The 57,671-nt window shown below is 42.1% G+C and carries 57 protein-coding genes and 1 riboswitch (1 of these 58 only partly in view); of the genes, 45 read left to right on the top strand and 12 right to left on the bottom strand.

Annotated features, from left to right (window positions below):
* Nucleotides 1–132: 132 nt before the first annotated feature.
* Both N5C46_RS03705 and N5C46_RS03700 read right to left on the bottom strand, forming a co-directional pair.
* Nucleotides 133–1,572, bottom strand: coding sequence for an MDR family MFS transporter (locus tag N5C46_RS03705; RefSeq protein WP_261750979.1), 1,440 nt, complete (start codon nt 1,570–1,572; stop codon nt 133–135).
* Nucleotides 1,573–1,762: 190 nt separating this feature from the next.
* Nucleotides 1,763–4,822 carry an efflux RND transporter permease subunit gene (locus tag N5C46_RS03700; protein ID WP_261750978.1) on the bottom strand — a complete coding sequence of 1,020 codons (3,060 nt, stop codon included), beginning with the start codon at nt 4,820–4,822 and terminating at the stop codon, nt 1,763–1,765.
* A 213-nt stretch (nt 4,823–5,035) separates the two neighbouring features.
* Here N5C46_RS03700 and N5C46_RS03695 point away from each other — a divergent pair, with 213 nt between their 5' ends.
* The 8 genes from N5C46_RS03695 (at nt 5,036) to N5C46_RS03660 (ending at nt 12,557) form a co-directional block, all read left to right on the top strand.
* Nucleotides 5,036–5,908: a TetR/AcrR family transcriptional regulator gene (locus N5C46_RS03695; protein ID WP_261750977.1), complete on the top strand. Its 873-nt coding sequence runs from the start codon at nt 5,036–5,038 to the stop codon at nt 5,906–5,908.
* Nucleotides 5,909–6,172: 264 nt separating this feature from the next.
* A complete protein-coding gene (locus tag N5C46_RS03690; RefSeq protein WP_261752269.1) occupies nt 6,173–6,811 on the top strand; it encodes an ABC transporter permease in 639 nt (212 codons plus the stop codon).
* An 18-nt stretch (nt 6,812–6,829) separates the two neighbouring features.
* The gene (locus N5C46_RS03685; protein ID WP_261750976.1) at nt 6,830–7,822 is read left to right on the top strand and encodes an ABC transporter ATP-binding protein; all 993 of its coding nucleotides are present in this window, start codon (nt 6,830–6,832) and stop codon (nt 7,820–7,822) included.
* On the top strand, nt 7,782–8,564 hold the full coding sequence (locus N5C46_RS03680) for an ABC transporter permease (RefSeq protein ID WP_261750975.1): 783 nt from the start codon (nt 7,782–7,784) through the stop codon (nt 8,562–8,564). The genes N5C46_RS03685 and N5C46_RS03680 overlap by 41 nt, the downstream gene beginning before the upstream one ends.
* A gap of 24 nt (nt 8,565–8,588) precedes the next feature.
* Nucleotides 8,589–9,494, top strand: coding sequence for an ABC transporter substrate-binding protein (locus N5C46_RS03675; protein WP_261750974.1), 906 nt, complete (start codon nt 8,589–8,591; stop codon nt 9,492–9,494).
* Nucleotides 9,495–9,650: 156 nt separating this feature from the next.
* Nucleotides 9,651–10,388, top strand: a complete 738-nt coding sequence (locus tag N5C46_RS03670; protein WP_261750973.1) for a glycosyltransferase family 2 protein — start codon at nt 9,651–9,653, stop codon at nt 10,386–10,388.
* 110 nt (nt 10,389–10,498) lie between these two features.
* Nucleotides 10,499–11,119: a TetR/AcrR family transcriptional regulator gene (locus N5C46_RS03665; RefSeq protein ID WP_261750972.1), complete on the top strand. Its 621-nt coding sequence runs from the start codon at nt 10,499–10,501 to the stop codon at nt 11,117–11,119.
* Between the two features lie 22 nt (nt 11,120–11,141).
* On the top strand, nt 11,142–12,557 hold the full coding sequence (locus tag N5C46_RS03660; protein WP_261750971.1) for an MDR family MFS transporter: 1,416 nt from the start codon (nt 11,142–11,144) through the stop codon (nt 12,555–12,557).
* 47 nt (nt 12,558–12,604) lie between these two features.
* On the opposite strand, the gene N5C46_RS03655 is transcribed toward N5C46_RS03660, so the two are convergent.
* A complete protein-coding gene (locus N5C46_RS03655; protein ID WP_261750970.1) occupies nt 12,605–13,381 on the bottom strand; it encodes a putative hydro-lyase in 777 nt (258 codons plus the stop codon).
* Between the two features lie 137 nt (nt 13,382–13,518).
* On the opposite strand from N5C46_RS03655, the gene N5C46_RS03650 reads away from it, so the two are divergent.
* The 15 genes from N5C46_RS03650 to N5C46_RS03580 all read left to right on the top strand — a co-directional run bounded on the left by N5C46_RS03650 (nt 13,519) and on the right by N5C46_RS03580 (nt 26,655).
* The gene (locus N5C46_RS03650; RefSeq protein WP_261752268.1) at nt 13,519–14,802 is read left to right on the top strand and encodes a D-serine ammonia-lyase; all 1,284 of its coding nucleotides are present in this window, start codon (nt 13,519–13,521) and stop codon (nt 14,800–14,802) included.
* A gap of 80 nt (nt 14,803–14,882) precedes the next feature.
* Entirely contained in the window at nt 14,883–15,794 is a 912-nt protein-coding gene (locus N5C46_RS03645) for a cupin domain-containing protein (protein WP_261750969.1), read from the top strand.
* A gap of 191 nt (nt 15,795–15,985) precedes the next feature.
* Nucleotides 15,986–16,504 (top strand): signal peptidase I, encoded by a 519-nt coding sequence (gene lepB, locus N5C46_RS03640; RefSeq protein WP_261752267.1) that lies wholly within the window; start codon nt 15,986–15,988, stop codon nt 16,502–16,504.
* 83 nt (nt 16,505–16,587) lie between these two features.
* Entirely contained in the window at nt 16,588–17,205 is a 618-nt protein-coding gene (locus tag N5C46_RS03635) for an HAD family hydrolase (protein WP_261750968.1), read from the top strand.
* 171 nt (nt 17,206–17,376) lie between these two features.
* Nucleotides 17,377–17,889: a YehS family protein gene (locus N5C46_RS03630; RefSeq protein WP_261750967.1), complete on the top strand. Its 513-nt coding sequence runs from the start codon at nt 17,377–17,379 to the stop codon at nt 17,887–17,889.
* Nucleotides 17,890–17,892: 3 nt separating this feature from the next.
* Entirely contained in the window at nt 17,893–18,600 is a 708-nt protein-coding gene (locus tag N5C46_RS03625) for a M48 family metallopeptidase (RefSeq protein WP_261750966.1), read from the top strand.
* 36 nt (nt 18,601–18,636) lie between these two features.
* A complete protein-coding gene (locus N5C46_RS03620; protein WP_261750965.1) occupies nt 18,637–18,837 on the top strand; it encodes a hypothetical protein in 201 nt (66 codons plus the stop codon).
* 31 nt (nt 18,838–18,868) lie between these two features.
* Nucleotides 18,869–19,261, top strand: a complete 393-nt coding sequence (locus N5C46_RS03615; protein WP_261750964.1) for a nuclear transport factor 2 family protein — start codon at nt 18,869–18,871, stop codon at nt 19,259–19,261.
* Between the two features lie 219 nt (nt 19,262–19,480).
* Nucleotides 19,481–21,775, top strand: coding sequence for an RNA polymerase recycling motor HelD (gene helD / locus N5C46_RS03610; RefSeq protein ID WP_261750963.1), 2,295 nt, complete (start codon nt 19,481–19,483; stop codon nt 21,773–21,775).
* A 138-nt stretch (nt 21,776–21,913) separates the two neighbouring features.
* Entirely contained in the window at nt 21,914–22,507 is a 594-nt protein-coding gene (locus tag N5C46_RS03605) for a kinase (RefSeq protein ID WP_420720434.1), read from the top strand.
* Nucleotides 22,508–22,619: 112 nt separating this feature from the next.
* Nucleotides 22,620–23,312 carry a DUF421 domain-containing protein gene (locus N5C46_RS03600; protein WP_261752266.1) on the top strand — a complete coding sequence of 231 codons (693 nt, stop codon included), beginning with the start codon at nt 22,620–22,622 and terminating at the stop codon, nt 23,310–23,312.
* Between the two features lie 130 nt (nt 23,313–23,442).
* Nucleotides 23,443–23,850 (top strand): nucleoside 2-deoxyribosyltransferase, encoded by a 408-nt coding sequence (locus tag N5C46_RS03595; RefSeq protein WP_336275523.1) that lies wholly within the window; start codon nt 23,443–23,445, stop codon nt 23,848–23,850.
* 27 nt (nt 23,851–23,877) lie between these two features.
* Nucleotides 23,878–25,002 carry a metallophosphoesterase gene (locus tag N5C46_RS03590; protein ID WP_261750961.1) on the top strand — a complete coding sequence of 375 codons (1,125 nt, stop codon included), beginning with the start codon at nt 23,878–23,880 and terminating at the stop codon, nt 25,000–25,002.
* 29 nt (nt 25,003–25,031) lie between these two features.
* A complete protein-coding gene (locus N5C46_RS03585; RefSeq protein WP_261750960.1) occupies nt 25,032–25,553 on the top strand; it encodes a DinB family protein in 522 nt (173 codons plus the stop codon).
* A gap of 88 nt (nt 25,554–25,641) precedes the next feature.
* Nucleotides 25,642–26,655, top strand: coding sequence for a serine hydrolase domain-containing protein (locus tag N5C46_RS03580; RefSeq protein ID WP_261750959.1), 1,014 nt, complete (start codon nt 25,642–25,644; stop codon nt 26,653–26,655).
* 384 nt (nt 26,656–27,039) lie between these two features.
* Here the strand turns inward: N5C46_RS03580 and N5C46_RS03575 are convergent, their stop codons facing one another.
* A complete protein-coding gene (locus N5C46_RS03575) occupies nt 27,040–28,008 on the bottom strand; it encodes a sensor histidine kinase (RefSeq protein WP_261752264.1) in 969 nt (322 codons plus the stop codon).
* A 24-nt stretch (nt 28,009–28,032) separates the two neighbouring features.
* Nucleotides 28,033–28,731 (bottom strand): LytR/AlgR family response regulator transcription factor, encoded by a 699-nt coding sequence (locus N5C46_RS03570; protein WP_261750958.1) that lies wholly within the window; start codon nt 28,729–28,731, stop codon nt 28,033–28,035.
* 165 nt (nt 28,732–28,896) lie between these two features.
* Between N5C46_RS03570 and N5C46_RS03565 the strand changes: the two genes are divergently transcribed.
* The 10 genes from N5C46_RS03565 (at nt 28,897) to N5C46_RS03520 (ending at nt 37,587) form a co-directional block, all read left to right on the top strand.
* On the top strand, nt 28,897–29,649 hold the full coding sequence (locus tag N5C46_RS03565) for an ABC transporter ATP-binding protein (RefSeq protein WP_261750957.1): 753 nt from the start codon (nt 28,897–28,899) through the stop codon (nt 29,647–29,649).
* A complete protein-coding gene (locus N5C46_RS03560) occupies nt 29,639–30,796 on the top strand; it encodes an ABC transporter permease (protein WP_261750956.1) in 1,158 nt (385 codons plus the stop codon). The genes N5C46_RS03565 and N5C46_RS03560 overlap by 11 nt, the downstream gene beginning before the upstream one ends.
* 117 nt (nt 30,797–30,913) lie before the next feature.
* Complete coding sequence (locus tag N5C46_RS03555) at nt 30,914–31,108, top strand: hypothetical protein (protein ID WP_261750955.1); 195 nt, start codon at nt 30,914–30,916, stop codon at nt 31,106–31,108.
* A 20-nt stretch (nt 31,109–31,128) separates the two neighbouring features.
* Complete coding sequence (locus N5C46_RS03550) at nt 31,129–31,362, top strand: hypothetical protein (protein ID WP_261750954.1); 234 nt, start codon at nt 31,129–31,131, stop codon at nt 31,360–31,362.
* A gap of 199 nt (nt 31,363–31,561) precedes the next feature.
* On the top strand, nt 31,562–32,491 hold the full coding sequence (locus tag N5C46_RS03545) for an RNA polymerase sigma factor (protein ID WP_261750953.1): 930 nt from the start codon (nt 31,562–31,564) through the stop codon (nt 32,489–32,491).
* Nucleotides 32,492–32,669: 178 nt separating this feature from the next.
* Nucleotides 32,670–33,089, top strand: a complete 420-nt coding sequence (locus N5C46_RS03540) for a GNAT family N-acetyltransferase (RefSeq protein WP_261750952.1) — start codon at nt 32,670–32,672, stop codon at nt 33,087–33,089.
* A 160-nt stretch (nt 33,090–33,249) separates the two neighbouring features.
* Nucleotides 33,250–33,432 carry a hypothetical protein gene (locus N5C46_RS03535; RefSeq protein ID WP_261750951.1) on the top strand — a complete coding sequence of 61 codons (183 nt, stop codon included), beginning with the start codon at nt 33,250–33,252 and terminating at the stop codon, nt 33,430–33,432.
* 202 nt (nt 33,433–33,634) lie between these two features.
* The gene (locus N5C46_RS03530; protein ID WP_261750950.1) at nt 33,635–34,015 is read left to right on the top strand and encodes a VOC family protein; all 381 of its coding nucleotides are present in this window, start codon (nt 33,635–33,637) and stop codon (nt 34,013–34,015) included.
* A gap of 566 nt (nt 34,016–34,581) precedes the next feature.
* Nucleotides 34,582–36,255: a ribosomal protection-like ABC-F family protein gene (gene abc-f, locus N5C46_RS03525; protein WP_261750949.1), complete on the top strand. Its 1,674-nt coding sequence runs from the start codon at nt 34,582–34,584 to the stop codon at nt 36,253–36,255.
* Nucleotides 36,256–36,363: 108 nt separating this feature from the next.
* The gene (locus N5C46_RS03520) at nt 36,364–37,587 is read left to right on the top strand and encodes a dicarboxylate/amino acid:cation symporter (protein WP_261750948.1); all 1,224 of its coding nucleotides are present in this window, start codon (nt 36,364–36,366) and stop codon (nt 37,585–37,587) included.
* A 49-nt stretch (nt 37,588–37,636) separates the two neighbouring features.
* Here the strand turns inward: N5C46_RS03520 and N5C46_RS03515 are convergent, their stop codons facing one another.
* Nucleotides 37,637–38,476: a LysR family transcriptional regulator gene (locus N5C46_RS03515; RefSeq protein WP_261750947.1), complete on the bottom strand. Its 840-nt coding sequence runs from the start codon at nt 38,474–38,476 to the stop codon at nt 37,637–37,639.
* An 82-nt stretch (nt 38,477–38,558) separates the two neighbouring features.
* Here N5C46_RS03515 and N5C46_RS03510 point away from each other — a divergent pair, with 82 nt between their 5' ends.
* From N5C46_RS03510 to N5C46_RS03500, 3 genes are all read left to right on the top strand, one after another.
* Nucleotides 38,559–39,428, top strand: coding sequence for a sulfite exporter TauE/SafE family protein (locus N5C46_RS03510; RefSeq protein WP_261750946.1), 870 nt, complete (start codon nt 38,559–38,561; stop codon nt 39,426–39,428).
* Nucleotides 39,429–39,651: 223 nt separating this feature from the next.
* Nucleotides 39,652–40,953 carry a M20 family metallo-hydrolase gene (locus tag N5C46_RS03505; RefSeq protein WP_261750945.1) on the top strand — a complete coding sequence of 434 codons (1,302 nt, stop codon included), beginning with the start codon at nt 39,652–39,654 and terminating at the stop codon, nt 40,951–40,953.
* 230 nt (nt 40,954–41,183) lie between these two features.
* Nucleotides 41,184–41,756 carry a sugar O-acetyltransferase gene (locus N5C46_RS03500; protein WP_261750944.1) on the top strand — a complete coding sequence of 191 codons (573 nt, stop codon included), beginning with the start codon at nt 41,184–41,186 and terminating at the stop codon, nt 41,754–41,756.
* Nucleotides 41,757–41,811: 55 nt separating this feature from the next.
* Here N5C46_RS03500 and N5C46_RS03495 read toward each other — a convergent pair whose 3' ends face one another.
* Nucleotides 41,812–42,438, bottom strand: coding sequence for a glycosyltransferase (locus tag N5C46_RS03495; protein WP_261750943.1), 627 nt, complete (start codon nt 42,436–42,438; stop codon nt 41,812–41,814).
* A 640-nt stretch (nt 42,439–43,078) separates the two neighbouring features.
* Here N5C46_RS03495 and N5C46_RS03490 point away from each other — a divergent pair.
* Nucleotides 43,079–44,491 carry an N-acetylmuramoyl-L-alanine amidase gene (locus N5C46_RS03490; RefSeq protein ID WP_261750942.1) on the top strand — a complete coding sequence of 471 codons (1,413 nt, stop codon included), beginning with the start codon at nt 43,079–43,081 and terminating at the stop codon, nt 44,489–44,491.
* A gap of 126 nt (nt 44,492–44,617) precedes the next feature.
* Nucleotides 44,618–44,932: a DUF3892 domain-containing protein gene (locus tag N5C46_RS03485; RefSeq protein ID WP_261750941.1), complete on the top strand. Its 315-nt coding sequence runs from the start codon at nt 44,618–44,620 to the stop codon at nt 44,930–44,932.
* 57 nt (nt 44,933–44,989) lie between these two features.
* On the opposite strand, the gene N5C46_RS03480 is transcribed toward N5C46_RS03485, so the two are convergent.
* On the bottom strand, nt 44,990–45,751 hold the full coding sequence (locus tag N5C46_RS03480; protein ID WP_261750940.1) for an AAA family ATPase: 762 nt from the start codon (nt 45,749–45,751) through the stop codon (nt 44,990–44,992).
* A 94-nt stretch (nt 45,752–45,845) separates the two neighbouring features.
* Nucleotides 45,846–46,082 carry a hypothetical protein gene (locus N5C46_RS03475; protein ID WP_229595130.1) on the bottom strand — a complete coding sequence of 79 codons (237 nt, stop codon included), beginning with the start codon at nt 46,080–46,082 and terminating at the stop codon, nt 45,846–45,848.
* Between the two features lie 203 nt (nt 46,083–46,285).
* Here N5C46_RS03475 and N5C46_RS03470 point away from each other — a divergent pair, with 203 nt between their 5' ends.
* Both N5C46_RS03470 and spoIIP read left to right on the top strand, forming a co-directional pair.
* Entirely contained in the window at nt 46,286–47,761 is a 1,476-nt protein-coding gene (locus N5C46_RS03470; protein WP_261750939.1) for a flavin monoamine oxidase family protein, read from the top strand.
* Between the two features lie 173 nt (nt 47,762–47,934).
* On the top strand, nt 47,935–49,098 hold the full coding sequence (gene spoIIP / locus N5C46_RS03465; RefSeq protein ID WP_261750938.1) for a stage II sporulation protein P: 1,164 nt from the start codon (nt 47,935–47,937) through the stop codon (nt 49,096–49,098).
* Nucleotides 49,099–49,172: 74 nt separating this feature from the next.
* Here spoIIP and N5C46_RS03460 read toward each other — a convergent pair whose 3' ends face one another.
* Nucleotides 49,173–49,388 carry a Fur-regulated basic protein FbpA gene (locus N5C46_RS03460; protein ID WP_261750937.1) on the bottom strand — a complete coding sequence of 72 codons (216 nt, stop codon included), beginning with the start codon at nt 49,386–49,388 and terminating at the stop codon, nt 49,173–49,175.
* 105 nt (nt 49,389–49,493) lie between these two features.
* Nucleotides 49,494–49,601, bottom strand: a riboswitch (SAM riboswitch).
* 204 nt (nt 49,602–49,805) lie between these two features.
* On the opposite strand from N5C46_RS03460, the gene N5C46_RS03455 reads away from it, so the two are divergent.
* A complete protein-coding gene (locus N5C46_RS03455; protein ID WP_261750936.1) occupies nt 49,806–51,194 on the top strand; it encodes a protoporphyrinogen oxidase in 1,389 nt (462 codons plus the stop codon).
* Between the two features lie 169 nt (nt 51,195–51,363).
* Nucleotides 51,364–52,206: an aminoglycoside adenylyltransferase domain-containing protein gene (locus tag N5C46_RS03450; protein WP_261750935.1), complete on the top strand. Its 843-nt coding sequence runs from the start codon at nt 51,364–51,366 to the stop codon at nt 52,204–52,206.
* A 41-nt stretch (nt 52,207–52,247) separates the two neighbouring features.
* Here the strand turns inward: N5C46_RS03450 and N5C46_RS03445 are convergent, their stop codons facing one another.
* Nucleotides 52,248–53,267, bottom strand: a complete 1,020-nt coding sequence (locus tag N5C46_RS03445) for an STAS domain-containing protein (RefSeq protein ID WP_261750934.1) — start codon at nt 53,265–53,267, stop codon at nt 52,248–52,250.
* A gap of 210 nt (nt 53,268–53,477) precedes the next feature.
* Nucleotides 53,478–54,239 carry an SDR family NAD(P)-dependent oxidoreductase gene (locus tag N5C46_RS03440; protein ID WP_261750933.1) on the bottom strand — a complete coding sequence of 254 codons (762 nt, stop codon included), beginning with the start codon at nt 54,237–54,239 and terminating at the stop codon, nt 53,478–53,480.
* Nucleotides 54,240–54,330: 91 nt separating this feature from the next.
* On the opposite strand from N5C46_RS03440, the gene N5C46_RS03435 reads away from it, so the two are divergent.
* The 3 genes from N5C46_RS03435 to N5C46_RS03425 all read left to right on the top strand — a co-directional run.
* Complete coding sequence (locus N5C46_RS03435; protein ID WP_261750932.1) at nt 54,331–54,702, top strand: MerR family transcriptional regulator; 372 nt, start codon at nt 54,331–54,333, stop codon at nt 54,700–54,702.
* Between the two features lie 283 nt (nt 54,703–54,985).
* Nucleotides 54,986–57,058 (top strand): YhgE/Pip family protein, encoded by a 2,073-nt coding sequence (locus N5C46_RS03430; RefSeq protein ID WP_336275521.1) that lies wholly within the window; start codon nt 54,986–54,988, stop codon nt 57,056–57,058.
* Between the two features lie 126 nt (nt 57,059–57,184).
* A protein-coding gene (locus tag N5C46_RS03425) for a diacylglycerol/lipid kinase family protein (protein ID WP_261750930.1) crosses the window boundary here: on the top strand, nt 57,185–57,671 show its 5' portion. It continues 401 nt past the right edge of the window; the window shows 487 of its 888 coding nt (coding positions 1–487); it begins with the start codon at nt 57,185–57,187; its stop codon lies beyond the right edge, outside the window.

Below are 57,671 nucleotides of genomic sequence, written 5' to 3'. Positions count from 1 at the left end.
TGCTTTCAAGCTCATTTTACTCTTGGAGAGGGGTTACGTACAGTAATAGCACTTAGGCGGTTTATTAGTAGGAATAGCAAACGGGAAGACCGCCTTTGTAGCGGTCTTCCCGTTTGTTGGGTATTCGATCTATTAAGCTTCCGACTTCACTTCGTCAAAATCCGGTGCAATCGCCTTGCGGATAAACAGTGAAATCAAGAATGCAATTGCGGCCAAGGCAAGGGCAAACCAATAGGCATGATGAACACCGTAGGTCATGGCATTGTGAAGGATTCCTTCTGTTACCCCACCTGCTTGCTCTTCAATGTATCCTTTCTGACTTTGGGTCATGATGCTGACAAAAATGGAAACCCCGAGTGCACCGGCAACCGGCTGCAATGTGTTGGCAATGGCGGTTCCGTGTGGGTATAAGTGCTTCGGCAGTTCATTCAATCCATTGGTTTGAGCAGGCATCATGATAGCGGATATCGACAACATGAGAATCATGTAGACCAGTACAAATAACCAAATGGGTGTAGCCGGATTGATGCCGCTAAAGAATATCATGACTCCCACCAATGTGAGTGTGCCTGGTATGATGAGTTTCCTAGGGCCGTATTTATCGAAAAGGGAGCCCATGGTAGGAGACATCAGGCCATTCAGCAGTGCTCCCGGAAGCAGCAATAATCCCGCGGCTTTTGCAGAAAATCCGAGTGGACCTTGAAGGTACATCGGCATCACGATTTCGGAAGCGAACATGGCCATAATGACGATGACGAAAATGGTCACACCTCTCGTGTAGCTCTTGTACCGGAATACCCTTACATCAAGGAGCGGTTCATCAAGCTTCAATTGTCTCAGGACAAAGAGGATGACACTGATCACAGATATGGCGATGATGGTAATGATTTTCACCGAAGTAAATCCTGCTTCTTCTTCACCTGCAGCACTGAAGCCGTAAACGATCCCGCCGATCCCTATAGAAGAAAGGATGATTGAAAGTACATCCACAGCGGGACGTGAAACTTCACCGACATTCTGTAAGTATTTCATGGCAAACAGAATCGAAAATACGGCAAATGGGATGACGGTGATAAACAACCATCTCCAGCCGAGGAAATCGACAATCACTCCAGACAGAGTCGGCCCGATGGCGGGTGCGAACATGATCACCAAACCAAATGTACCCATGATTTTGCCGCGGACTTCAGGGCGGTAAATCAGAAGCAGGGCGTTCATAATGACAGGGATCAACAAACCTGTTCCAACAGCCTGAATCATCCTCCCAATAAGGAGCATGGGGAAATTCAGGGCACAGGCTGCGATGACTGTGCCGAGTAGAAATACACTCATGACACCGATGAACATCTGTCTTGTTGTGAACCACTGAATCAATAGGGCGGAGATAGGCATCAATACCCCCATCACCAGCATGAATCCTGTCGCAAGCCATTGGACAGTGGGGGCATCCACGTGAAAGACGGCCATTAATTCTGTGAGGGCGATATTTAGTAACGTTTCATTTAAAATGGCAAAAAAAGCACCGATCATGAAGGTTATGAGGATTGCTTTTGAATTTAGTTTATTTGTCATGTTGTTCCTCCAAATAAAGTATAAAATGTAACACTTATCTATAATGCTTGAAGAAGTGAAATATCTCAAGGGGAAAGTTTGAACCGTAGTAAAAGTAACGTTTCATTTACTAAATGGTACATAAGCAGTTTTTTCAATCATATAAAATAAAAAAGAGAGGAGACTATGTCTCCCCTCAAGATATTATGATTTATGCTTCTCGTTTTTTTCTTCTGAAGCGGTGGAAGACCATGTACATCATCGGTACGATGATCAGCGTTAATATAGCTGAGAACAGAATACCTGATATGATGGTGACCGCCAATGGGGTGAATAGAGCATCACCACTGACTGCCACTGGAATCAGGGCGACAATCGAGGTAAGGGCGGTGAGTAGGATAGGGCGAAGTCGTGTACGACCAGATTCAACGACTGCTTCTTTCACACTCATTCCGCTTTGTAATCCTTGTTCGATAAACTCAATTAACACGACTGAATTCCGTACGACGATTCCGGTTAGGGAAACCATACCCATAACGGCAAGGAAGCTGATCGGAGTCTGAGTGACGAATAATCCGAGAATCGCACCTGCAATCGCCAGGTAAACTGCAACCAGAACAAGGAATGGCAGCGATAAAGAATTGAACTGAAGTGCAATTAACAAATACACCAGGAAAATCACGATGATAAACAGGATGGTGATTTCTGCGAAGAAGTCATTTTGTGCTTCATTTTCCCCGCCTAGAGTAATGGAATAGTTATTGTCATCCAGATCCTTCCTGACATCTTTCACGATTTCCTGTACATTTTCTTTATAATTCTCTTCTTCACCAGGGAAGGCGCGTATCGTAATGGCACGCTCACCATCCTTATGAGGGATGAGTTGAAGCTCTTCCTTCTTTTCAGGTGTCACCAGTTCGTCAAGTGAAACCAACTTCGGTGGTCCGGCAGGGTTTGCACTTTGAGCCGGAACTTCCAGGGAAGTAAGATCGACTTCACCTTCGTTTCCTTCCAGTAAGAGAGTCATATCGCGTTTTGTCACACCATTATCGAAAGATTTCATCGGAATGCCTTCAGTAGCCAAGCGCAGCTGCTGGCTGACATCATTTATTGTAATTCCATTTTCTTTAAGTTTTTCGCGATTAGGCTCATATACAATAGTTGGTTCCATTTTTCCGACGTTATCAACGACCAATTCAGTATCCAATGAATTTATTTCAGTGGAAATTTTATCCCTTAGTTCAATTAATCGATCCATATCCGGACCTGAGACAGTCACCGTGACAGGAGCCCCTGCCGGCGGACCTTGCTGGATTGTTTCCATGAAAATCTTTGCTTCAGGATACTCTTTTCGCAATCTGTCCGTCCACTCATCGATCAATCCTTGGGCAGTCTGGTTTTTTCGATCCACCCTTGCGACCAATTGACCTGTATTTTGACCTGAATTGGATAATGAACTGTTGAACAGATTCGGTAAGCCAGTACCTGCAAAGGAAGACGTTTCATAGACACCTTCATCTGTTTTTAAAAGTTGTTCCATTTCTTCCAGAGTATTGGATGTTTCTTCGATCGGCGTACCGATCGGTAACGTTACATCGACTGTCACTTCTTCACGATCGGCAGAAGGGAAGAATTCAAAAGGTGTCAGAGCGATCAGACCAAAGATCGCAGTCGTGAACACGAGGCCAATCGCAGAAACGACGAACGGTCTTTTCGAGAATTTTTTCAGCACAGTATCGGCATAGAAATCCGCGATCTTATTTAATGGTTTACCTAACAGCCCGGGGGCATCGGAAACTTTTTTCTTCGTTTTGCTATAAAGAAAGTATCTCATGATAGGAACGAAAATCAGTGCCACCAATGTAGATGCAATGATGGTTGTAATCAAGACAGTCGGTAGAGCCCTGATGAACGCTCCGTTTCCGCCTGATAAGAATATGAGCGGTAGGAAAGTGAACACAATCGCAAGGGAGGAAGTCACGATTGACACCCATATCTCCTTCACACCGGTTATGGCACCCATAAGAGCACCGTCCCCGAGTTTATATCTGCGTTGGATATTGTCGTTTACAACGATGGAATCATCGACCAGGATCCCGAGGGCGATGATGGCTCCGATGACGGAAATCTGATTGAGATCCACTCCTGCAAATGGCAGGGGAATCAATCCCATCAATACGGAAATCGGTACGGCAAGTGCCACTACAAAAGCACCTGAAATTGTCAGGCCAAGAGCTGTAGTCAGGATAACAGCCACAACGGAAATAGCGAGGGACTTAAACAAACCATCGAAAATGTCCGTCACAGTAGAGGCTTGAGAATAGTAAGGTACTAGTTCTACACCGGCTGGAAGGGAGTCCGATAGTTCATCCACTTTGTCACTCACTCTTTCATCGACCGTTGGGATATCCTCACCGGGCTGTACAAAAGCAGTAAATGATAGTGAAGGTTTTCCTTCAAACGTTACAATATCCCTGACTTCTTTAGGGGACACTTTCACATTAGCAATGTCTCCGAGTAAGATCGATTCGCCTTTGGGATTTTTCCCGACAAAGAGTTCCTTCATTTCATCTAAGGTAGTGAAATGATCGACAGTCAGTTGAACAACTTCGTTATCCACTTCCTGCTTTCCGAGTGGAGTAGGATAATACTCATCATTGATGGCATTTATAACTGAAGAGGGGTTCAGGCCAGAAGCCTTGAGTTCCTCTTTCTTTAATTCGATCTTGATTTCTTCTTCGGGAAGACCTTTGATGGTGACACTTGAAACCCCGGATAGGTCCTCTATTTCCTCTTTCCATCTGCTGACCTCATCGTCCAGCTCAAGGAGTGACTCCTTATTTTCACTGACTAAATGATAAGATACGATGGGCATTTTGACCGTGGATTCATTGACTTCAGGGTCGAACACCTCTTCCGGAAAAGAGGTTGATGCATCAGAGACGGCTTGGCGCACATCCCCGAACACTTCTTTTTTGTTTTCCCCATCTTCAACCTCTACAATAATAGTAGAGAAACCGGCTGCGGAAGAAGAACTGATTTCTTTAATGCCTCCGATTGATTGGAGAGAAGATTCTATCGGATTTGTAATGGTCCTTTCAACGGAATCAACGGTAGCCCCGGGATATACAGTTGTGACTGTACCGATGTTGACACTCGTTTCCGGTATTTCACGTTGTGGCAATTGAATAAAGGTGAAAATTCCGATGATCACAAATAATAAGATGAAGATCAGGACGATTTTTGAACGATTCAAAATAGCTTTTAACATGGTTTCATCCTCCTTTGATAATGTTTGACTTGTGGGTCATTCATTTTTTCTGTAAGTGTTTAATCATTGATATATCAGTCATATATTTAGTTGACTCACTAGTCATTTTACCTAAAAAAATCATCTAGTCAAGAATTAATGCTCTTCTCATTTTTACCGGGAATGGTTAAAATGAGAAGGGGATAGTTTTCTCTGGATATAGAGGTGTAGAAAATGGATAAGCGGAATGCAATACTCGAATCAGCAGTTGAACTCTTTGGAGCTCACGGTTACAATCAGACGTCCATGCAGCAAATCGCCGAAAGTGTCGGCATATCAAAAGGCTCCCTTTACTCATATTTTCAATCAAAGGAAGATTTGATCATATCGATTTACGAACATTATCAACAGCTTGTATTTGAACGGGCATTCGTTGTAGGATTGGATGGGAATCTGCCTCCGATGGAGAGATTTGCAAAACAGTTCCAAGTACAATTCGAAGGGATATTGGAGTACAAGTCTTATATGAAGATGCACATGCGAGGGGAATCCACGAAAAATAGTGAAAAACTGGCGGCTATGGAGCATCGTATGAGGGGGCGTCTGTTCAGCTGGCTTGAACAGAATCTCCTCGAGGTGTATGGAGAAGAAATAAGACCTTACAAATGGGATCTGATGTGGATGACCCAATCCATCTATGCGTCTTATATGATGCTGATGATATCTCATGATGACACTCTTGATCCCTCAAGGCTGGGAGCACATTTAGTAAGGCAGATTACGCTTCTTGCTAATGACTTCCTAAGTGGAAATAGCTCTCCGCAATTGAATGACGACATGATGAAATCCTTTTCTGTCAGTATGGACAAGGAAGGTGCTTTCATATCGTTTGAGAACAGGGAGAACGCTTGGAGATCCCTGTATGGGAAGATCAAGGGGATGGATAATGGTAGAGATTATATGGTCATAGCGAATCGGATTTCTGAGGAATGCCGTGAATCGGAGCCGGACAAATTGATCTTGAAGGGATTATTCCGATTACTGATGGATTCGGAAGAGTTAAGAATCGAAGCTGAAGAATTAGAAAGACAGCTCCTTCCCGTGTGAATGGGAAGGAGTTTTTTTGTGAAGGAAGCATTTTCTGGGCGATTCTCTGTGCCAATTCGATAGAACCGATGGTCAATTTATTCCATTCTCATTTCTATTTCATGACAAATTGTTTTAAATTTCGACAAGAAGGGTATAAGAATGTTGGCGCATTTATACGGTAATACTAATTCCGTGGGTCGTCAGGATTATACAAGATCCTGGACGACTTTTATTTTGGCCAAAAATACATAGATAAAGGAGGGTGTACCTGTGGAGAAATGGATGGAATTTCTAGAGGTGAATGCACCTCGGATTCTTGATCTGACGATAGAGCATGCGGTTCTCGTGGGTCTTGCGATCATCGTCGCTTTACTGATCGGGGTACCTTTGGGAATTTATTTAACGACAAACGATTATCTTGCTGAGACGGTGTTGCAGATTGCCTCTGTCATGCTGACGATTCCGAGTATTGCCTTATTTGGAGTGATGATTCCGATATTCTCTATCATCAATCAGGGAATTGGCTTTGTTCCTGCCTTTGTGGCACTGGTACTCTATTCTCAGCTGCCGATCATACGAAATACATATACAGCGATACGGAATGTGAGCCCGGAGATGCGAGATGCGGCAAAGGGGGTTGGGATGAAGACTCATCAGCGTCTACTGAGAGTCGAAATTCCAAATGCCTTTCCGGTTATAATGGCAGGCATACGTACGGCAGTCGTCATGAATATCGGAATCGGTGTCATAGCGGCTTACATAGGGGCCGGTGGGCTTGGTGTCCTCATCACACAGGGGATTTCGAGAGGGGACAACTACCTGATCATCAGTGGTTCTGTGGCAGTGGCAATACTTGCCATGATCGCTGACGCCATCTTGTTGTGGATACAAAAACGCTATACACCAAAAAGCATTGCATAAAGTGAAAGAGGTGAAGAGATGATTACATTTGATCAGACTACTAAGACATACGAAGGCGATGTGACAGCGGTTAAAGGTGTCGACTTTACCGTGGAAAAAGGTCATATCATCGTACTGCTTGGACCTTCGGGCTGCGGTAAGACGACTTTATTACGAATGGTGAATCGACTGGAGTCGATTACCGATGGGAAAATCATCATCGACGGACAGGATTCAATGGAATTAAACCAGATTGAGCTTCGCAGAAAAATCGGTTACGTCATCCAAAGCAACGGACTCTTTCCGAATATGACGATAGAAGAGAACGTCATGATTGTTCCTGACATGTTAGGGTGGGGAAAGAAAGAGAAAAAGGAACGCTTCAACAAATTGATGGATATGATCGGGCTGAGCGGGGATAAATTCGGAAAACGATATCCCCATGAACTATCCGGGGGACAGCAGCAAAGAATCGGTGTCATTCGTGCGCTGGCAGCAGATCCTCCCGTCATGTTGATGGATGAGCCGTTCGGGGCACTCGATCCGATCATCCGTGAGAAGATACAGGATGAATTCCTGCAGATTCAACGGGAAGTGAAGAAAACCATCTTGTTTGTAAGTCATGATATCGATGAAGCAATCAAGATGGCAGACAAGATTGTATTATTACGGGGAGGGGAAATCATGCAGTATGATACTCCCTCAGAGATGCTTGTCCGTCCTAAGAGTGACTTTGTATATGAGTTCTTCGGGAAAGACCGTGCCATAAAGAGCCTCAGTCTACATACGATATCCGATTTGAAGAATATTATTGGATTGGCAGATTTTGATGAATCGATTCCTGATACGAAGACCATCAATGTGCGTCACGATCTCAGAAATACGTTGTCGATGCTCTTGAATCAGGAAGCTGATCAAGTGATCGTGACGGATGATGGTGGGAATAAATTAGGCGCAATCACCATCGATCTAGTTCAGAAGTATCTTCATTATGAAATCAAAGGAAAATCGAACGTGGTTCAGAAAGGATGATACGGTGAATACCAAGAAGATAGTCAGTAATATTGTCCGGTATGTAGTGTATGCACTTGTCATCCTTTTCTTTGGCTGGGCGATAAAAAATCATTATTTTGATTATATGTTTAGTCAATCCAATACATTTCTCCATTTATTGAAACAGCATCTTCAGCTGGTCCTGGTGTCTTCGTTGCTTGCTCTTGTGGTGGCGGTTCCAGTGGGGATCTTGATTACCCGAAAGCAGTTCAGGAGGGCTGAGTGGATTGTGTCGAATACAGTTAATTTTGGCCAAACCATTCCAAGTCTGGCTGTACTTGCCCTGATGATCAGTATTTTGGGCATCGGGTTTAAAACAGCCATATTCGCTCTGTTTATTTATTCCCTTTTACCGATTTACCGAAATACAGTTGCAGGTATCGACTCGATTGATGAGAATCTCATTGATGCAGCAAGAGGGATGGGGATGAAACCTCATCAAATCCTTTTCCGTATTGAATTGCCGAATGCAGCTTACTCGATCCTTGCAGGGATCAGGACAGCTGTCGTACTTAACATAGGAACTGCCGCTCTGGCGTACGTCGTTGGAGGAGGCGGGTTAGGTGTCTGGATATTTACTGGGATTCAACTATTCGATAATGGCTATCTGATTTCAGGAGCTATTCCGGTAACGATACTCGCCATTCTCGTAGATTTATTATTGAGACTCATTGAGCGGCTGGTCGTTCCTAAAGGCACGAAACAAACATTGGAAATGTAATGGTTGAAGCAGGAGGTGACATTCATGAAACAGAAGCTGAAATGGGTTGGGATGGTGACCCTTATACTTATGCTTACCGCATGTTCGAACGTTGGGATAGGCGGCAAGCAAATATCCGTCGGTGGCAAGAACTTTACCGAGCAATACCTGCTTTCTGAGATGACGGCCTTTCTTTTAAAAGAAGAGGGGTTTAAAGTCAAGCAGATGAACAATCTTGGAAGTACCGTCGTCCGTAAGGCACTGGAAAATGAGCAGGTGGATCTGATGTGGGAATACACGGGAACAGCCTTGATCACCTATATGGGGCAGGAACCGATGTCAGATCCCGAGAAAACGTTTGAAAAAGTGAAAGAGCTTGATTCAAAAAAAGGAATTCACTGGATGAATATGTCCAATGTGAATAACACATACGCCCTTGCCATGAATAAAGACGAGGCAAGGGAGTTGGGAATCGAATCAATCAGTGATCTAGCTCAATACGTTAATAGTCATCCTGGTGAATTGACAATGGCATCTGATGCTGAATTTGCTAATCGTGCCGATGGACTTCCAGGTGTGGAGGAGAAATACGGCTTCAAATTCGGTTCGGGACAGATAAAGCAGATGGATCTTGGCTTGACTCAAAGAGCTTTGAATAACCATCAGGTGGACGTATCGGTTGCCTTTGAAACGGATGCAACGATCGTGGATTATGATCTTGTCACTTTAAAGGATGATAAAAATTTCTTCCCGCCTTACAGGGCAGCTGTCAGTATTAACAAAGAAGTATATAAAAAGTATCCCGAAATCAAAGAAATCACTGGGAAATTGGCAGATAAACTAAACAGTGATATTATGCGGGAACTGAATTACAAAGTGGATATTGAAGGAAATAGTGTATCCGTTGTGGCCCATGATTGGCTGGTGGAAAATGACTTAATAAAAGATTGATATAAGAGCTTAATAGGACTGGACCGATTGTGGTTCAGTCCTATTTCTTTTTTGTTATAAATTACCAGTATAGCTTTTCTGTCTAATCAGAACGCCGGAAAATGAATACTCTATAGTATTGACGTCTTGACCAAGGCAATATTGGAGGAATAGAAGATGAAACCGACTGTATCAATAGTGATCCCTTTTTATAACTGTACTTACGTGGATCAGGCCATTCGAAGCGCCTTAAACCAAACGTACCTGAATACTGAAGTCATTGTCGTGGATGATGGCTCTACAAGAGAGTTGGAAAGATTGACCCCTTTCCTGAACAGAATTACGTATATAAAAAAAGAAAACGGAGGGACAGCAACCGCCGTTAATGAAGGGATCAAAAAATCCAGTGGTGAATATATCGTCTGGTTGAGTTCGGATGATCACTTTCATAAACAAAAAGTAGAAAAACAATTGAATTACATGATTAGTAAAGGCGCCAAAGCAAGTTTTCATAATTATGATTATATAAATAAAGACAATGAAATATTGCTTCCGTTCGTAGGGAAAAGGTTTTCAAATGCAGAAGAAATCTACCGTTCAATCACGCGTATCAACCCCATTAACGGGTGCTCTGTGATGGTTCACAGAGATGTATTTAAGAATATTGGTTATTTCAGTCCGAATCTGAAATTCACTCAAGACTATGAAATGTGGTGCCGTATGCTGATGAAAGGCTATGTCATTTACTATTTGGATGAAGTCCTGCTCAAATATCGGTCGCACCCTGACTCCGGAACGAGTAAGCATCCTGACCAAATGAAAAGGGAAGTGACTGCGATCAGGCATTACTATAATCATCAGATCCATCAATATGCAGTCCAACACTCAGACAAGTTAAAAAGCATCAAGTTCTAAAAGAAGAATGGATGTTTTAAACACTATCGTTTGACATATGACACCGTGTCACATAAAGTGGGGAATGTTCCATGTGACGCGGTGTCATTTTTTGAAGGAGGAATGCAAAATTGCCTAAACCTACATTCTTCAATTTGAAGGAAGAGAAAAGGAACGTTTTGGTGGAAGCAGCCAAGAAGGAGTTTTCCAGGGTATCCCTATATGATGCCTCCATTGCAAACATCCTGAAGACCGCTGGAATCCCAAGGGGAAGCTTCTATCAGTACTTTGAAAATAAAGAGGATGCCTTTTTCTACCTCGTTGGTGAGCATGCCCGGAAACGGTTTGAAACCTTTATTGCTTTGTTGGAAACCCATGATGGGGATTTGTTCGAAGCGACAAGGGTCATGTTTCATACAATGCTGGCGTTTTCCTATGAGAATGGACAAAATAATTTTATTCGGAACGTCCTCTTGAATATGAATTACAAAATAGAAAAAACGTTCACTCAGACGTTAACCAGGGAAACTATCGATCAGCGCTATGAAGAAATCTTCCTCTTAGTAAATAAAGATCAATTTGCCATTGATAATAAATCGGATTTGTATCATGTATTGCAAATCCTTTCAGCGGTCACATTCCATAACCTTGTTCAGAGCATTGCTGACGAATTGACTCTTGAAGAAGCCCTGGGAAAATACGATAAGGAAATAAACATGATTAAAAGAGGATTGTGTAAATCCTCTTCATAATTGAATAGAAAGAAGGGAGAACATGAATAACACAAATTCCAATACCCAATCCGAAACCTTTAACAAAACACCATTGCTCATAGTCCTCATATCAGGCGCGTTCGCAGCCATACTCAATCAAACGTTGCTTGGGACGGCTCTCCCTCATATCATGACGGATCTGAATCTTGATGCGAGTACCGCCCAGTGGCTTACGTCGATCTTTATGCTCGTGAACGGGGTGATGATCCCGATTACGGCATTCCTGATCGAGCGCTTCACGACAAGGGCTTTATTCCTGAGTGCCATGGGCTTATTTGCAGGCGGGACGCTCATATGTGCTGTTGCACCTAACTTCGGCTTCTTGATGGTCGGAAGAATCATCCAGGCTTCGGGAGCAGGTATCATCATGCCACTTATGCAAACCATCCTCTTTCTTATTTATCCTGTTGAGAAAAGAGGAGCGGCCATGGGAATGTTCGGACTGGTCATTTCATTCGCTCCGGCAATCGGACCGACCCTTTCTGGCTGGCTTGTTGAACAATTCCCTTGGAGAAGCTTGTTCTATGTGATTTTACCGATCGTCATCGTGGATTTTATCGTCGCGTATTTCATTTTAAAGAATGTGACCAAACAAACGTATCCGAAACTCGATATTCTTTCCATCATTCTTTCTTCACTTGGATTTGGTGGATTATTGTATGGCTTCAGTATTGCAGGAAGCCAAGGGTGGGGGAGTGTTCAGGTCATTGTATCGATGATTGTGGGAAGTGTGACACTCTTCTGGTTCATCACAAGACAGTTTAAGTTGAAGCAGCCGATTCTCGAATTCCGTGTGTTTCAAAATAAGATGTTCACATTAACGACAGTGCTGGGGATGGTCGTGTTTATCGCGATGATCGGAGCGGCTACGGTCCTTCCTCTTCTTATGCAGAATATGCTGGGGTTCTCCGCCTTTGAATCAGGCCTTATGCTCCTTCCCGGGGCACTTTTGATGGGGCTGATGAACCCTATTACCGGGAGGATCTTTGATAAGTTCGGAGCCCGGTGGCTTGCCATTATCGGGTTGACCATTCTCACAGTCACGACGTTTATGTTTACGAATTTATCATCAGACACCTCGTTTATGTATCTGGCAACGGTCAATGCCGTCAGGATGTTCGGGGTTGCCATGGTCATGATGCCGGTAACCACTGCCGGGCTGAATCAGTTGGATAGGAGTCTGATCCCACACGGCACAGCTATGAACAATACGATGAGACAAGTCTCAGGTGCCGTCGGAACTGCACTTCTAGTAACTGTGATGACAACGAGTGCCGATCCCGGAAGAGGACTGGAAGGGATGATTCATGGCGTCAATGTCTCATTCATCGTTGCCGGCATTACGGCAATTGCTGGACTCGTTCTCTCCTTTTTCATAAAAAGCGGGCGACCAGCGAGAGTTAGAAGTAATGCCTGATGAAATAGAGGGACGGACCTGGTCACATGCCAGGTCCGTCCCTCATTTTATTTCCCTTCCTGCAAATACTCTTCGTTTTTCCAGTCGGTAACGAACATACATCCCGGGGAATGGGTGAGCATGTAGGGGATTTTCGCATGAAGGGCCACTGCCTGAGGGGTAACCCCGCAAGCCCAGAACATGGGAGTCTCTCCATCCCTTATTCCGACAAAGTCGCCGTAATCCGGTTTCGTGATATCCTGTATGCCGATTTCAGCGGGATCGCCGATATGGACAGGAGCACCGTGCATTTTTGGGAAAAGTGCGGTTATTTCTGCTGCTTTCTGTACGAGTGAATCAGGTATTGGTCTCATGGAAACGACCATGGGCCCTTCAAATACTCCGGCTTTTTCCGTCTGAATATCGGTCTGATACATGGCTACATTTTTATTTTCCTCAATATGACGCAGAGGGATGTCCCCCTTAATAAGCTGACTCTCGAATGTGAAACTGCATCCGATTAGGAAGCTTACCAGATCCTCGCTCCATATTTCATCGATCCGCTGCTTCTTATCAACTAATTGGCCATCTTCATACACGTGATACAAAGGGATGTCAGTGCGAATATCTGAATTTTTACCATACTTGGATTGGAATTGCCCTGGTTCCAACACTTCGACGATCGGACAGGATTTTGGGTTGCGCATGGTGAATAATAAAAAGTCAAAGGCATATTCCTTAGGAAGAACAACCAGGTTCGCTTGTACATAATCCTGGCAGACACCTGAAGTGTGAGTTTGGTGCTTTCCGCATCTGATGCTCGTTCTTAGTTCTGAAGGTAACATGGAAACAGGCTCTCCTTTAAAATGAAATTTTAATAGTCTGAAGATTGGTATCCATCTTATCATATATTTGTGCTACGTTATCAGTAATTAATCATTTCAGTTAGGGGGAATCGAATTTGTCTCAAAATCTCCACGGCATGGATCCGAAATTATTATCGGATTTACAGTCGCAAAAAGAAACGTTATGGACAAACCCGTTAATCCAATCGGGTGATATCCCAGAGGGCGGTCTCCGGGAAATCTTTGACGCGGAGCAGCGGTTCGCCCGTTTTGCTCCCTATATAAAAAAGGTCTTCCCAGAAGCGGCAAACGGAATGATCGAGTCCCCAATCAAGCGGCTGGGAAACATGGAAATTGCGCTTCAAGATTATTTTCAAACAACGATAAAAGGTCAGCTGCTCCTCAAATGTGACAACGAGCTCCCGATTGCAGGTTCGATCAAAGCCAGGGGAGGCATTTATGAAGTATTGAAAATTGCGGAAACGGTTGCTTTGGAACAGAACTGGATCCAAGAGACAGACGACTATACGGTGCTGGCATCGAGTCGCTTCAGGAATTTCTATTCAAGGTATTCCATCGCTGTCGGTTCCACGGGAAACCTTGGATTAAGTATAGGAATAATGGGGGCGGCGCTAGGTTTCAAGGTCACTGTACATATGTCCCGGGATGCGAGAGGGTGGAAGAAGGAGCTCTTGAGAGAAAAGGGGGTTAACGTTATAGAACATGAACAAGACTTCTCCCATGCGGTTGCTGAAGGAAGAAAGCAGTGTGAGTTGGATCCAGATTGTTTCTTCATTGATGATGAAAATTCAAAGGATTTATTCATGGGCTATGCAGTTGCGGCACTCAGGCTTAAGAAACAGTTTGAGGTAGAGGGGATCCTTGTAGATCATGACCACCCTTTGATTGTTTACCTGCCATGCGGGGTGGGCGGTGGTCCAGGTGGGGTGACCTATGGTTTGAAGCATGTATTCGGTGAACATGTTCATTGTTATTTTGCAGAACCTGTCAATTCCCCTTGTATGCTCCTTGGACTTGCATCAGGCAGACATGAAGGGATTTCAGTCCAGGATATTGGATTGAGCAATCGTACGGAAGCGGATGGTTTGGCGGTGGGCAGACCCTCTGCCCTTGCAGGTAGAATGATTAACGAACTGGTGAACGGGGTATATACGGTAAGCGATAAGAATCTATTCAAATTGCTTACTTTGCTGCATCAGTCAGAATCCATCTTCGTCGAGCCGTCGGCAGTGGCGGGGATGTTTGGTCCCTTCCTGCCGGATGTGCAGGAACACCTTTCCTCTATTGACGTGGAATTATCACATGCCACCCATGTAGTATGGGCCACGGGAGGAAGTCTAGTGCCGGAAGCCATCAAGGATGAGTACGTGAAAAAAGGCAAGGTTTTTTTGGTTGGCTGAGTTGCCGGGTAGCATGGAACTAGGCGGATGCACACCTTCTGAATCCACGCATATGATATCGTGGTAAAAAGCAGAAGGGAATGATCAGAATGTACAATGTGCCGATGACTTATTCATCATACCCCCACACCTTTGCAAACTCTGCCCCAAGAAGTGAAGATACTCCTCAGCACCTAGTGAATACCCTGCTTAACGGTATAAGCAGAAAAGCATCTACAGCAGACTTATATGATCGATTGGCCTGGGCCGCACCAACTAGTGAGGAACGTCTAAATCTAATGCGAATGAAGGAAGACGAGGAAAGGCATTGGTGGGAGTTAACCCATTTATACACCTCCCTTACCGATACCCAGCCTTCTTATCAAGTAGAACGAATTCCTTTTCATTCCTATCGGGATGGCCTGCAAAGAGGGTATGAAGCTGAGCTTGAAGATTATGAACTATATCGGATTTGCAGCATGCAGGCACAGCATTCCACGGTATACGAAGTCCTTGTGAATACGTGCAGGGATGAGTGGGGGCATGCCGAAAGATTGAGTGTGTTAGGTGCAGAAGAAGACAATCGGATGATGTCAAAGGATTATGGGCCATACCCGTATTCCGTGAACATCGATGAGGTGACGGTTGCTAATGAGACGTTCCGTACGGCTTTATGGACGGGTGAACATTTACAGGTTACGCTTATGAGCATCAATCCCGGGGAAGACATCGGTTTGGAAATTCACCCCAATACTGATCAATTCCTTCGTCTTGAACAAGGAGAAGGAATTGTGAGAATGGGTGATCGTCAGGATAACTTAACCTATGAGAAAGAGGTGAAGCAGGACTTTGCCATCATGATACCAGCCGGCACATGGCATAACGTCACCAATACCGGAAATACGCCTATCAAGTTGTACTCGATATATGCACCTCCTCATCATCCTCGGGGAACGGTCCACACCACCAAGGCTGACGCGATTGCGGCAGAGGAAGAGCACAGCAGTCAGTAAACATACCGGAATAAAAAGGATGTGGAATCGGAATGATTCGACATCCTTATAAATGAAACTGCCTGTTCCATCTCTTTAATATTTACAGAAAAAATCAGGAATTATATGTTAAAATGAAGCAGTGAGGATGAATAGAATGAAAGTTTGCAAGTGAGAGGATGAATCGATTCGTGAATAAAAGCAAAAAGATTATGGGATGGGCACAGCCTTTGATCATTGGGATAGCGTTAGCCGTCATTATTCGTTCCTTTATCGTCATACCCATCGTAGTTGAAGGAGCATCGATGAATACCACTTTACTGGATCATGATCGCATGATCGTAAATAAAATGGATGAACCCGAGCGCTTTGATATCATCGTATTTCACGCAACCAAAACGGAAGATTATATTAAACGTGTAATCGGACTGCCTGGTGACAAGATTGAATATAAAAATGATACGTTATACATAAATGGTGAAGCATATGATGAGCCTTACCTGGATGAACAAAAGGAAGTGACGGTAGGGGCGTTAACCCCTGATTTTACTTTGCAGGATACCCCATTAAAACAACTGACGGTTCCGGAAGGTGAATTATTTGTCATGGGTGACAACAGGAGATTCAGTAAGGACAGTCGCCAGATCGGCTCGATCCCCATCGATAAAGTAGTGGGAACGACAAATATTGTCTATTGGCCGGTTAAGGAGATGAAGATCATTCATAATTAGATGAGAGAAATGGTGATCATCCGCTTGTAAAGATTTTCAATTCCCGCTAATCAGAAAATACAAAGAATCTGGAGGATGGAAATATGGACAGCATCATCTTTGATCTGGATGGTACCTTGTGGGACCCGATCGAATCGGTACTGGAAGCATGGAATAAGACAATCATAGATCATGAAGGACTGAAGCAAGGAATCACCAGAAAGCACCTGGCAGGGACCATGGGGCTTCAAATGAAGGAAATTGGTAAGAAGTTGTTCCCGGAGTTGAATGAAGAGGAGAGGGAGCAATTATTGAAAGACCTTTCCCGTCGTGAAATTCCCCACCTGAGTAAAAACGGCGGTCAATTATATGACCATGTAGAGAAAATTCTGGAAAAGCTTTCAGAGAAATACAAATTATTCATCGTCAGCAACTGTCAGGACGGTTATATCGAAGCATTCTATGAGTATCATGGACTGGACAGGCATTTCATCGATTACGAGAACCCAGGGAGGACTGGTCTTTCAAAAGGGGAAAACATTAAACTCATCATCGACCGAAACCAATTAAAGGATCCTGTCTATATTGGAGATACAGAAGGCGATCGTAAAGCAGCCAAAGATGCAGGCATCCCCTTTGTATATGCATCATATGGATTTGGAAAAGTAGAATCATATGACTACCGGATTCAATCATTTGATGAATTATTGAACATCTTTTAGAAGTAAGGTCTGTTCTCTTCGAGGGACGGACCTTTCATTTTGTTCTCAATGAATGAGAAAGATTTCAATTTTATCTATGCATGTAAGAATCTTAGCCTGCAAGCTTCTTTTTATCCCGTTAAAATGGTAAGCTAATGAATTAGTAAACGCAAATTCACAGGAGGTATACAGATGAATATTGATAATAACGATATCTTAATTCGATTGCGTTACGCTCTCGATCTTAAAAATACAGAAATGGTAGACATCTTCAAGCTTGGCGGAATAGAATTATCTAAAGATGAAGTCATGAAAGTGCTGACGAAGTCAATGGAGCATGAAGAATCAGAAGATGGGATGAATAAAGAAGATGATCACATCCATTGTGACGATGAAATGTTCGAATCCTTTTTAAATGGCTTTATCACGTTCAAAAGAGGGAAGCGTGAACCTAAGCCTGGACAAGAAGAAAGACCGGAATTAACGTATGAACATGTGAATAATCTTCTTTTAAAGAAAGTTAAGATTGCCCTTTCCTTAACCAGTGAGGATATGATTGAGATCCTGGAATTAGCTGACGTTCATATCACAAAAGGGGAATTAGGTGCGATTTTACGAAGAGAAGGCCATAAAAATTACCGCATTTGCGGCGATCGCTACGCGCGGAACTTCTTAAAGGGATTGGCAATCCGATATAGGGGTTAGGAGATGAATCATACGTATTCAGGAAAGACGATTCAATTCCAGCTCAAATATAAAAACCGTAAATCAATCGGCATTTTCCTAGATAGCTATGGAAATATTGAAGTCCAAGCACCTAAAGGGACGGATGAAGAATCTGTCATTCGATTGCTGGAGAAACACTGGGATGGGGTCCTACAGAAATCGAATGAAATGAAGGAGCGCTTAAATGGCCCTCAGATGAAGTCCTATCAGCATGGAGAGCCTTTCCTGTATCTAGGGAAAAGCTTCCCCATTGAAGTTCTTCATACCCCTGACATCACGAAAGACGCTGTCACTTTTAGCGGGGATGCGCTAAAAATACAGGTCAGAGAGCTTGAAGATGAACGGATAAAGCAGGCGTTGAAACGTTTTTACTACAAGAGGTGCAAGTCCCTGGTAGAGAGCAGCATTGCTAATCATCAGCATCATTTTAAGAACAAGCCCAGGTCGGTACGTATTTCGGATAGTCAAAAGACATGGGGGACATGCGACGGTAGAAGGCAGCTGAATTTTAATTGGAAATTGGCCATGGCACCCCAGGAGGTCATCGATTATGTCGTTGTCCATGAAATGTGCCATATGATCCACCTCAACCACGATCGATCTTTCTGGAGGCTGGTTGGGAAGATTGTACCTGATTATAAAGAGAAAGAGAAATGGCTGGCAAGTACCAGTTGGAAGATGACGGTATAGTGGGTCATGTCATCAGCAGGTCGGGAGGGATGGAAAATGACAATCGCCAGTTTCCTTATCATTGCCTGGATACTCAGTTGGTTTAAATTTGATCGACTTTTTATTCAAGCATTTAAAGAGCTTTTCAAAAAAGAAGTGACAAAGGCAACCTATTATTTCACCTTTTTTTGCATTGGAACGATAGGGGACATCACTTTATTTTTTAACGGGACTTTTTATGATGTACTAGTGAGTTAGTGAAGAGTGTTCAATATAGAGTGAAAGGGTGATGGAAGTGTCTGAATCATATACAAGGTCCAATAAAGAAATAGCCGTTTCGTTTCTGGAGCGGGTTGCGTCAGGGGATGTCCGTGGAGCGTTTAAGGATTACACAGGAAATGATTTTTGTCATCACAACCCCTATTTTCGTGGTGAGCCGGAATCGCTCATGCTCGCCATGGAAGACAATGCCGTGAAAAATCCCGATAAGAGGTTTGAAGTGAAACGAGCGATGGCAGATGAAGAGACAGTAGCAGTTCATTCCCATGTAAGGCAGAACCCCGATGATCCAGGGGCAGTGGTTGTCCATATTTTTCGATTTGAACATGGAAAAATCGTAGAATTATGGGATATAGGTCAACCGATTCCGGAAGACCCCTTGAACGAGAATGGGGTTTTTTAGAACGAGGGAGCAGCATATATATACACAAAAACCTGCACCACTATGTTAAATAGTAGGTGCAGGTTTCATTTTGTTATTGTAAATGTCTTGTGATTATGATAAATTAATACAGAAACACTTTTTACGCGGGCGAAAATATTCACATTGCCTCAATAATAATTATATAACATAATACCCTCATTAGTCAACCCTGAATTTTATAGCTGAAGGAGTGCTGAGATGAAATCTGACATTAGGCATGAGCAAAAACGAGTGGACGATGTGATTGATACCATCATGCGACAGATCGAAACCCTGGAAACCGAAACAGGAAGGCGCATGGAGGAAGTGGCGGAGACCCGAAATCATTTCTGGGATGAGGTAAAGGTAAATACAGATACCTTCGATGATTTTCTTGAAACCGTTATTGCTTTAAGGCAGCAGGCGCAATCGTTGACGGTTTCGGAGAGTACTCACAAACAGGCACAAAAAAAATTATCAGCATTGCACAGTATGAAAGGGAAGCCCTATTTCGGGCGCATCGATTTCACGGAAGAAGGAGAACCCACTGAAAGGGTTTATATCGGGATATCGACCCTGACTGATCAAACATGTGATGACTTTCTTGTTTACGATTGGCGGGCACCCATTTCAAGTGTTTATTATGATTATCCACCAGGGCCAGCAGAATATACGACCCCTGGTGGCGTCATCCGTGGGATCGTGGAAAGCAAGTGGCAGTATCTCATCAGGGATGGTGTGATTCAGTCCATGTTCGACACGAGCCTGACGATTGGCGATGAGATATTACAGGAAGTACTTGGGAAAAGAACAGACAATCACATGCATAGCATCGTCGCCACGATTCAACAGAAACAGAATCAGATTATCAGGCATGACCACGGCAGGCTTCTCATTGTTCAAGGAGCAGCAGGAAGCGGGAAAACATCTGCTGCCCTGCAGCGTATCGCGTACTTACTATATAAATATAGGGAAACGTTGAAAGCGGATCAAATCGTTTTATTCTCACCTAACTCTATGTTCAACAGCTATGTTTCTCAAGTTCTACCTGAACTTGGGGAAGAAAACATGGAGCAGGTGACTTTCCAGGAGTATTTGGACCACCGATTAAGCATGGAATTCCAGGTGGAGGGCCCTTATGATCAACTCGAGTACGTGTTGAGGAAGGAAGGTAACCGCCAAATGTATGAAACACGTACGGCGAGCATCCAATTCAAGGCATCCACCGATTTCTTTGAAGCAATCAAATCATATAGGAAATCCTTAGAGGGATCAGGGATGAAGTTCAAAGGAATTATGTTCAGGGGAAGGACGATTCTTACGGCTGAAGAGATTACCGAACGTTTTTATTCATGTGAAACATCACTTCGCTTTCATAATAGGCTTGAAAAGCTGACTGAATGGCTTAATAGTCAAATAGATCAGGCGGAGAAACGTGAACGGATGGAGTCCTGGGTGGAAGAAGCCATTGAATTGATGAGCAATGAGCAATATCATAAGGCACGTAAGTACTTTAGGAAGAGAAATATCCCCGATGATTATGAAGTAGAGTACGAAGCGCTGAGAAGATTGGTTGTACGTAAAAGGTTCAAGAAGCTCCGTAAATGGATCAAAACACTCCAGTATGTGGATGTGAAAGGTGTTTATCAGCAGCTCTTTACAGATCCTCTGATGATTCGTTCTTTAATGAGTAGGAATACACCAGGGAAATGGGAATATATTTGCCGTTTGACGTTGAGAATGCTTGACGAAGAGCAATTGTATTACGAAGACGCGACGCCGTTCTTACTATTAAAAGAGCTGATTCTCGGTTTCCAAACAAATACATCCATTAAGCATGTACTCATCGACGAAGCTCAGGATTATTCTCCGTTTCAATTTGAATTCATCAAGAGGCTGTTTCCTTCAGCCAAATTGACCGTCTTAGGAGATTTTAATCAGGCGATCTTTGCTCATGCAAATGAACATGTTGATTTCAGTAATCTGACAGAATTGTATGGTCCGGATGAAACAGATCAGATCAACCTGACCGAGAGCTACCGGTCCACTAAACCAATCATAGATTTTACACGAAGACTGGTTCCCGGCGGGGAACATATCTCCGCTTTCGAACGGGACGGAGCAGTTCCTGTCATAACGGCAGTCACAGACCATGATGACCTGCATGATCACATTACCAAAACAATTGAGAAATGGAAGGCACATGGGTACCATTCCATCGCCGTCATATGCAAAACGGCTGCAGAAAGTGAGCGGGTATTTGGTTCATTACACCATGTGGAGAACCTCAAACTCATGAAGAGCGTATCCCTCGAATATGAACAAGGCGTTGTCGTCATACCTGCCTATTTAGCCAAAGGAATCGAATTCGACGCTGTCATCATTTACGACGCATCCTCCCAAACATACGATGAAGAAAGTCTACGAAGACTATTCTACACCGCATGCACACGAGCCATGCACGAACTAAAGCTCTACACCATTGGCAAACCAACCCACTTCATTGAAGTATAGAATGAGGGACGGACCTCCATATTTCAGAAAGAATCCCTATACAAAAGGATTTTGCTCTGGAAAGAGAGGTCCGTCCCTCTTTTATGAAAATAATGGTAAAATATGATGTGAAGCTTTCAAAGAGGTAGGGGAGTGGATATGATGAATTCCTATATGGATTTGTTGAGGAATATGGGTGCCCAGCATGATGATTCGAGATTTTTGTTGGGGATAGATGGATTAAGTCGTTCGGGGAAAACTACTGTGGTTCAACAATTACGCTTTGCATTAGAGAAAGAAGATCGTCCCTTTCAAATTTTTCATCTGGATGATTTTATCGTTGAACGGGCACGCCGTTATTATACTGGTTCAGAAGAATGGCATGAATATTTTCATTTGCAATGGGATGTCGACTGGCTTTCAAATCACTTCTTTAAAAAGCTGAAAAGAGTAGAACAAGTCACTCTCCCTTTTTATGACGGGGCAAAGGACAATCATGAAAAGAGGACCATTCCGCTGCCAAAGGAAGGATTGATCATCATAGAGGGAGTATTTCTTCAGCGGGAGGAATGGAAACATTTTTTTGACAAGATTATCTATTTGGACTGCCCGAGGGAGACGAGGTTTAACCGCGAATCTAATGAAACGAAAAAGAATAGGTCAAAATTCGAAAATAGATATTGGAAAGCAGAAGATTATTATATCAATCGGTATCATCCTGCGGAATCGGCAGATATCATGATAACTTCATAAGTGGGTGGTAGGGGGATAATTCAAATGCATGTTGACGGGGGAAAGTATATTAGATACTTATTAAACAATACTAATAGAAAATACCTGTAGGAGTCGAACCGAATTGATTCACGTGGATTACTTTGAAATGATTGCACGTTCAACAGCAAGCTTCCTGGTTCTCCTCCTTGTCGCCCGTTTGCTCGGAAGGAAACAATTGAGCCAATTAACTTTTTTTAACTATATAACCGGGATCACCATCGGTTCCATTGCAGCAGATATTGCAGGTGAATCGAAGACGCCTTTTTTTGAAGGATTGACGAGCCTTATCTGGTGGAGTGTTCTAACGCTCCTGGTTGGATATATCGGACTCAAATCACCGAGAGCACGGGTAGTGATGGATGGGCAGCCGGTCATTGTCATGAAGGATGGTAAAATTCTTGAAGATACGTTAGGAAAGCATCATCTGAATATGGATGATTTAAGCATGCTACTAAGAGAAAAAAATGTTTTTTCTACTAACGAAGTTGATACGGCCATCTTCGAACCTGATGGGAAATTGACCGTGTTTTTAAAATCCGGCAATCAACCTTTAACCAAAAAGGATCAGGATATCATTACCGGTAAACCTACATACTTCCCAACAGAATTAATCGTTGATGGGAACATCCTGTATCAGAATTTAAAGGAAGTGGGCATATCTGAAGAGTGGCTTCGAAATCAGCTGAACTACTTCCAAGTGAAACTTCAAGATGCATTTTATGTTGAGTTGCAGGAAAATGGAACACTTTACATTGATCGGCGTCGGGACCGGTTGAAGGAGTAGAGAAGGTGTCAACCCTTACATTTGGGTGGCACCTTTTTATTTTGGAAAGGATTGTGTTTTATTAAATAATTTGGAATAATTAGAATGTGTGTTCGGATTCTCAATAGCTGTATTTAGGAAGAGGGTGTTAATGATGAAGTTTTATATCGGCTCAAGCTTTGCAAATAAGGAACTTGTGCGGCATGTAAGTGATCGGCTTGAACAGAAAGGCTATATCCACACATTTGATTGGACCAGGAACGATCGCGCATCAACAGTGAAAGACCTTCAGTACATCGGACAGAATGAAAAAGATGCCATCACGGAATCAGATGTGGTGGTCATCATACTCCCTGGTGGAAAAGGAAGTCACGTCGAACTGGGAATAGCGCTGGGACTTGGAAAACGGATCATCTTGTATTCCCCCAATGATGAGGTACATGATCTTGCAAACACGACTACGTTTTACCACTTACCCGAGGTGAAAAAGTGTTCGGGGAGAATAGAGGAATTATTGGAATATGTTTTAGAAAGCCGAATTTTCAGCCTAAATGAATAAGAGTGATGCTCGAGGAAGGAGACCACATTGAAGAAAATTAAAAGAGTGACCTTACCAAGTCAAGGCAGAGTCATAGTCATCTCGGACATACACGGAGAACTGAATCTTTTTATCAAACTGTTACAAAAAGTAAATTTCAGTTCAGAAGACCATCTATTTATCAACGGTGATCTTTGTGAAAAAGGAAGCAATAGTAAAGGGACTGTCCGATATATCATGGATTTAACAAAGAGGAACCCGAACGTTCATGTAACGGAAGGGAATTGCGACACTGTGGTAGAAGATCTTCTTGAAGAGAATCCCAAATTGATGAACTACATCAGATCAAGAAAACATTCCATCTTGAAAGAGTGGCTTGATGAAGTAGGGTTTGAACTTAAAGAAGATACTACGGTTCAGGAGGTGAAAGATATCCTTACACAACATTTCTCCCATGAAATCAAGTGGCTGATGGAATTACCAACTGCAATCGAAACAGACGACTATATTTTCGTCCATGCTGGTCTTGATGATTGTAAGGATTGGAGAGAAACGGATCGAATATCTGCGATCACGATGCCTGCTTTCATGGAGAAATCACATCGAACAGGGAAATATGTCATTGTCGGCCATTGGCCTGTTGTCAATTATGCGAGTGACATTCCGTCCAATAATCCGGTTGTAAGTAAAGATAAGAAAATCATCTCCATTGACGGCGGGAATGTCATTAAATCGACAGGTCAGTTAAATGCATTTATCATACATAGAACCAAGAACGGGGACAGCTTTTCCAAAATCTATACTGATCATCACTTAACATGTGAAGTGGTGAAGGGCTACATATCAGAAACAATCATGTCGGGGTCTATTTCCTACCCAAACTACGAATTGATCCCCCTTCAACCATCTGAGCATTTTACACTGTGCAAACAAGTTGGAACGGATGATCTATTATATGTTAAAAATGAGTACATTCATGAAAGTGAAAAGGGAACCTATTCGGCAAAAACGGATCTTTCATGTGCGCAGATTTCTGTGGATATTGGAGATATCATATCGGTTGTAGACAGTAGTTGCACAGGATATGACCTCATCAAGAAAAATGGGAAAGAGGGATGGGTACCTAAAGACGTTCTCCCAGTGAAACAACGGGACTCGGTTTCCGTTGTTTAATCAATATGACAGATAAGGTGCGATAATCTATGGAATATAAAATAGACACAAGAAAGAGTTATAGTCCGCAAATCAGTTACCTGGTCTCCCAGATGGACTATGCCAGAAAAACGACATTGGACAGTGTGAGAGGATTAACCCCATCTGAACTGGATTTTTTACCGTGCGAAGGTGCCAACAGTATAGGGGCTCTATTGCTCCATATGGCGGCGGTAGAAAAAGGGTTTCAAATAGAACTTTTTGATGGGAGAAGGCCAAACGAACATGAAGTGGCTGAATGGGGTGCGGCCTATAGTCTTGGAGAAGAAGGTCGAAAGAATATAAAGGGGAATCCTTTAGAATTTTATCTGAAAAAACTTGAGGAGGTCAGTAAGAAAACGTACCAGGAGTTTTCCGAGCGTAATGATGAATGGCTCTTTGAAAGCAGATTATGGGATAACCAGCCCTCTAACCATTACTTCATCTGGTTTCATGTATTCGAAGATGAGATCAATCACAGGGGCCAGATCCGGTTGATCAGAAGGATGCTCTCTGAAAAGAATGAATTTTAATCCAGTTATTGTGATTTGGTCAGATCTATCGGTGATGTGATAGTATACGCTGGCGCTCAAACTGTATAGATATGAATAGGGGGGTCCTATGAAACCACAAACGATCAACTTTGAAAAAAAATTGAAAGATTATCAAATAGTCGGAGTCAGCATGGCTACAATTGAAGGCGCCTGCATCAGTAAAACCGACTGCTTCGGTTTCCTTGAGGCAGGAACAAATAGACGAGTGGAACATGACTCAATCTTTCATGCGTGTTCAATCAGTAAGTTTTTCACCTCCATATTAGTGATGACTCTATCTGAACAGGGCATTCTGGATATAGATAGAGATATTAATGAGTGCCTGTCATCATGGAAAGTTCCCTTGAATTCTCTCGGAATCATAACATTGAGGCATTTACTCAGTCACCATTCAGGGATTGTGGATCCGGAAGGCTCTTTTTCTGAAATCTTATCTATGTCTGATACCCCTTCCATGGTCGAAATATTGGAAGGGAAAACACCCTATTGTGAGATTCCAATCGAAGTGAAATATAAGCCTGGAAGCGAATTTTCATATTCCGATGCCGGCTTCTGCGTCATCCAGCTTGTAATAGAGGATATTATGGGGAAATCATTTGAAGAGGTAATGGAAAAATATTTATTCCTGCCCCTACAATTAAATAATAGTTCTTTTCAGCTGCCGGCTTCCAAAGATCAGTTCTCCTACGGTCATACCAAGGATGGTGGCTTGGTAGCTGGAAAATACCCAATATACCCCTATCCTGCAGCTTCAGGATTATGGACCACCCCAACGGATGTGGCTCTATTGGTGATTGAATGGATGAATGCAATCAAAGGAAAAAGTAATCTATTTTCTACAATCAATGCTAAAGAGTTGTTAACACCTCAATTTGAAAAAGAGTGGATGGGGCTTGGTGCCTTTCGTGATACTCATGAGATAGGGATAGAAGTTTCCTCACTGGGATGGGGAGTCGGCTTTCAAGGTATGATGGTTGCATATCCAAATGAAGGGGCAGGTCTGGTCATCATGACGAATACAGACACAGGTGTCCATCAGCTAAAGGGGCTCGTTGGTGAAGTATACAGAGCATATTATTAGCAAGCGCGCAGGGATGGTCATCGATAAATGATACCATCATAAATATGTCTCTTTAGGTCCACGTCGATATGAAATAAAAAAAGGCTCGAACTTCCGAGCCTTTTTCTCAAGTCAATAAAACAACCAGTCCTAGAAATTTCTATTTTTTCTCGCTTTTTTTCTAAAGTAACCAATCGTTATTCCAATTATGACCGCAATGATTAATAGAGGAATAATTATAAACAAAACAGCTCCGGATGCTCCACTCATTGAGGTTCCTCCTCTCGATTCATTCATAAGAATATTCCCTGCAATGAGTTTTCTGAAACGTAAGAATGTGTTTTGATACGAATAAAGATCGGTGATAAAACTTTTACGATTTCGTCAAGCATCCATAGTATTTCTCTAATGAATCGCCGGAATTTTAATTTTCACCGTGAATTCTTCTTCCTTATAAACAAAATCCAGATAACCATTGTATTCTTTCACGGTTTCTTGAATGATCTTGGTGCCTAGACCTTCGTGGCCTTCCTTTGTCGTATGTCCGTAGCTTTGGTAAAGCTTATCAAGGATCGGTGGTGATATCGGGAGGGAAGGGTTCTTGCAAACCAGCATATATAGGCCGCTTCGTTTATAAAACTGAAGGCTGACGCTTGCTTGATTACCATAATGTTCAAGCCATTCGGCGGAAGCCTCTATACTATTGGACAACAGATTCCCAAGGAGTGTCACAATCTTCTTATCTGGAAGGGGCAACGTGGAAAGGGGCATATCCACATCATATATCAGCGTTACCCCGCAAGCCTTTCCTCGATTGTACATTTGGTGGAGAATTCCGGCCACACTTCCACGTTCCCCTTTAATAGAAAGGTTGGTTTCTTCATAACCGTCCACCAAATCGTCTAAATAGGCAGCTGCCTCTTCGTGATGGTGATGTTCGAGCATATAGTGGATCGAAGAAATATGTTTGAGAAAATCATGCCGTTCACTTCGTACAACCCGAAATGTTTCGGATAAATGAAGTCGTTCCATTTCGAACTGCTCAACATCATTCTGAAGCCCATTAAATTTGGTGGAAACATCCCATCTGACCCACTCAATCCCGATAAAAATCATGAAAAAGACCGCTGGTAACCATGTTGATCCAATGATCAAATACGGAAGTAACAGAAATAGTTGTGAGAGGGAAAGCAGGTTACTCCATTTCTGATCGAATCCAAAAGACGGTATTTTCGTTTTTTTATAACACAGATATGTTACGAAAAAGACTGCTGCATAAGTGAAATAAAGAGGCAGATCCCATTGTAGGTTCGTAAATAATGCGTGTATATGTATAAAGGCAACTAGGGAAAGAATTAACCAATAAATTTTCATTTGTTTCACAACTGGCTCCACCTTTTAAAAATAATGTTGTTGAAGGTATTCTACTTTTTCCTTTGTGATCATTGCCTGTGCGTCGATTCCTTCAAATGAAATCACATATGAATTCTTCGCATAGAGAGAGAAATTCTTTACATAGTGTATGTTGATGATGAAGGAACGATGGGAACGGATGAAATCCCTTTCCCGTAATTCTCCTTCTAATTCATTCAAGGTCAGATAGGTTTTGATCCTTTCCTCTTTCGTGTAAATCGTCGTTGATCTGCCAGACCTTTCAATGAAGACGATATCTTTCTTTTGAACGATATGTATATCATTTTTCTGCTTTAAATAGAGGCGGCCCTTCAGTTCTGCCGTTCTCGACTTTTCCATTAGTCGCTCGATGGATTTCATTAGACGGTCATTTGTATAGGGCTTCATAATATAATCATGGACGTTCAATTCAAAGGCGTGGACAGCGTATCCACTGTTTGCCGTCACGAAGATCACCGATATGTTAAGTGCGTGTGAGTGGATGATGTCTGCCAATTCATATCCAGATAGGTGGGGCATCTCAATATCTGCAATCAGTACGTCGATGGTTTCTTTCTTGATTTGGTCATAGGCTTCCTCGGCGGAGGTGGTGGAAAAGACGATTTCCAGACCCTCGCAACGGGAAACGATGCCATTTAATTTATCTAAGTCAATCATTCGATCGTCTACGAGACCAATCTTCATTTCCATTCCCCTCGCATCTTCTGAAGTTCTCCTTCATTTTACCATCTTTCATGAAGAATTTGGCATTTTCACGACAAGAAAAGGACATTTCACGACATAAGTAAAGAATCTACCTCCAATTATTTGTATGATGAAAATACATTAATACTTAATGAGGTGAGAATATTGATTCATATACATGAAGTCACAAAACAGTTTAAAGATAAGCAAAAGTATGTAACCGCACTAAAACGCGTTTCTCTTTCGATTCCAAAAGGTGATGTGGTCGGGCTGTTAGGTGAAAATGGTGCCGGAAAGACGACGCTTCTTAGGACGATTGCAACCTTATTGACACCAACCGAGGGATCAATTGAAGTCGCTGGTCACGATACCCTAAAGGAACCAAACGAAATCAAAACCAAGATCGGTGTTTTATTTGGAGGGGAAACCGGTTTGTATGACCGATTAACTGCTAGGGAGAATCTTCAATACTTTGCTCGTTTATACGGATTAAGCAAACATGAAACAAAGGTGAGAATCGACGACCTCTCCAGGATGTTCGGGATGAGGGACTATCTTGACAGGCGGGTGGGAGGTTTCTCCAAAGGCATGCGTCAGAAGGTTGCCATTGCCAGAACACTGATTCATAATCCCGAGATCATTTTGTTTGACGAACCGACTACCGGTCTCGACATTACTTCATCCAATGTATTCCGCCAACTTGTACATCAATTGAAACGAGAAGGAAAGACCATCCTCTTCTCCAGTCACATCATGGAAGAAGTCTCCATGCTATGTGACAAAGTAGCCATGATGCATAAAGGGGAATTGGTGTACCAGGGGGAGATCGAAGAGTTATATAAGACTGAAAAGAGCAGGGATCTTAATTATATCTTTATGAGTAAACTAGTGAGAGGAGATGAACACTATGCTTCTTAGTATCTATTTAAAAGAATTAAAAGACAGCTTCAGAGACAGGAGAACTCTTCTATTGACCGTCTTTCTTCCGATTTTTATGATGAGTGGACTTGTTTTTTTCTATGAAAATATGGTTTCAAGTGGAGAAGGTGAAACGTATGCACTGGCAGTCGACTCCAATGTCAGTAAGGACGTCTTACAAATTTTCTCAGGAAACGAAGCGATTGAATTAGTGAAAACAGACAATCCCAGAAAAGCCGTAGAAGAGGGAGAGGCACTTGTTGCCATGATTGTTAGCAGTGATTTCATTCAAAACATCAATGAAGGGAAGCAAGCCGATATCACCTTGATCGGAGATTCCTTCAGCCAGAACTCCAGCAACCTGATGAATGCAGCTACAAATTCCCTCACCGCCTTTGAGAAAGAAGTTACATCAGAAAGGTTGAGAGCTGAAGGGACGGACCTTTCTATCATCCAGCCATTCACCATCACCAAACAGGAAGTGTCAGATGACGAGGGGAGTATGTTCCTGTTATCTTTTCTTGTACCTCTTATCCTGGCGATATCCATAGGAGTGGGAACCTCTCCATCGGCTGCAGACTTATTCGCAGGTGAAAAAGAGAAAAAAACGATGGAAGCATTGCTCATGACACCTGTCAAACGTTCCACATTGATGCTTTCCAAATGGTTGACTATTGCTTCTGTAGGTGTCATTACAGGTCTTGTCACGCTCATTGTCCTGGCTATTGAGATTACGCTATTCACAGAAAACCTGAAAGACGCAGTATCCTTTGGTGATAATGTCTATGTGATAATAGGGATTTCTCTTCTGCTTACCATTGTATATGCCGTGTTTATCGCTTCCCTGCAGATGATTACAAGCATCCTGGGAAAAACCGTTAAAGAAGCCGGTAGCTACAGTGCACCGATTATGATGCTTGCGGCTTTTCCAGGCATGATTATCACAAATGTCGGATTAAATGAACTCAACTTTAAACATTTTGCCATCCCGATTCTTAACCTATTCAGCCAATTCAAAGAATTGTTGATGGGTGTGGTCGATTATCAACACATCGCGATTACGATAGGTAGCAATCTGGTAATTATGCTGATCATCTTTGCCATTGGCAGAGTTCTTTTTTTGAAGGATAAATGGGTGATGAACTAAAGAGGAAGGAAGCAATCACTTCTTTCAACAAGTGATTGTTTCAAATTTTTTCTGTAATGCATTGTATGGTTAGTCTTAAAGCTGAAAAAAACTTTGACTAAGCTGGTCGGGAATAAAATGGCAGTATTAAATTTATCCTGGATCGCTTCATGGTTTGCCCTATTGGGTCAACTATTGTTCTTCATATGCGTAGCACTTTACACCGGTCAATGGATGTACGTGATGTGGAGCTTCGTGGTAAGCATGTCAGTAGGTGTACCGAGTATGATCCGTACTTGGCAGGCTGCTAAGAAGCAACACATACAATTATGAAAAGAAGGGAAAAACAAGGGATGGACAATATTGATAAACGAAACCGACTGGATGATTCTCCTTTTCATTTCCGGGTTCTCAAAGATAAAACCGTATTTATCGAGTATGAAGGTAAGCAGGTTAAAACCTTAAAAGGAAGAGAAGCGGATAAATTCTTGAAGAAAATGAAAGATGCCCGTGATGAAAAAGAGATGCAGTTAATCATGGCAAAAGTGACCGGGAATTTTAAAAGAGGAAATGAACGGAAGAATTGAAAGTGCTTATTAAGTACTAATGTTTATAAGAGGATTTCCTAAAAGGGGAGTCCTCTTTTTCTATTATGCTGGCATTTTGAATATTATGGTAAAATATAGAGGGATATATAGATTTTTCAAAAATATTTTGGTTGTTTCCGTATAATTTTGCATTGTTAAAACGTTTTACATATGAACAATCAAATAGAGGGGGATGGACATGCAGGAAAAAATGACGGAATCGTTTACGGAAAAAAACAGGGAATTGGCAGGTGAATTCAATGCCATCATGGAAGAATTCAAAGAAGGCTTGTGGAGGTATTGCCGTTATTTAACGGGCTCACCCTGGGATGGAGAGGATTTATTTCAAGATACCATGCTAAAAGCTTTCGGAGGCTATTACCAGCGGTGGCACCCGACTAACCCGAAAGCCTATTTGTATCGAATGGCGACAACGACTTGGATTGACCAGTGTCGCAAAGATAAAAGACATGTCGGTCTCCTTGAGGAAGATGAACTTCCTCAAGAAAACTTCACAGATGGTCTGGAGGCAGAGGAAGCATTACACATCCTTTTTGATCTTTTTTACCCGAGGCAGGTGGCGGTCTTTTTGTTAAAAGAAGTGTTCAGATTCGATGCAAGGGAAGTGGCAGGTATGGTAAGGACCACTCCGGGAGCGGTCTATGCAACGGTCCTTCGAATGAAGAAGAAGTTGCAATCTGTCGACCTTCTCGAGAGCAGGTCTCAACATCCGGTGTCTGACACTCATCCTGTCATCCAAGCCTACCTGAATGCAATGAATGAAGGTGATATTGAAGCCGTTATGACATTAGTCAGTGAAGAAGCCCACAATGAGGCTGCCCTTGGTTTCCAGGAATACAGCAAGGGGGAGATGCGTTCCGGATCCATGAAATATGGTCTCCCTGGTATGAGGGCTGTGGAATACTGCTTATGGGGCCGTAATGTCATCGTCATGCTTTCTGAGGGAACGAATGAACCTGAAATCCATGATATCCAGTACCAGGAAGTGGAGAATGGGAAGATTGTGCACCATATTAGTTACTACTTTAGAAAAGAATTGATTTTTGCTGCTGGTGAAGAATTGGGCATTCGACCTCAAATCGACAAGCCTGTAGTGGAATGGAATTGATAGAAGTAAAAGAAGCCAATCTGATGATTGAGCTTCTTTTTTAAAAAACATCCGAGTGGATGGATAATTATGTTAAAGTAAAGTCATAACTTTCTTTTTTTTGTGAACTTTGGAATGAAGTATTTTGGTAGAGAGTTAGAGAAATTTTATTGGACTAGAAAATGGGAGGATATCCAAGATGCAAATACGCTTAAAAAATGAAGACCTCATAGAAATAAGAGCATACGAAACGGAGGACTTTATCAGTATACATACTTTAAATAGAGAAGAAAAATGGAATAATCTTGTGGAAAATATGGAAAGTACAAAGGATGCGTGGGAGCATTCGAACATTGCATATGTAGCAGAGTTTAATGGGCATGTCCTCGGCTATATCCGAGGACTTACGGATCAATCTGTAACTTTGTTTATTTGTGAACTACTGGTCCACGCAGATTTCCGCGGGTTGGGAATCGGAGATGCTATGTTGAAATACGTTCATGAGCTGTTTCCAAAGACGAGAATCGAAATGCTGACCAACACGTCTTCTCATACCTATTATGAACAAAAAGGATACAGACCGTTTTATGGATTCAGAAAGACCTTTGCGGAGCATTAAGACGATTTTTAGGACACGTCACGACCACACTTTTTAAATCAGATTTCATTTTTTCAAGTACGCAATGAATTTAAAACCCATTTAACTGTCTGATTATATCTGAAAAGAGGGTTGTATTTGAATTTCATCTTCAACATATGATCATAGGGGGGAGATATAAATGCTGTGGTTTGTTGTTTTAATTGCAGGAACCTTATTATTTGCGTTAGCCATTGACATCAGACGCAAGCGAAGAAGGAACGACCGGCACACACCAGGGATAGATCCTGGAGCGAAACCAGGGGAAGACCGTAACTACACCATGGGAGGCGGACGCGATTCAGGTGGAGGGACAGGGCAATGATGGGACCCTGGTAAACTTGAAACTCTCACCATTTCAGAAAAGTCCAGTTTAGGTTGACTGGGCTTTTTGTAATTCTATTACCTGCTTTATCTAATTCTTCACTTTTCAAATACTCTCCCCTTCTTAAAAAATAAAAAGATTGTCATAAGTGAAGTGATTTGAAATAATTGGTAGAAATAGATTGTTAATGGAGGTTTTTGAATTGAAATTAACACATACCAGATTATTGGTGGACAATTATAGAAAATGCTTTCTTTTTTACAGAGATGTCCTGGGCTTTGAAGTATCATGGGGAGATGAAAACTCCTTGTATGGACAATTTAAAGTTGGACAAACACACCTAGGGATATTTGAGAGGAAACAGATGACGGATGCCCTCAACTCCGGATACATTGTAGGAGGGGAGCAAGGTGAACGTTTTGCTTTAATTTTTGAGGTGGCGAGTGTCGATGATACATATGAAAAACTGAAAGAAAAGGTAGAATTCATCACCTGTCCCATGGAGAAATTGGAGTGGGGGATGAAGGTCGCTCATTTTCGTGATCCAGAGGGGGCACTACTGGAAATCTATGAAAATATTTAGGTGACTAACGAGTATCTTTTCCTCGCCAGTGAAGAATCCAGATGGATCACAGGACAATTGATCAAATCAGAAGGCGGTTTTATAAGCAAGTGATGACTTTAGAGAGGGACGGACCTGACTTTTAGAAATATAGGTCCGTCCCTCTGTTTACAAAATTATCTAATAATGAGATAATAATGAAAATGTTGCGGGGAGGGATAGTAAGTTTATGGAACCAACTAATTGCTGATTAATTTATTTTTAAATTAATACGGATTTTGTAATGAGCTAAAAGCGCCTATGGAAGATGGGTTTATTTGTTATGCTCTTTATGGGATCAGGCAATTAGAAGGAAACTTACTTTCCTGATATCAAGATAATATTTTCGTGAAGAGGTATGCGGTGTCAGCAGCAACTTGTATGACTTCGCTGTCTTCTTTATGGATTAGATGTTGATCATGATACAAGACTGTAGGAAGGATTCCCTTCTTATGGTCTTTTTTTATTGAATATATGAATATAAGTAAGCCTTTTTTTAACCTGTCCATAACTAGCGTAACTTCATGATAATGAAAGAAGGGACGTATATGTTGGAGTTAAAAGTAAATGGAATCAAAAAATATATGGAAGCGACACTTGTTGTTGAAGATGTTTCTCTTGAAATTTTTCAAGGAGACAAAGTTGGGATTGTCGGGGAGAATGGATCTGGAAAAAGTACAGTCTTAAAGGTGATTGCAGGCATAGAGCCGATGAATTATTATCCTGGGTACCCGCAGACTTCAAGCTACGGATACGATGAAGGTCTCATCCACATCTCGAATGGCGCAACCAGTGCCTACCTTGAACAATCGCCAAAATACCCCGCAGGATTGAAGGCGAGGGATGTCCTTTATTCAGCATTTGAGGAAGTGGATCGAATTGAATCAGATATGCGCAAATTGGAAAATGACATGAGTGTGTTGGAAGGGAACGACCTTGCTAGAGCTTTAAACCGATATAGTAACCTCATTCAATTATTTGAAGTGAAGGGAGGTTATGAGCGGGATGAGAAGGTAAGCAAGGTCTGTACGGGACTGCAGCTTACAGAAAGCCTGTTGGAGCGTGACTTTGACTTGTTAAGCGGAGGAGAAAAAACAACCGTCGGGTTAGGGAAGTTGTTGATCCATCAGCCGGACATACTGCTCCTGGATGAACCGACGAATCACCTGGATATGTCATCGATCGAATGGCTGGAGGGTTACCTGAAGAGCTATAAAGGTATGGTCCTCATTGTTTCCCATGATCGCTATTTCTTAGATAATGTAGTCACGAAAATTGTGGAAATTGAAGATAAAAAATCGATTTCCTATAAGGGGAATTACAGTTCTTTTGTGAGTCAAAAAGAAGAGAATATGAGAATCCAATACGAACATTTCAAAGAGCAACAAAAGAAGATCAAACGTATGGAAAATACGGTTATTAGCTTACGGGATTGGGCAATGAGGGCAGATAATACGAAGTTCTTCAAAAGAGCTGCAAGCGTTCAGAAAAAGTTATCCAAGATGGAGCATATCGATAAACCCGTTTTTGAAAGAAGGAACATGCAGCTTGATGTGAAAGCTTCGGGAAGATCGGGTAAAGAGACCATTAAAGGAGTTGGATTGTCGAAACAGTTTGGGGATAAATTGATATTTACCAATACTGATATCATGGTGCGTCACGGAGAAAGAGTGGGACTGCTGGGGCCAAATGGATGCGGAAAAACCACTTTCCTAAAGATGCTTATCGGCGAAGATCAACCTGATGAAGGCGTCATCCAGTTTGGGGGAAATGTAAAATCGGCCTATTTACCTCAAATCGTTACATTTAAGTACGAAGAAGCCACAGTTCTAGATGCTTTCCGGGAAGACATCTTTATTCTGGAAGGAAAGGCGCGGGAATACCTTTCAAAGTTCATGTTTTACAAAGGAAGTGTGTTCAAGAAAGTAAAACACCTTTCAGGGGGAGAACGGATTCGACTAAAACTGGCGATGTTATTGTTCCAGGATATCAATATGTTGATCTTGGATGAGCCGACGAATCACTTGGATATCGATTCGATTGAAACAATTGAGGAAGCCCTGGAAGAATTCAGTGGAACCATCTTTTTTATCTCCCACGACCGCTATTTTATCAATAGAATGGCACAAAGGATCATCGCCGTTGAAGATTACACATTAAAAAGCTACAGTGGCAACTATGATGATTATAAAAGAGAAATGGAAATGCGGAGAAAAGAGTAAGAGACTTTTAATTGTGAGGGACGGACCTTGAAAACAAGGTCCGTCCCTCCTCCTGTAAAAGTGATATAATGAATATCTGAAAAAAATATAGGTAAGGACGTAGATGAAATGAAGTACATATGGAAGCAATATATGAAAGTGCCTTTTGTTTTGAAGATGTCCGTCGGGTTCCTTTTAGGGATCATCGTCGGTCTTGTCTTTAAATCAGATGCTGAGATCCTGAGACCATTTGGGACGGTGCTTATTCACCTTCTTAGCTTGATTGCCATTCCAGTGATATTCCTCACCGTGGTTCAAGCAGTGAACAAAATGAGTATGCGGCAGCTTGGCCGGATGGGGTGGAAGCTGATTCTTTATTATGCAGCCACCACGGCAGCCGCTGTCTTCATCGGTCTTGGTTTGGCGTTCCTGTTCAACCCTGGAACCAATTTGGAATTGCCTAATACACAAGTGGAAGAACCGAAAGCACCGCAGTTTGGGGATGTTTTGCTGCAAATCATTCCTGATAACCTGTTTCAGGCTTTTGCCGGGGGAGATACACTGGCCATTATGTTCCTGGCCATCATCATGGGGATAGCTATTTCATGGATGAAATTTTCTGCAGATAGTAAGATGCAGGAATATGGGGGACTATTGGATAAAGTTTTCACAGCCTTTAACGAAATGTTTTATATCCTTCTTAGAGGGGTGTTGGCTTATGCTCCCATCGGGGTGTTTGCCATCAGTGCGGCTACATTTGGTCAGCAGGGGTGGGAAACGATCCAATCCCTACTGAAGTTTGTCGGGGTCTTTTACCTTGGACTTCTTCTTCTTTGGGTTGTCGTATATGCTGGATTCCTGAAGCTGACGGGTAACTCTGTCATCAGTTTCTTCAAGCAGACGAAAGAAGCATACAGCACTGCATTCTTTACATCCAGCAGCATCGCATCCTTGCCGGTAGCCATTCAGTCTGCCAAAAAAGCGGGGATCTCTGAGAAAACGGCGAATTTCGCATTGCCTTTAGGCGCTATCTTTAATTCAGACGGTGGAGCTTTACGAATGGGTGTATCGATTGTATTCGCGGCAAATGTGACGAATCTGCATCTTTCCGTTACAGACCTGTTGATGATCGTGCTGGTCGGGACTTTACTATCTATAGGAACATCTGGAGTTCCAGCTGCAGGGTTGGTTACATTATCTGCGGTCTTAACGATGTTCGGCTTACCGCTCGAAATAGTCGCCCTCATTGCAGGAGTCGATGCCATTATTGGAATGGGTGGAACGGCCTCTAACGTAACCGGCGACATTGTCGGTGCAGCTGTCGTAGATCGGGCTGAAGAAAGAAACGGCTAAATTGTTACGAAAGAGGGACGGACCTTGAAAACAAGGTCCGTCCCTCTTTTTAATTCGGATGCTCAATCAAGGATATCAGTTCCTTTATGACGGGATCTGAAGTGGCAGTTTCAGGATGAACTGCATAGATGGGGCGGTGGACAACATGTGGTTCAAGGGGGACGAGTTTTCCCTGGAGCACTTCGTCTTTGACCATGGAGCTTGAAAGAAATGCGATCCCTAGTCCCCTTACAGCAAGTTGTTTGATTAAGAAATGACTGCTTGCTTCGAGGACTTCAACCGGTACGATGCGCTCCGACTTTAAGAACTCATCCGCATATTCCCTCGTCCCTGATCCTTTTTCCCTGAGGATGAAGGGGGAGGAGTGCAGGTTCATCCTTTTGCTTGCGAAGAAGCGGAGCTCATCACGACTGATCACCTCTACATGAAAGGGCTCTAATCCTTTTGTGCCTTCTACGAGGGCTAGATCGAGATTGTTTGAATTCAATGCTTCAACTATCGTTTCGTGATTGTGAATCATCAATTGTAAACGGACTTGAGGGTATAAGACCTTGATCTTTTTGACGAAATCGGGAAGCAGAACATCACTGACTGTGTGAGTAGACCCAATCCGCAACTGAATTTCCTGCTTTTTTTGATCCACTTGTTCCATGGTCCTCCATAGTTCCAGCATCTTTTTTCCCTGCTCAAATACCCGTTCTCCTGCAGGAGTCAATTCAAACAGCTGATTGGTGGAGGACCGGTGAATAAGTGCTACACCAAGGGCTTGTTCCAACTTTTTAATGTGGACGCTGACGGTAGGTTGAGATAAATTCAGGTATTCACTTGTCTTAGTGAAATGCTGAAGTTGGGCAAGAGTAACAAACGTACGGATCCAATCCAGTTGCATCATATACCTCCATTAATAAACGTAATCGACTGTATTATCATTATTCATTTCTATTATAACTTATATAGAGGTATAATGTTCTATGAAGGAAGTGACGTACGACATGGAATGGATTTTATTTATGATAGGTGGCGCAGTCATCGGTGTCATCTCAGGTTTTTTCGGTATAGGGGGCGGGATTGTTCTGACTCCTACCTTACTGGTCCTAGGATATGAACCTAGTCAGGCCATCATCTTATCCTTGATGCTTACTCTGGGATCTACGGTGACGGGTACCCTGTCACATCTGCGTTTAAAGAATGTGTCCAAGAAGTTAGCGGTTTTCCTAGGGGTTTTCGGAGTAATAGGCTCTGTAGTAACCGTACCATTTGTAAAATGGCTTGACGCCATCAACGGTGCATCGACGTTCATCTCAATTGTCTATATTGGTATATTAAGCTGGTTTTCTTACCAGTTTTTAAGCAAACGACAACAGGACTCGAAGCCTAAAGGGATCTTTGCAGCTCCCGTCATAGGTTTATTTACGGGAATGATTTCCTCCCTTATGGGTGTCAGCGGGGGATTTGTCATGACTCCCTTACTTACGAAATGGCTCAAACTTGATCTGAACAAAGCAATTGGAACCAGTATATCTGCTGCTTCCATTATCGTATTGTCCGGGATCACCTCATATATGTACACAGGGGAGTCACTTGACTATCGCCACGGAATTTTGCTGATCATCGGTGCGTTGATCGGGACACCAATCGGTTCCATCCAGCTCAAACGATTCTCAGGCGTCATCGTCAAACGGATGCTTGCCGTACTTTATATGGTCGTTGCAGTGAGTGTCTTCTTCAAGATGCTATCAATCGCAACTGTCTCACTCGGTTTGATTCTGGGAGCGGTACTCGTTTTCTTCGGAATGTTGATTTATTCAGTTCAGCAATCCAAAAGGACAGCAAACTACTGACGAGGCAATTTTTGGAGAGGGGATTCCCCTCTCTTTTTTTATTTTTAAAAGGAAGAAGGATAAAGTTGACAAGGCATAGAACCTATTTTTATAAGGAAGATCTGAAGTGAGTATTGATCCTTATCGCTCCTATCTGGCGTCATTATTTATTGACACTCTGTCTAATGATTAGCGGGACAATAGACCTTACAATGGTAATAAGTCTAAAATTTATTAGCAAAGGATGATTCTATTGACGATTAATCGAAAAAGATTAAACCTTCATCTGCAAGAGTTAGCTGAAATCGGAAAAATTGGAGAAACTGGCGTTTGTCGCCTGGCTCACTCGAAAGAGGATCGGCAGGGCGTGGACAAAGTTAAAGAGTGGATGGAAGAGGCTGGTTTAACGACAAAGGTTGATGGATTTGGTAATCTGATTGGCAGGATTGAAGGAAAGGATAATACTAAACCAATCCTTATTCTTGGATCACACATCGATTCACAGCCTTATGGGGGCAGATTCGATGGGACGGCAGGGGCCCTTGGAGCAATCGAAGTGGTTCATACCATGATGGACAATGGAATCATTCCTGAGCGAACCATTGAAGTGATATGTTTTTCTGATGAAGAAGGAAGCCGTTTCAATAAAGGCATCTTTGGCGTAAGGGCTTTGGCAGGGATGCTTGAGGAGGGTGAACTTGAGCGAAAAGACAAAGCTGGGGTTACAAGAAGGGAAGCACTGAAGGAGTTTGGTGTCGATACAGACCTGACACAAAGCCCTGTATATAAGAAGGGGGATATCACCGCCTTCCTGGAGCTTCATATCGAACAAGGACCGGTGCTTGAAGGAAAAGATAAGCCGGTAGGAATTGTTTCAGGAATTTCAGGGCCGATTTGGTTGACTGTAACACTCGAAGGATTTGCCGGCCATGCAGGATCCGTTCCGATGAAGATGAGACAGGATGCTCTTGTCGGTGCATCAGAAATTATTCGCAAATTCGATGAACTGGTTAAAGAAGAAGGAACCGATACAACGGTTGGGACAGTGGGAAGTATGCAGGTGTTTCCAAATTCCAGAAATATTATTGCTGAAAAGGTAGAGTTTACAATTGATCTCCGTGATATCGATCTTGAAGCACGGACCAGACTCGAGCAAAAACTTTATCAACTGATCGAAGAAACTTCTTCTACTTATCATCTCAAATACGATATCAAGGAAGATACAAGAAGTGAACCGAGGTATTGTGCAGATTGGATCAAAAAAGTCATGAAAGAAGAAGACGAGAAGCTCGGTTTCGATTCTCCTACCTTGATGAGCGGACCGTTCCATGATGCCCTGATTATGTCCTATATCAGTGATTATGGAATGATTTTTGTCCGCTGTGAAAAAGGGATCAGTCACAACCCTTTAGAGTTTGCCGAGATGGATGATATCGAAAAAGGTGTGCAGCTCCTATACGCCTCTGCCCTGCGAATTTGTCAGGAAAAAAGAGTCGATGATCTTGTTCAGGATAAAGTCGGATATTCTTCCGTGGATAATAACTAAAGGGTAAATATTCGAATGTACTTTTGTCAGTTGTCCTTTAACGACAAAAGGTATCTATTCATTTTGCCAGGCTATCTCTTTACTTGTTAATGAGATAGCCAATTTATCGTCTAGTCAAACCTGCCAACAAGTCAAAAGGGGTAGAATAATTCAGCAAAGATGCAATCGTTTGCACATTACAAAAAGATTAGATAATATAAAACTAAAACTTCTTATTGATGGAGGTCTACATGAAAACGGAAAAACAAAAAATGCTCCAGGGTGAACTTTATGAACCCTGGGATCCACAATTAATCGAAGAGAGAAAAAGAGCCCGCTATTTAACGCGAATGTTAAATCTTACAACGGAGGAAGAAGGGGAAAAGAGAGTTTCTACACTAAAACAGCTATTCGGTTCAACGGGAGAAACCGTTTATTTAGAACCAAACTTTCGATGCGATTATGGATATAACATTCACGTAGGAGACAATTTCTTTGCTAATTTTGACTGCGTGATATTGGATGTGTGCAAAGTCAGTATCGGAAATAATTGTATGCTGGCACCCGGGGTACATATATATACCGCAACTCATCCTTTAAATCCCATCGAGCGTAATAAGGGGCCTGAATTTGGAAAGCCTGTTTCCATCGGGGACAACTGCTGGATAGGCGGCGGGGCAATCATTAATCCAGGGGTGAGCATTGGGGATAATGTAGTCATTGCTTCTGGTGCGGTTGTGACAAAAGACGTTCCATCCAACGTAGTGATTGGTGGTAATCCTGCCCGCATCATCAAGGAAATTGAATTGGAAGAGAAAAGATAATGGCAGGAATATGATAGTAAAAGGAGCTGGGAAACGATACTCCCAGCTCCTTTCATTAAAATTTATCAGGAAACTGCTTCACGATTCCATCAGATAGGGCATCAGATAAATGAAGGATATGTGCTTTACCATCATCAAAGCTTTTGATATTAGCTTTCCAATCTTTATTAATCCGTGCCACTGCTTCATCGGTCACGAACTGTAGATGCATGTATAGCAAATCTTTTAATATTTTTTCAGGCCAATAGGGATTGGCGCTTGCTAAGAATCTGGCAATATCGTCGGCATTTCGATACCATTCTTTATTAAGCTGTTCTACTTCAGCCGATTTGCCATCTTTTGCAGCTTCTACGATTTTTCCCGCAAGTACAATATGTTCTGTCAATAAATCCGCTAATTTGTTACCTGCTTTTTCCCCATAATAGGGTTTTATTGCATTTCCGATATCTTTCTGGTTCTGAAGCAACCTTGCCAGTACTACATCGGTGTCTTCCAACCCATCCACTGCACCAATGATGAAATTCCTTGTGTAGAAGACATGATCGGTCCATAAAGTCCTCATATCTTCCCGGGCCTTCATACTCGCTTCGCTTATACAGGAATCCTGCTTGGCTGCTGCCATTCCAGGTAGTGAAAAGAGTGACGCCATCACAACTAACAATAAAACCGCATATTTTTTCAACTGAATACCTCCCATCATAATTGTTCTATATTTATCATTCGTTTATCTAAGAAAAACATTCAATAAGATTGATGGTAAGAAATGATAACCTGAATAAAGTTGTCCATTTTTTAAAAAATTGAGTTGCTTGTCCTCACCAACCCGACACTTCTGACATAAAGTGTTCTATGGAGGTGATGCATTGGCAAGAAAAATACTACAATATCTTTTTCTCAGTCGATCCGTAACTCATGCCAATTTAGAAATGGGATCTCCTTCCCTCTCGAATCCGTACGTTGCACAGTTTGGGGTAACCCTTAGGCCCCATATTAAGGTATAGAAACAATGATTATAAGATCAACAGTTCATACTGAAAAAATCGAAGCGAACACAGTATGGAACTCCGCCGGTCGAGAAATACAATGATAATGAATAAAGTGAATAAGAACGTGTTTTTCGCAATACAATAGAGAGAAAGAAAAACTAAACCCTATAAGAAAGTCCCCTCCATGAATATAGAATTGTGCGTGAAAAAGTGTTTCCTGTTCCTTGGCAGGGAACCTTTTTTATATTGAAAAGAGGTGGCGATAGGAAATTGTCCAAGCATGCTTGTCCGTTTGAGAATATAGTACTATATGTCAAACTCTTAGGAGGAAGTTAATTGAAAACCATCATGATTGATCCGGGACATGGGGGATCTGATCCTGGTGCCACATATAAAGGAAACGAAGAAAAGAACTTCAATCTTTTGACGGCCGTTGTGGTCAGGGACTATTTAGTGTCGAATTACAGTGTGAAGGTGTTAATGACGAGGACCGGGGATCAAACCTTATCTCTTACGGATCGATCCAACCTTGCCAATCGCTCGAATCTGGATTTGTTTTTATCCATCCACCATAATGCAGGTGGAGGGACAGGGTTTGAAAGCTATGTATACAATGGAAATGTTCCGACACAGACTTTATCATATCAAAAAATGATCCACGAAGAAGTTATAGAAGCACTTCAGCCATTCAATGTAACAGACAGAGGGAAAAAGAGAGCAAATTTTCATGTGCTCCGTGAAACAAAAATGCCATCGGTGTTGGTGGAAGTGTTGTTTATTGATACTCCAAAGGACGTTGCACTCTTGAATGATACAAAGTTCAGAAAGGCAGTAGGAATTTCGCTTGCAAAAGGAGTTGCCAAAGCACTTGCACTTCCGGCAAAAGAGTCGGGAAATAAGCCACTTTTCAGAGTGATTGCCGGGTCATTTACAGAACGGAAGAATGCAGAAGACCGGGTGAAAGAGTTGAAAGCTGTTTCATTTGAATCGTTTATAGATGCGGTAGTCGTTTCAGGGAAAACGTATTACAGGGTTCAAACAGGGGCTTTTTCTGTGAGGGAAAATGCGGAAGATCAAATAATAGCATTAAGCAGGCTCGGGATCGATGCCTTCCTTCTAAGAGAAGAGGCTGCGCCAGCTCCTGTGCCGACGGATCCTCCACCAACCGATCCACCAGAACCTACCAAGCCCCCACAGCCGCCTGGTATTGATTATTCCATTATGGGAACATCTATTATCCAAGCCCAGCAATTAGATGAATTTGTGAAAAACGTGAATCCTTCCGCACCCAAAGTGGGGAAATTTTACACTTTCTATGGAAACCTTTACGGCATCCGGGGAGATATCGCATATGCACAAGCCATTCATGAAACCAATTATTTCAGATTCACAGGACAAGTGAAACCTTCTCAAAATAACTATGCAGGGATCGGTACAACCGGACCCGGAAATGATGGGGCTTCATTCGCCACGCCTGAACAAGGGGTACTTGCTCATATTCAACACCTTTACGCATATGCCTCAACTGAACCACTCCCTGATGGTGCACCACTTGTCGACCCGCGATTTTCACTGGTCACCAGAGGTTCTGCAAAGAACTGGACGGACCTGAATGGGAAGTGGGCTGTTCCAGGAACTACCTATGGTCAAAGCATTCTTTCTATTTATAAAAGAAATATTGAAGATGCCATAAAATCTATTGAAAGTCAGAAAGTATTGCTGATTAATGCGCTGGATAAATTGAATTAGGCTGAAAGAGAGTGCTGAATGGTCGGCACTCTTCATTTTTTTACAATAAATAAACGCATTATTCAGTCCGTAAATATGTATGGAACGAGTCGCAAATACTAAACGTATGTTCGGGAGGTGAGTACAATGGAAAAAAAGAATTTTGAACAAATTTTTGAAGAATACAAGCAACAAGGGAAGGTCCAGGCTAAAATTGAGATGGCTGATGAACTTTCTACAGGAGCAGAACAAATTATTGCTGTTAGAAGAAATAGTGACGATGACCTTATCGCCTTCAAGACTGAGAGTGGTAGGGAACTGGATTATATAACCGCTTTAGAAGAGGCAAAAGCCGGAAAGATCGCCCATGTCGATGTGATTCATCGCTATGGCAGGGATGTCTTACGGAGTGAGCCGGACGGACTGAAAGAAAATAATCTCAGTGAACTTCCTTCATTTTAAGGCGAAAAACAAGCATACCCAATAATAGGGTATGCTTGTTTGTGAGGGACGGACCTCTCATTCTTCCACCTTTAATAAATGGAACAGCATTCGTTCCCGATCTTCAAAAAATTGCTTCATGATCTGATAGTGACTTGTGTCCTCAAGATTTGCTTCACTTAACCCATTATCTGTTAGCTGAATGAGGTTAGATGAAGGATAGGCCATTAAGATGGGAGAATGAGTAGCGATAATAAATTGAGAATGATCATTGACCAGTTCATGTATGCGGGAAAGCATGGATAGTTGCCTCAAAGGAGAAAGTGCAGCTTCCGGCTCATCCAGAATATAAAGACCTTTTCCTCGAAATCTGTTCATGAAGGTCGAAAAGAATGCTTCCCCGTGAGATTGCTCATGCAGGGATTTCCCTCCAAACGAGTCGATTACCTTTGGAGCTGTTAAAGGGTCCCGGTCCATTTCTTCAATATTCGTCGCTACATTATAAAAGCTTTCCGCCCTTAGGAAAAAACCGTCTTGAGGACGATCGATCCCCCTTACCACCTTCATGTATTGATCCAGGTTTGAGTAGGAATCATACGTAGAAAAAGTAAAATTAAGCGACCCTCCCTCAGGGTTAAATCCAATGGCCATGGCAATGGCTTCTAATAACGTGGATTTACCCATTCCATTTTCTCCGACGATGAACGTGACATTTGGATGAAGGGAAAGATCCTTTAAGTAACGTATACTTGGAATATTAAAAGGATAAGAGTGTAATGAGGGGAGGTCTTCTCTCTTGAGCGACACTGACCGTATGTAAGGTTGGTGATAAAACGACATGGTCTAGCTCCTTTTTATCTTTAGAGTACCATAAAGGATCATGATACATATACAAAAAACTGCCATTACCGGAGTAAAGGCAGTTCGTTTCACGTTATCTTGAAGGTTCAAGCAGTACTACACTTTCTATAGTCGACGCCAATAGGCTGATATCAGTAAATTCTTCCACTTTCATTGTATCCACATAAGTAATGCGAAAACATTCCGTGTCCAGATGGTAAGTAACAGTCATAACAGGTGAGTGCTCATGGTCAGAAATCGTATGAACAATCTCACTTTCCTTGAATTCCTTAAGAGTCTTGAGCATGGTTACGATATTTTCTAGTGACATATAACATGTCTCCCTTCTACTGCTAGAGGGATTGACTAAATACAGTCTCGTAGACCCAATGAACCTTAAGTATAACATAAAACAGGGAAAATAGAAACATGCGTTCTGAAAACAACTGGAAATGATCATTATGTCACAGGAAACAAATGTATACCCCCATAATTGAATTCATATGATGAAATAGCAAGGGAGGTAGGTGTAGAATGGACGATCGATTAATGAGGGATTCCCCTTCTGAATTGAAGTATCCGGATGATATGCTTTCCATCATTCGAGAGGGATTAAAGCCCTTTACATCCAAACGGATCATCATCATAGGTGCCGGGATGAGTGGACTGGTTGCAGCCTCGACATTAAAAGAGGCAGGGCATGATATCGTGATTCTTGAAGGAAACAAAAGGATCGGGGGAAGGGTTTATACCGTTCGGAAGCCATTTACCTCCGGGAATTATATGGATGTCGGTGCCATGAGGATCCCTGATAACCATCGATTGGTATTTGAGTATATACGTAAATTCAAATTGGCATTTCAACCATTTCAAAATTCCTCTTCAAAAGACCTGTTTTTAGTAAATAACATTTTAGTGACGAGAAAACAGTACGAAGCTGATCCGGATATTCTGCAATATCCTCTCCCCGAAAGTGAAAGGGGGAAAACCGCTTCTGAGCTCTTTCTTAAAGCTACCAAGCCTTTTATAGATTTATATAATAACAGTGAACACAGTGAACAGTTGAAATTAATTAAGCAATACTCGAATTATTCAGTAGGGCAATTCCTGTCCAACAACCCGTTCGGAAAATCCTTATCGTTGAATGCCATCCGGAAAATAAATGTCATCCTCGGGATCGAAGGATTTCCGGAGTTTTCATTTGTTGATATATTAAAAGATATTATATTTCCTATCTTTAGAAAAGAGACGAAGTTTTATGAAATAAGAGGTGGGAATGACCGATTGCCGTATTCATTAATGGATGAGCTACAGTCCAATATTTTCATGAATCAAAAAGTGACCCGTATTATTCAGTCTGAATCAGGTGTCGTCGTTCAAACGGTTAACCCCTTGGACGGAACGGGGAGGGAGTATCAAGCTGACTATGTGATTGTCACTGTTCCTTTTACCGTATTTCAATTTATTGATGTCGTCCCCTATAACTCGATTTCTTTCAAAAAATGGCAGGCGATCCGTGAAGTGACCAATATTCCTTCTGTAAAAATCGGTATCGAGTTCAGAAGTCGCTTCTGGGAGGAAATGAATTACGGAAACATTGTATCCGATCTTCCCACCCGATTTACTTATATGCCCAGTCATGACATAGGGAGCAGCAAACCTGGTGTGATGCTGGCAAGCTACAGTTGGGGTCAAAACGCTCTCTTATGGAATAGTAAATCGAAGGAAGCAATCATTTCAGAAGTGTTGAAGGATCTATCCAGGGTTTATGGAAATCGGGTTTATACAGAACTACTGAATTATTTTGTTTATAATTGGAGCAGAAATCCTTTCTCGGCAGGATGTTTCACTCTATATACACCGGGTCAGGCAGCTGACATCGGCGATTATGTCCGGACACCCGAAGGAAGGATCCATTTTGCAGGGGAACACACCTCTTCTTTTCATGGTTGGATAGAAGGTGCGGTGGAGTCCGGTATAAGGGCTGCACATGAAGTGAATGGGCGATAAACCAAAAACGCATCTCATCATGCGTTTTTTTTCGTTCAGGTCGTTTTAGAAAAGTGATTTTCCATTTATGTCCTGTCCTATAGGAAATCAGACCGAATCCTGAAAAAACCTTCTACTCTATCGACACTCTGCATAAAGTTAACTATTAAATACTTTATATAGGGGTACTGATGATGTCGTATAAGTCTCGAAATAATAATAGCTTAGTCCCACTAGTATTCGTATCTATGAAAGCCGTAATCCGGGTAGTGTTGATAGGGATCATCATGATGTATGTAATGGTGTGGCTGATTTCATCGACGGCCATTAAATTGAGGGTGGACAGCCTTTTCTATACTTCGGTATCAGAGCTTGTTCCGAAAGAGACATTCCTTATGCTTCTGTCACAGGAAATGACGGGTTTGCGCATCGAGAATAAAGAGGCCATGAATACCGACTTTGATTGGTTGGAAAGCGTGACGAATGTATCTCTGCTTGACCCCAGGAGTCTATTTGGAAGGGAAATCCCTGGAATCGAAAATTATCATACGCATATAGCCGTTGCCGGAAAAGGGACGGACATTACCAATTTACCTAATGAGTCGCCAGCGCCAACGGAGGACCAGCTGAAGGATCAGGAAATCGATCAGAACCAAGTCGATCAAGCCAATCACAATTCAGGTGACGGTGTGCAGGAAATCGAAGAAAAGTCCGTGTTCATTTATCACTCCCACAGCTGGGAAGCCTTTAGCCCACTGATCAAAAACAATGATTCAAAAGATCCGGCCAGTACCAATGAAAAAGTCAATGTCATTGCGGTTGGTTCCAAATTGAAACAGGAACTCGAATCAAGAGGAATCGGGGCGGTCCAGGATAAGACAGATGTAAACCAAGCGTTAAAAAATAAATCATGGACATATTTTGAATCCTACAAGTTAACCAGGGGACTGGTTCAGGAAGCCCTCGCGCAAGATGACAATCTAACCTATTTAATAGATATTCACCGGGATTCCCAGCCTCGAAACATTACGACCAAAACGATCAATGGTAAGAACTACGCCCGACTATTCTTCATTGTAGGAAAAGAAAATAAGAACTTTGAAAAGAACCTGAAAATCGCGAAAGAATTGAATGCTAAATTAGAGGAGAAGTACCCTGGTATCAGCAGGGGGGTTTTCGTTAAAACAAAAGCAGAAGGAAACGGGGTTTATAATCAGGATTTAACAGAACGGGCTATGCTCCTTGAGTTTGGTGGGGTCGAAAATAACTTAGTGGAATTATATAATTCCACCGAAGCATTTGCGGAAATCTTTGCAGCTTATTATAAGAAGGATGCTGTTGAGGTAAATGCTCAATAACTATAGAAATGACGTGAGCCATAGGCCCGCGTCATTTTTTTGTTTGGCGATTTCCGAGAAGATAAACCAGGCTTCTAACTGGTTAGATTCGTGCAATTCTTCCAGTGAATAGAGCCGACATCACTATGAGGATGGCAATCCTTCTGAATAAAGTGATATTCATCCTCAAGTTCTCTAAGTGTCAGCTCAAATAATTGTTTATTACCTTTTTTGAAAATGTTATGGACAATCAATTTGTTAATTAACTCATTTCTTTTTTTATTGATTGCTTCTTGGAGATTTTCTCCCATTATGATCACTCCTCTTATAATGTAAATAAACAGAGGAAGAGACTTTTTAATGTAATTAAGCCTACTTCCTAGTAAGATAAGAAGAAGGCTTGAATGGAAAACTTCAACTTATCTTTCAAGCTTAACGCTTGTGGAATTAGCACAGTTTTCTAGAAAATAGAATCTGTTGCTGAGGTATCATCGGGCCAGTCCCTCTACCTCTCTGGATAAGTGGCTATGTGGTTATCAGAATTCTATTATATGTTATATCAAACTATTCCTAGTTGTCAACTTTGAATTAGACATGAAGCTAGGGTCAATGAATGATGCCATATCCTAATTACATGCCATATTCCTTTTTCCGACACAGTTTCTTTTTCTAATCCGTTTAAAACATGATAATCTGTATACATACACGTAATTAATGGAGTGGATGGTATGAAGAAAGTGGTTATCGTAGGTGGGGGCATTACAGGCTTAACAGCTCTCTATTACCTGCAAAAAATGTCCAGGGAACAAAACCTGGATATTGAGTCCGTGTTAATTGAACGGGATCAACAGCTCGGTGGTAAGATCAGGACGGTAACGGAAGGTGACTTTATTATGGAAGCTGGCGCAGATTCCATTGTAGCCCGTAATGAGGGAGTACTTCCATTGGTTGATGAACTTCAACTTCAAAACGAACTCGTCTATAACGAAACAGGAACATCTTACATATACACAAATGGCGAACTGCATAGAATACCTCCTGACACGATCTTCGGTATTCCCATGAGCGTAGAAGCACTTAATGAAAGCACACTGATTTCTGAAGCCGGAAAGAAAGCGGCTCTTTCTGACCTGGAGACGGAAAATACTGTATTCACGAAGGAAAGTTCCATCGGAGAATTTCTGGAAGCATTTCTCGGAAAGGAACTTGTGGAAAATCAAATTGCACCTGTATTATCAGGAGTTTATTCGGGTAACTTGTATAAACTGACCATGGCTTCGACTCTTCCATATCTTCTTGATTATAAAAATGAATATGGAAGCATTATCAAAGGATTATCTGCGAACAAGCAGAGATTCAAAGGGTCTTCCAATAAAAAGTTTATTTCCTTTAGACATGGACTATCCACCATTATCGACCGTCTGGAAGAAAAGTGCGCTGATGCCACGATCCTAAAAGGAACTGAGACAAAAAATCTCCATATGAGTGCTGACAAATATGAGCTCACGTTAAAAGGTCATGAAAGCATCCAAGCAGATGCGGTCATATTTGCAACACCACATGATGTGACTCAACAGATCCTAAATCACAATTATTTAGACAATGATTTTAATACTCTAAGGAACTCTTCCTTGATCTCGATTTATCTGGGATTCAATGTTCCTGACGAAGAGCTACCGGCTGATGGTACAGGGTTTATTGTTTCCAAAGGCAGTGAAGTGAAGTGCGATGCATGTACATGGACGAGCCGGAAATGGAAACACACATCCCGGAAACACAATCTCCTGGTAAGACTCTTTTATAAGAGCACGAGTACTCATTACGAGCAGTTAAAGAATTTGAAAGAGGACGAACTGACCAGGGTGGCACTGGATGATATAAAGAAGAGCGTCGGAATCAATGCAGATCCCATTTCAGTGGAAGTGACCGATTGGAAAGAATTAATGCCGAATTATCATCTTTCGCATAATCAGGCCGTACAGGCTTTGGAGCAGATGCTCTCAACTAAAATGCCAAGAGTGAAACTGGCAGGAGCCTCCTACTACGGCGTGGGGATAGGCGCCTGTATTCAGAACGGGAAGAAAACAGCTGAATCGATAATAGAAGACTTCATGTAAGAAGCTTGACCTCAGAGAGGTCAAGCTTCTTTTGAAGTTCAAAAATATAATTATCAACAAAATGAAAGTATCTATTGAATACCCTTCCAATATTTGAAATAATTGGTTATTGGGGAATGGAGATTCCAGAGCTCCTTGCACAAAATCATTCAATGGGGGAAAACATGACATGACAAACGTACCGAGAATCGTACAAAGCGTACTGGAGGAGTATATTCGATTATTCAATACATATTTGCCGGAAACCCTCGAAGGAATGTATTTACACGGGTCCATTGCCCTGGGAGCATTTGTGAATGATTCGAGTGATATAGATTTTATTACCGTCACCAACCGTCGACTAACCACAGAGGATTCGGAGGCACTTAATCATATTCATTTAACACTACAGCAAACGTTTCCAAAACCGGAAATGGACGGGGTATATATTTTAAAAGAAGATTTCGGGAATAGGGGTCCAACCTGTGAAGATGATACCGAACTATATGCATACTATAATAATGGTGAATTGAACTTTGGAGAATATTTCAATTTTAACCCTGTCACATGGTATTTAGTGAAGCATAACGAGTTGAGGATTGTAGGACCTGAAATCCCTTCAACTTTTTCAGGACCATCCTCAGAAGAATTGTACCAATATGTCCTGCATAATATGAATACGTATTGGGCTGGAAGACTTCGTTCCTTCGAAGAATCTCTAGATGAGGTAAAGCATTATCCCACCTCTATGATTGATGCTGAAATAGAGTGGTCGGTCCTTGGTATTCTTCGTCAATTTTACACATTGAAAGAAGCGTCGATCATTTCCAAGCAAGGTGCCGGTCAGTATGGATTGCAAGAGATTCCTGAAGAGTGGCATAGCCTTATTAGGGAAGCGATGAACATCCGTTCAGGCTTGGAAGGAATTAATACAGACTCAAATGAGATTCGGGTCAAGCAGACCATAATGTTTTTAAAATATGTGATAGTCCTTTGCAATGAGCAGAATATGGAACATCCTATTCAACGCTAGGGTACAAGTAAAAGGCAGGAAATCATCCTGCCTATTTACTCTTACACCTTCTTGATGATCTCCATACCTAATTGATCGAGCGCGTAGTTGATTCCCTGTTGCAGGATTGAAAAGCAGGGAATATGGTTCATCCGATAGCCCCTCTGTGTGACCTTAATACTCAGTTCAGAAGAAATCCCCACAAGTAGACACTTAGTTCCCAATAGGGAGGCTGCACTTACGAATTTCTGAATGAAAGATAACGTATAATCATCCACCCTGCTGAGACTGGTCAAATCGATGATCAGGAATTCAGCTTTGTAACGCGGCAGATTGAGAAGTGTTTTATTCAGCAATTCTTCAGCTCGAATTTCATTATAGCGACCTACAAGAGGGACCACGAGAATCGAGTCCAATACAGGAATGATTGGTGAAGAGATTTCTTTGATGATCTCGGATAACACTTCGGTTCTCTGCTTCGTAATGCGATCCAATTCTTCTTGGGCTGCTAAGGTTTGCTCTTCCATTAGAGCATTGACATTCAAGGAAGGAGAAATATCGGATGGGAAAAACTCATATACGCTACAGTCGTCACCACTGATCTGGCTTTTGACCACCCGGTACCAAACTTTGGAGCCGAATATTCCAGTCAGCACACCAGCCCAATGACCTGGCATGAATGTTCCTTCTTCTTCTTTCCCCTGTGCAACATTCACTTTATACTCCCATCCATTACAAAATTGCACGACTGCCTTTTTTTCTTCAATGGAATACGATAAGATTTCTGTAATTCCCCAACCGGCCGTTACATATGTGTTAGGGAGTTTATCCAGGATTTCTTCCGGTTTCCCGATGGATTTTAAGTAAAAGTCACTGACGATCAGGCCGGTTCGGTAGCCTGCCGTCTCAAGGACCAATCTTGCCTCTTTTTCCCCGGCTATTTCCTCGATGGAATCGATCAGCGTTTTAAACGCTGTATTAACCCAAAATAATACAACCTCATCATTTTCAAATGTTATGGATCCCTTATCCAAATCCCAATCAAATAATGAACCATTCACATCAATATCATACTTTGCCATCACATTAACCCCCATCGATACCAGAATAGATTTTTTATGTATTATTAAGTCAAATACTTCTCTTTTACCCCAATCAAATATTACCTAAACCATAAAATTAGGAAGTATAGATCAAAGGGGAAATGGGGGAATTATGTATGTCATGATTACGGGAAGAAATGACAGTACCACGAAGAAAATCCTTCGTGATACTGTAAGAAGATTAGGTAACTATTTAGATGTCCGATTGGCATATGGATAAATAGGATCCATTAGATTGAACTCATATGTCTCTCCATTAACAATCCCCACCACTTTGTCACTGTCATACAGATCCAACATGAATTGTGCCATTTCCTTTGCTGTATGATATTGCGGCACAGTGCCATCATAATTGAAATCAGGTACATCAAATGATCGTTGGGCGAACTCTGTTTCTGTCGCTGCTGGTGCCAATACTTTCGCTTTCATCTGAGAACCTTTTGAAGCAAGCTCCTGTGCGAGCCCTTCGGTGAATGCACTCACATAGAACTTCGTAGCACAATAGGTTACGGCATCCGCAACAATTGTGTATCCACCCCCTGAAGAAACATTGATCAGTTGAGTACCGGCTACATGTTCATAATCTCTTACAAATAGGGAAGATAATAAGGTCAATGCCTCTATATTAAGGTTCAACATATTTTGGATTTTTGTAAGATTCTGCTCAGATATGGAATCGAAGTTCCCAAATCCGGCATTGTTAATCAACGTTTGAATCTGGTATTGTTTCAAGTTTTCATAAAGTTGGTAGACGTTCTCACTGATGGACAAATCGACAGGCATGATTATGACATCAACCTCTGGGTATGCAGCCTTAATCTCATCTTTCAGCTCACTTAATTTTTCCTCTCGTCTGGCAACAGCTATGATATTCTTCCCTCTGGCTGCGAAGGCTAGTGATGCCTCGTAGCCGATTCCCGAGCTTGCTCCGGTAATGACTGTATAGTTCATATTTTCTCCTCCTGACTATTTATGTTACACTACAATCCTAAAACTTAGAGTGGACTCTAAGTCAACTGTTTATGCATTGGAGGAAACAGGAATGTATAGTATTAGTGAAGCGTCTTCAGAATTGGGGGTCACTCCGCACTCCCTTCGTTATTATGAAAAAGAAGGAATCATCACTCCAGACCGATCACCATCAGGTGTAAGAGAATATACTGAATCCCATATGAAATGGCTGAAATTTGTGCTGAAACTAAGGGAGACTCAAATGCCCATATCAACCATTAAAAAGTATACCGCTTTGTTCCTGGAAGGGGATCACACCATGGAAGAAAGATTGTCATTACTTGAAGAACATCAACGAAATATACAGGAGCAGCTTCAAACTTTACTGTCTACTAATGAAATGTTGAACAATAAGATTGGTTCGTATAAGAGAGTTATGGCGGAACACACATCAGATAGTTGAAGTTCCCTTATTCGTGCTGGTAAGCATACATTAATGTTACTGACCCTATAGTATGAAAATGGAAAGGGTACCTGACTTCAAATGTCAGGGCCTTTTTTTTTCAGAAATCATCACTTATTTTCAAGCATCCGTAGTGGCAAAACACGGGTTGGGTAAACTAAGTTTCAAATGACAGCTTAGTGATAAAGGCGGAATTCATATGCAAAACATCTGGAGAATTTTCTTTAGAGACATAAAAAATGTATCCAGGAACTGGGTAGCTGCATTCTGGATAGGAGGCTTGATGTTGTTACCATCTCTTTATGCCTGGTTTAACATCGGTGCTTCCTGGGACCCTTACAGTAAGACCGATCAGCTTCCGGTCGGGGTCGTGAATGAAGATAAGGGGGCGGAACTCAAGGGGGGAAAACTGAATATCGGGGAGGGTCTTGTGAAGGAATTAAAGAAAAATGATGATATGAACTGGAAGTTTGTTGACAGAAAAAAAGCGATGGACCGTGTTGAATACGGGGAGTATTTCGCTGTCATCATCATTCCCGACGACTTCTCACGGAAGTTGGCAACTGTCATAGAGGATAAACCTGAAAAGGCGACCTTGGAATATTATGTAAACGAAAAGATCAATGCCATCGCCCCGAAAATTACAGAATCCGGGGCAGGTGGGATTGTCGATAAAATTACAGGTTCGTTTATTTCGACTGTCAATGGGACCATATTTGAACTGTTTAATGAGCTGGGAATTGAGATTCAAAAGGACCTCCCCGACATCAAAAGGTTTGAAGATTATGTATTTACAGTAGATCGAAAGTTACCGGGAATCGGTGCTGCCCTGAATGAATCTTTGTCAGATGCCGAGAGCGCCAAGCGGATCATTCAGAAAGCACAAGGTGAAATTCCAGATGTGAAACGTGTGACGAATCAGGGGCTTGATACAATTGATCGTACAACGGATTTTCTCAACAAAGCAGAAAATGAATTAAATAAGTTGGCTCCAACCATTCAAGAAGGTTTAGAACAAGTACAGGAAATGGCTGCCAGGGTCAATGAGTTCCTTGGGCAAATTCAAACCTCTTCCGTAGACCTTAGTGGAGCGGAAACCATTAACAAGGGAATAGCTGATAAGCTTAGCGCCTCCATCCAGACGATTGATACTGTTGAAGCATCCTTACAATCGTTACAGAAGAATGAAGAAAATACAAACCAGAAACAAATTGAAGATGCCTTAAATCAGCTGGAGAAAGTTAAGCTGGAAATGCAAAGAATTCAAAAAGAAGGTCAAAAACTAAATGATTTCGTTGCAACAAAACAACAAGACGTGAACGAATTGATCAAGGGCATCCAAGATCGTGCCCGTAAAACGGATAATGACATGGATGAACTTATAAAAAGATACAAACAAACGATTGAACCGGCTGTATTGGGAGAGGTAGCTAAAGCGAAGGGAACGTTGAATGAAGCAAGAAATATCCTTCAAGACATCCAGGGGACCATTCCGGAAGTGGAAAGGATTCTCTCTAATACAGATAAGAACATCGACAAAGGAACCGAAACCCTCCAAAGCGTTTCAAGTCAATTTCCGTATTTAAAAGACAAAATCAGCCAGCTTGCCGGACGTATCAGGGATATCCAGGGGGAAACCAATATCAATGAAATCATTGATCTCCTTCGGAATGATCCCAATGCAGAGAAAAGCTTCTTTGAAGAACCGGTTGTATTAAATAAAAATAGTTTATTTCCAATCCGAAATTACGGGGCTGCCATGACCCCATTTTATACTGTGTTAGCCATCTGGGTAGGTGCCCTTTTATTGATCTCACTATTAGCAACGGAAGTCATCGCTCCACATGAGTTTTCTGAAAGGCAAATTTATTTTGGGAAACTCCTGACGTTTATTTGTATTGGTTTCATACAAGCCTTGATTGTAACAGTTGGAGACATTTTTATCCTGGGGGTTCATATCGCAGAACCTGGTTGGTTTATTGGCTTCGGATTATTCATCAGCATTGTTTTTATGATTGTGGTGTATACGTTGGTATCGGTATTTGGGAATATCGGAAAAGCGATGGCCATCGTCCTTCTGGTCCTGCAGATTGCAGGAGCCGGAGGGACTTATCCAGTGCCCCTTTTGCCGACTTTTTTCCAAACCATCCATCCCTTCCTTCCATTTTCTTATAGCATCGATCTCATGAGGGAAGCGGTTGGCGGGATCGTTCGGGAGAGAGTGTACAGGGATCTTTTAATTCTAAGCTTATTTGGCGTCATTGCTTTACTATTCGGCACATTTTTCAAAGGGCCTCTAAGTAAAAGGACAAAAGCTTTTACGAAGAAATCAAAAGAGTCCGGGTTGTTTCATTAAAGATATTGAGGACATAGAAATCGGTTTACAATTCGCTTCCCTGCTTTTTAGCGATGGAAAAGGATTCCTCTCTTTACAATTAGGGTAAAGCCTAATAAATACATAATGTAAAAGGGAGGAAATAGCGTGAAGCAAGCCATGTTAATCGTCAATCCATCTTCTGGGAAGGAATTGGGTGAACAATATAGTGACCATGCACTTAAAACGATGAAGGAGATGGGATATGAGACCGTTTTACGATTGACTAAAGGAGAGGGGGATGCAATGGAATTTGCGAGGGAAGCCTGTGAGAAAAGGTATGATTTCCTTGCCGCAATGGGAGGGGATGGCACGATCAATGAAGCCATTAACGGGATGGCTGAACAGGAGTACCGTCCTTTATTCGGTCTGATCCCGCTTGGTACGGTCAATGATTTTGCGCGCGCTCTCAATATTCCAATGAAACCTGAAGAAGCAATCGATATCTTTAAACAAAATCATGTCCAGAAAACCGACGTTGGAAAGATCAATGATCGATACTTCATCAATATTGTGGCAGTCGGAGCATTGGCAGAGGCTTCATTTTCCACACCGGTTGAACAGAAATCAAAACTTGGTCCACTTGCCTATATAA

It is taken from the genome of Rossellomorea vietnamensis (assembly GCF_025398035.1).
Taxonomy (GTDB): domain Bacteria; phylum Bacillota; class Bacilli; order Bacillales; family Bacillaceae_B; genus Rossellomorea; species Rossellomorea vietnamensis_B.
The sequence above is the reverse complement of the archived record's forward strand: the minus strand, read 5'-3'. Positions and strand labels throughout refer to the sequence as shown.

Coding starts and splice junctions, on each gene's coding strand:
- N5C46_RS03695 (WP_261750977.1), top strand. CDS start 5,036: ATGGATAAGCGGAATGCAATACTCGAATCAGCAGTTGAACTCTTTGGA.
- N5C46_RS03485 (WP_261750941.1), top strand. CDS start 44,618: ATGGAAAAAAAGAATTTTGAACAAATTTTTGAAGAATACAAGCAACAA.
- N5C46_RS03650 (WP_261752268.1), top strand. CDS start 13,519: ATGGATCCGAAATTATTATCGGATTTACAGTCGCAAAAAGAAACGTTA.
- N5C46_RS03705 (WP_261750979.1), bottom strand. CDS start 1,572: ATGACAAATAAACTAAATTCAAAAGCAATCCTCATAACCTTCATGATC.
- abc-f (WP_261750949.1), top strand. CDS start 34,582: ATGTTGGAGTTAAAAGTAAATGGAATCAAAAAATATATGGAAGCGACA.
- N5C46_RS03605 (WP_420720434.1), top strand. CDS start 21,914: ATGATGAATTCCTATATGGATTTGTTGAGGAATATGGGTGCCCAGCAT.
- helD (WP_261750963.1), top strand. CDS start 19,481: ATGAAATCTGACATTAGGCATGAGCAAAAACGAGTGGACGATGTGATT.
- N5C46_RS03515 (WP_261750947.1), bottom strand. CDS start 38,476: ATGCAACTGGATTGGATCCGTACGTTTGTTACTCTTGCCCAACTTCAG.
- N5C46_RS03630 (WP_261750967.1), top strand. CDS start 17,377: ATGAATATTGATAATAACGATATCTTAATTCGATTGCGTTACGCTCTC.
- N5C46_RS03625 (WP_261750966.1), top strand. CDS start 17,893: ATGAATCATACGTATTCAGGAAAGACGATTCAATTCCAGCTCAAATAT.
- lepB (WP_261752267.1), top strand. CDS start 15,986: ATGGGATGGGCACAGCCTTTGATCATTGGGATAGCGTTAGCCGTCATT.
- N5C46_RS03520 (WP_261750948.1), top strand. CDS start 36,364: ATGAAGTACATATGGAAGCAATATATGAAAGTGCCTTTTGTTTTGAAG.
- N5C46_RS03570 (WP_261750958.1), bottom strand. CDS start 28,731: ATGAAGATTGGTCTCGTAGACGATCGAATGATTGACTTAGATAAATTA.
- N5C46_RS03700 (WP_261750978.1), bottom strand. CDS start 4,822: ATGTTAAAAGCTATTTTGAATCGTTCAAAAATCGTCCTGATCTTCATC.
- N5C46_RS03460 (WP_261750937.1), bottom strand. CDS start 49,388: ATGGGAGAAAATCTCCAAGAAGCAATCAATAAAAAAAGAAATGAGTTA.
- N5C46_RS03620 (WP_261750965.1), top strand. CDS start 18,637: ATGACAATCGCCAGTTTCCTTATCATTGCCTGGATACTCAGTTGGTTT.
- N5C46_RS03675 (WP_261750974.1), top strand. CDS start 8,589: ATGAAACAGAAGCTGAAATGGGTTGGGATGGTGACCCTTATACTTATG.
- N5C46_RS03635 (WP_261750968.1), top strand. CDS start 16,588: ATGGACAGCATCATCTTTGATCTGGATGGTACCTTGTGGGACCCGATC.
- N5C46_RS03455 (WP_261750936.1), top strand. CDS start 49,806: ATGAAGAAAGTGGTTATCGTAGGTGGGGGCATTACAGGCTTAACAGCT.
- N5C46_RS03550 (WP_261750954.1), top strand. CDS start 31,129: ATGGACAATATTGATAAACGAAACCGACTGGATGATTCTCCTTTTCAT.
- N5C46_RS03505 (WP_261750945.1), top strand. CDS start 39,652: ATGATTCTATTGACGATTAATCGAAAAAGATTAAACCTTCATCTGCAA.
- N5C46_RS03585 (WP_261750960.1), top strand. CDS start 25,032: ATGGAATATAAAATAGACACAAGAAAGAGTTATAGTCCGCAAATCAGT.
- N5C46_RS03470 (WP_261750939.1), top strand. CDS start 46,286: ATGGACGATCGATTAATGAGGGATTCCCCTTCTGAATTGAAGTATCCG.
- N5C46_RS03580 (WP_261750959.1), top strand. CDS start 25,642: ATGAAACCACAAACGATCAACTTTGAAAAAAAATTGAAAGATTATCAA.
- N5C46_RS03560 (WP_261750956.1), top strand. CDS start 29,639: ATGCTTCTTAGTATCTATTTAAAAGAATTAAAAGACAGCTTCAGAGAC.
- N5C46_RS03475 (WP_229595130.1), bottom strand. CDS start 46,082: ATGTCACTAGAAAATATCGTAACCATGCTCAAGACTCTTAAGGAATTC.
- N5C46_RS03690 (WP_261752269.1), top strand. CDS start 6,173: ATGGAATTTCTAGAGGTGAATGCACCTCGGATTCTTGATCTGACGATA.
- spoIIP (WP_261750938.1), top strand. CDS start 47,935: ATGTCGTATAAGTCTCGAAATAATAATAGCTTAGTCCCACTAGTATTC.
- N5C46_RS03670 (WP_261750973.1), top strand. CDS start 9,651: ATGAAACCGACTGTATCAATAGTGATCCCTTTTTATAACTGTACTTAC.
- N5C46_RS03500 (WP_261750944.1), top strand. CDS start 41,184: ATGAAAACGGAAAAACAAAAAATGCTCCAGGGTGAACTTTATGAACCC.
- N5C46_RS03480 (WP_261750940.1), bottom strand. CDS start 45,751: ATGTCGTTTTATCACCAACCTTACATACGGTCAGTGTCGCTCAAGAGA.
- N5C46_RS03555 (WP_261750955.1), top strand. CDS start 30,914: ATGGCAGTATTAAATTTATCCTGGATCGCTTCATGGTTTGCCCTATTG.
- N5C46_RS03685 (WP_261750976.1), top strand. CDS start 6,830: ATGATTACATTTGATCAGACTACTAAGACATACGAAGGCGATGTGACA.
- N5C46_RS03655 (WP_261750970.1), bottom strand. CDS start 13,381: ATGTTACCTTCAGAACTAAGAACGAGCATCAGATGCGGAAAGCACCAA.
- N5C46_RS03660 (WP_261750971.1), top strand. CDS start 11,142: ATGAATAACACAAATTCCAATACCCAATCCGAAACCTTTAACAAAACA.
- N5C46_RS03680 (WP_261750975.1), top strand. CDS start 7,782: ATGAAATCAAAGGAAAATCGAACGTGGTTCAGAAAGGATGATACGGTG.
- N5C46_RS03595 (WP_336275523.1), top strand. CDS start 23,443: ATGATGAAGTTTTATATCGGCTCAAGCTTTGCAAATAAGGAACTTGTG.
- N5C46_RS03615 (WP_261750964.1), top strand. CDS start 18,869: ATGGAAGTGTCTGAATCATATACAAGGTCCAATAAAGAAATAGCCGTT.
- N5C46_RS03430 (WP_336275521.1), top strand. CDS start 54,986: ATGTTGTTACCATCTCTTTATGCCTGGTTTAACATCGGTGCTTCCTGG.
- N5C46_RS03440 (WP_261750933.1), bottom strand. CDS start 54,239: ATGAACTATACAGTCATTACCGGAGCAAGCTCGGGAATCGGCTACGAG.
- N5C46_RS03575 (WP_261752264.1), bottom strand. CDS start 28,008: ATGAAAATTTATTGGTTAATTCTTTCCCTAGTTGCCTTTATACATATA.
- N5C46_RS03645 (WP_261750969.1), top strand. CDS start 14,883: ATGATCAGAATGTACAATGTGCCGATGACTTATTCATCATACCCCCAC.
- N5C46_RS03450 (WP_261750935.1), top strand. CDS start 51,364: ATGACAAACGTACCGAGAATCGTACAAAGCGTACTGGAGGAGTATATT.
- N5C46_RS03445 (WP_261750934.1), bottom strand. CDS start 53,267: ATGGCAAAGTATGATATTGATGTGAATGGTTCATTATTTGATTGGGAT.
- N5C46_RS03545 (WP_261750953.1), top strand. CDS start 31,562: ATGCAGGAAAAAATGACGGAATCGTTTACGGAAAAAAACAGGGAATTG.
- N5C46_RS03535 (WP_261750951.1), top strand. CDS start 33,250: ATGCTGTGGTTTGTTGTTTTAATTGCAGGAACCTTATTATTTGCGTTA.
- N5C46_RS03435 (WP_261750932.1), top strand. CDS start 54,331: ATGTATAGTATTAGTGAAGCGTCTTCAGAATTGGGGGTCACTCCGCAC.
- N5C46_RS03540 (WP_261750952.1), top strand. CDS start 32,670: ATGCAAATACGCTTAAAAAATGAAGACCTCATAGAAATAAGAGCATAC.
- N5C46_RS03510 (WP_261750946.1), top strand. CDS start 38,559: ATGAAGGAAGTGACGTACGACATGGAATGGATTTTATTTATGATAGGT.